Raw genomic sequence first — 56,078 nt, forward strand, 5'->3', positions numbered from 1 at the left:
TCTCCTTCCTTCTGAAAGTCAGAAGATCCCGGAGTCGGCCAACCACCACTCGAATCCTTCACCTTATTCACCAAGTAATCAATATCAAAAAAAGAATACTCAGATTTATCTGGTCTACGTTTGAAATTTTCTTCCACTTTATGGAAAGTATCCAAGGCCACTTGAACCTGATCTTCGCTTCCTTGGATGATAAGAGATTTTCCTCGGGGAATCAGTTTTACATTGAGGCGACTTTCCCATAACGGGAGTTTGCTGTCTCCAATCCCACATACAGTTTGGTAGAGGGACTCTTCCTGAAATGTAAAACTTTCATCCATATTAGATAGTGACTACCCTGAGTTTTAATTCTTCTAGTTGTTTTGCTTCAACAGGACCTGGTGCTTCACTCATCATACAAGTTCCTTTTTGTGTTTTTGGGAAAGCAATGACATCACGAATGGAAGTTCCTCCCGTGAGTAACATCATAATCCGATCTACACCAAAAGCAATCCCCCCGTGAGGTGGTGCTCCAAAGGAAAGAGCATCAAGTAAAAATCCAAATTTGGATTTTGCATCTTCTTCTCCAATTCCAATCGCTTCCAAAACTAGACTTTGGATTTCTGGATTGTGAATTCGGATCGAACCACCACCAATTTCTGTTCCATTCAAAACTAGATCATAAGCTTTAGCACCTATCGTAGAAAGGTCAACTGATTTCCCAGCTTTCCAGTCTCTTAGTTTATCAAAGTCTTCTTCTTTAGGAGAAGTGAATGGGTGGTGAAGGAAAGTCCAAGTTTTTGTGGTTTCATCCAGTTCAAACATAGGAAAATCCACTACCCAATGGAAACTATAAGGAACCTTAGGTGGATCATATTTTTCAGATAATCTCAAACGTAAAGCTCCGAGGGAAGCATTCACAATCTTAGTAGAATCCGCTCCAAAAAATACCATATCTCCTTCTTTGGATCCAACGGCTTTTGCGATTTTCTCGAGGGCCTCTGGTGTGAAACGTTTGGTAATAGTGGACTCCAGTCCATTTGCCCCATGTTTCATATAAGCAAGACCTTTTGCACGGAAGTCTCGTGATAACCAAGAAGTTAAGTCTTCAATTTCTTTACGTGAAATGACAGACCCACCTGGAACACAAATCGCCTTCACAACTCCCCCGCCAGAAACAGCGGCACTAAATACTTGGAAGTCTGCATCTTTTACAATGTCCGATACATTCACAAGTTTCATTCCGAAACGAATGTCTGGTTTGTCAGAACCGTATTCTTCCATTGCCACATGATACGGCATAGTCATAAACGGTGCATTCACTTCCAAGTTGAACACTTTCTTTAAGGCAAAGGCCCACATGGTTTCGATCTCAGAACGAATGTCATCTTCTGTAACAAAAGAAAACTCCATATCGAGTTGTGTGAATTCTGGTTGGCGGTCAGCTCGTAAATCCTCATCGCGAAAACATTTTACGATTTGGAAATATCTTTCCATTCCGCCAATCATAAGGATCTGTTTGAAAAGTTGTGGTGATTGAGGGAGAGCATAAAACTCACCTGCATTCAATCGAGAAGGAACAAGAAAATCCCTGGCACCTTCTGGCGTGGATTTATTTAAAATAGGAGTTTCAATTTCTAAAAAGGATTTACTATCTAAGTACTCACGAAGAGCAAATGTTAGTTTATGGCGAAGGATCAAACGATCGCGAAGTTCCTCCCTACGCATATCCAAATAACGATACTTCAATCGGATTTCTTCCCCAGATGGATCAAATTCATCTAAAGTAAATGGAGGAGTTTTGGATGTATTTAAAATTTCTACTGATTCGGCAATTAACTCGTATTTACCGGTTTCCATCTTTGGATTTACTGACTCTGCATCACGAAGGGAAAGTTTTCCTTTCACAGCAATCACAAACTCGGAACGAATTTTTTCTACCTTGGAAAAATCATCGCCCAAAATTTCTTTACGAGCAACAATTTGTAAAATTCCAGAACGATCACGAAGATCGATAAAAATTACTCCACCTTGGTCACGGTAACGAAACGCCCATCCAGAAAGGAATAAAGTTTTACCGACAGATGCATCCGATACACTCGTTGCACGAATTCTATTTTTATATTCGGAACTGACCCACTGATTCAATTGAAAACCTCTTTATAATGGAACGTTGTCAAAACGGCTGATCTTCGGATTGAACATCAATGGAAAATCGGCCGTAGCACCCGCTCTGTTTTTGGCGATAATGATCTCAGCCATTCCCCTTTTGTTTGGGTCAAGCTCTTCGGGAGGTTTCACCATTTCCTCTCGATATATAAAACATACAATATCCGCATCCTGCTCAATAGCACCTGACTCCCGTAAGTCGGAAAGTTGTGGCCTTTGGTCTTTGGAGCGGTTTTCAATGGAACGGTTCATCTGCGACAATGCGATGATGGGGCAACCCACTTCCCGTGCCATTTGTTTCAAACCTCTGGAAATATTGGCAACCTCTTGTTGCCTTCCCCCCATGGCGGCTTTTGGATCACTCATTAACTGTAAATAATCCACAATCACAAGCCCAACTTCTTCCGTGGTACGAAGTTGGCGGAGTCTCGCTGAAAATTCTTGAATGGTCAAATATCCAGAATCATCAATGTATAAACTTGCAGAAGTGATATTTCCAATACTGTCTTTGAGTTGGGTCATCTGTGCTGAAGTAAGTGTTCCTGCTTTTAAGGCATACGAATCAATCCTTGCATCCGCACTAATGAGTTTGAGGAGAAGTTCAATCCGACTCATCTCTAATGAAAAAATAACAACCGTTTTGCGTTCTTTCAAAGCAGCGTTGGCAGCAATATTCAAAGCAAATGTTGTTTTACCATTTCCAGGACGAGCAGCAAGAATCATTAATTCGTGAGATTTTAATCCCGTCGTTGCCATATCAAGACCAGTAAAGTGGGTTTTTAAACCATTGATCCCACCTGTTCCATTTTGGCTGGCCGCCACAACATTTTTGATGTAATCAATGAGTGCATTCGCATCATCTTTTACTTTTCGTAGACCTTTGGATCTCTCTTGGCGAGAGATATCCATAAGCGATTGTTCGACAAGACTGAATACGGAATCGTTTTCCCCAGGTTCTATCTTTACTTTATCAATGGCTTGGTTTAATGCTTCGACGTATTTACGACGGTCAGAGACACGTTTAACACGACGAACATAATATTCTAATGGCTGAAAAGGAACAGTATCTTTGTAGAGAGAAGTAATGTATTCCAAGTCACGGGATTCATCTTTAAAAAGACGTTTTTCCCGCATTTGGTTTGTGACCGTAACCAGGTCGATATTGATCCCTTCATTGATAAGGTCAGTGACGGCTTCAAAGACACGTCTGTGACTGTCCATGTAGAAGTCATCCGGGCTTAGACCTAAGTCTTCCTGCCCGGCTACCCCTCTCATGAGTAGGTAACCGATTAAGTTCTTCTCAGACTCTATCTCCTGAAGGGGGTTAGAATTCATCGAAAAAGCGTTAGCTTTAAACTATGCTTGGCCGACGACTTTAACTATGATTTGAGGAACAACACCTTCAGCCAAACGAACTTTAATTTTAAATTCGCCTACTGATTTTAGTGGCTCACCTAAATCTAACTTACGTTTGTCGATTTCTACTCCAGTGTTTTTGATTGCGAGTGCAATGTCATTCGCTGTCACAGAACCGAAAAGTTTGTCGTTCTCACCCACTTTCACTTTCACTTCGTAAGTTTTACCTTCGATAGAAGCAGAAAGTTCTTTCATCACTTTCACGCGTTTTTCACGTTTCAGTTCAGCAAGTCTCTTTTGGTGAACGGCAGCTTTTGTGTTTCCATCATTTGCACGGACTGCAAATCTTCTAGGAATGAGGAAGTTACGAGCATAACCATCTGCAACTTCTTTCACATCACCAGCATCACCAAGATTCAATACATCTTTTTGCAATACAACTTTCATCCGTTACTCCTACAGAACTTTAAACGGCAATAAGCCGATAGATCTGGATTTTCTGATTTCACGAGCTAGAGCTCTTTGGTGTTTGCCACAAGTTCCAGTAATTCTTCTTGGAATGATTTTACCACGGTTGGTAACAAATCTTTCTAAGATATCTACTCGTTTGTAATCAAGTCCTGCAAGTAAGGCTTTGTCAGCGCAGAACTTACATACTTTCTTTTTATATTTTGCATTTTTACGACCGAATTTGCCTTCTCCGTCTTTACCACGGAAACCGCCTTTTTCGTCGTCTTCCATCCCGTCCATACTCTCGCGGGAATCTACTCTTGTATCATCAATATTTGCTGTTTCGCTCATTGTCATAACCTATCAAAAAGGAATGTCGTCATCACCGGCTGGATAATCATCATAACCACTACTTACGCCGGAATCATAAGAATTGGAACTGTCAGAACGGTCTCCCCCAGATCCACCACCTTGTCCTTGGCCGCCAAGTAATTGTGCGGATTCGACATAGACGCGGATTTTTGAGGCTTTTTTGCCTTCAGGAGTTTCCCAGGACTGTTGTTGAAGTCTACCTTCAATCGCTACTTGTTTTCCTTTGCCAGCATATTGTTTTAATATGTCAGCGAGTCGGCCCCATGCAACGCAGTCAAAATAATGAGTTTCCTCTTTCTTTTCACCGTTAGTCACATAAACTCTGTTATTCGCAATTGAAAAATTGACAACAGAACTTCCGTTCACCGATTTAAATTCCGGATCGCGGGTCATTCGACCGATTAAAAGTACTTTGTTGAGATCGTTAGCCATTTGCCCTGATTACGAGGGTTTTTAAGATGTTCACATTGAGTTTAAACTCATGTTCAATCTTTGCAACTTCTGTAGGGGATCCGGAACACTTGATAAGTGTGAAGTGGCCTTGTTCGTCTTGTCCAACGGGATGCCAGAGTCTTTTAGAACCCCAATCCTCTTCGCCTTGGATCGTGAAGTTGTATTTGGAGAGTAAGTCTTTTACTGCAGACTTCGTCTCTTCTACATTACCTTCACGAAGAATATTCGTGATTTCGTAGTTTCTCATATTTCTCCTATGGGTATACCTACATAGAAACACTTGTAGGTAGAAGAATTTGTTAGTTTCCACTAGGGTTTTGCCAATGGGGGTCAGGGTCAATGGAATTTCTTCTTGGAGTTCCCAAACCTTTCCAATTCCATGTAATTTCTAACATTTTTATGGGTGAAAAATCAAATTTTCCAGAAGTTTGGGGCCTCGGACTTGGCCTATTTTTAGCACTTTATGCTGGTTTTTTAAACCACATCACCCCGAAAGAACCTGCAATTGACAACCATTCCGGATTTGAATCCACCCTACTCGGCCTCGAGATGGCCGAAACCCCCAAACAAGTCCAAGACCTAATCGGAATCCCAGACACGATCGATTTTTTCAACCTTTCGTCCGAATACCGAAAGGTTCATTATTTTGACTTTGGATTTATCTTCTGTTATTTGGCATTTTTAACATATACCGGCCATTATGCGGGAAGAAAGGTAAGACCCATATTTTTAAAAATCTTTATGGGAATGGTTTTACTCCTCGTGATTGCCGGATTTGCTGATTTAATCGAAAACATTTTGATCCTAAATGTTTTGGATGCAAAAACAGCAGAAGAAATGACACCATCACTCGAATACTTAAAATCCACATCTCAACTCAAATGGTTTTGTTTGTTTGGTTATGTTGCCATTGTTTCCGTCTACTTTTGGTTATACGAAAAAGGTTGGATTTTGCGAACGGCATCAATTTTATTTTTTACTGGTTTTTTTCTGCAATTGTTTTCGATTTACAAAACCAATTTACTCGAACTTAGTTTTCCCTTCTTTGCAATTGGACTTACCTGCAGTTGGTTCCACTACGGTTTTAGCTTAGCTTTTAGTTCTTTATCCAAAAAAACATAACCCCTTCCACCCGAAATCACAAGTTCGGTTCCAAGTTGTTTACATAGGATAGAGTATTCTTTTAAAAAAATCTCAGCCTCTTTAGGACCCAAAGGAAAAAAATAGTGATCCCCCGGTAATGTTTGGTGTTTTCCAAATATTGGAATCACTTCTACAAACAAAAGATTTTCCCCATCAAAGTGTAAAACCACAGATATATTGTGTTTTAAATATTGGTTTTTGGATCCGAAGAAAAAGTTTCCAAGAGAATAAATCACAACACCCTTCGGAAATACTTCAATTCCTTGTGGGACATGTGGATGGTGACCGATAATGACTTTGTAACCAGCACCTACCAAATATTTGGCGGCGTTTCTCTCTGTATCCATCGGCAATGGATTGTATTCGACTCCCCAATGGACGGATAAAAGATTCACCTGACCTGGTTTGTTTTTTTTGATTAACCTCTCAGCAGTTCCCACACGAAAATAAGCAGCACCAGGAGATTTAATTCCAGAAAACAAACGAGTTTCTCCCGTATCCGAAAAGGAAAAGATTCGATAATCTACGTTTTGTTTGGTGACAGAGATCGGTATCAAAGCATCGTCCGTATGTTTGCCGGCTCCGGTATGGCGGATTCCAAACTCATCAAGAAGTTCCAAAGTTTCAAAGAGCCCGTTTTCTCCGAAGTCCATCGTATGGTTATTTCCAAGAAAAACTCCATCTATTCCAAGCATTCGCAAAACCATCAAATCTCTCCTCTCCCCAAAGAAGACATAGGATTTTCTTTGGTCGGCTGCCGGAGTTTTGTGAAGGATGGGTGTTTCTAAATTGAGAAATCGGAAATCAAAGTTCTTTAGAAAACTTGAAAAACTGCGAAAGGCAAAGTACGGATCTTCCGTTCGCATAGAATCTCGAACCCCCCAATTAAACATCACATCCCCACCAAACCATAACTTGGTGGACTTGGGAAATTTGAGAGTCTCCCCCATTTCCGTTCGAAAGTGGTAAAGATCCTTTGTAGGGAGTTCTAACTTAGGTTCTTCTGATTCAGGGATGTCCGCAGAAAAAACAAATAACGGACAAACGAAAACAAGAAGGAAAAAGAATCGCAATAAAGACATTTAAAAACGGAATGTGTTTGCCGGTGGTTCCGTCATTTGGGATTTTTTTAACTTAATGAGAATGAGAACGTTTTCCTTCTCTGTATCCAAACTAATCACTTTTGTGGTAATTTCTTTTGGAGGATGGATTTGTTCTGGTTTGGTTTTCACAAGAGCAATTGCTTTTAACCCTCGTTTGGCACTTGCTAGTTCCAAACGATCCAGTTGCCCCTCTTTAAAAAAATATTCATATTCACCGTCTGCTTTAGTGAGGGCAATACGAGACTCTTTCGTATTGAATTTTGCTTTTGGGTTTTGGATTTCACTCACATAGGTTCCTGTGAGGTATTCATAAATCACTGGGAACGGAACGGCAAATTTTTTATTTGTCGTTGGATCCTGGATGAGAATATCCCCCATCGGTAGTGTTTGGATCTCTTTTGTGTTTGTGGGTTTGATTTGAATTTGGTTTGGATCAGCAATGAGTTCCGTAAACACCATTCCAAAAAAACTATCCATCAATTGAATTTTTACCTGTTTTGTTTCTTTAGAAAAGTATAGTTTTCCATCCAAATAAACATTATCTTTTTTCGGAACAAAGGTTTGGATTTGCATCGAAAATTCTGATTTAAAACTTTGAAAGTCGGTTTGTTTCTCCAAAATTTCTTTTAGTAAGGTTTTGGATTCCCCTTCTTTGGAAGAATGGTATTTTTCTTTGTCACGGCCAATAAAATTGGGATCTTCTACTTCTGCAGACTGACAGGAAACAAAAAACAAGAATACACTAAAAAAGATAACGTTTCTTTTCATTCTGAAATTTCCTTCTCTACTTTTTTGATTTTTGCCACGAGGTCTTTGTTTAATTCGGATTTTAGTTTGGACTCAGAAAGTTTAAAAAACTGTAAAGCATTCACTGGATCTTTTTTGGCCAAATATACATCGCCAAGGTGTTCATAGATCACCGGATCTTCAAATCCTCTTTCCAATGCAAGTGATGCCGCAAAATTCAAATGGAGTAAGGCACGATTGTAATCTTTTTTTCGATACAAAACCCATCCCAAACTATCTTGATAAGCAGGATTATCCGGTTCTAAAGAAACTGCTTGGTTTAGAAGTTTGTTTGCATCATCCGGATTGATATTTTTTTCCGCATATAGATATCCCAAATAATTCATAGCATTAGAAGCATTTGGATTGAGTGTTATGGTTGTTTTTAGATCTGATTCCGTTTCGGGAAATTGTTTCAGTTTATCAAAGGCAGTAGCACGGTAAAAATAGTAGTTATAATTTTTAGGATCGAGTGTAATTGCTTCTGAAAAATCACTTACACTTTCTTTATATTTTGCCAATTGAAAATAAGCAAGACCTCTAAGATAGTAATGAGTGGGATTCGGATTTTCTTTGATCGTTTCAGATAAAATAGTAACTGACAAAGATTCTTTTTTTAAGTTTCCCTGAAGGAAAAGATAAGCCAAACGAAATCGCAATCGAAATGATTTTTCTGTTTCCTTAGTAAGATTGATGGCCTCCTTTGTTGCCATCACAGAATGATTCCATTGTCCTAACATCTCTTGGCAAGAAGAGATCTTTTCCCAAAACAAAGACCTCTCTTCCTCTGCATTTTCTTTGGTGCTAATTCGAGATAAACCCCTACGTAGAATTTTTTCAGCTGTTAGATACTGTCTGTATTCATAAGCGTATTGTGCCGTTTCCGAATTAAGTGCATCATAATCAGGAAAATTTTCTTTATCAGCAAGTTCTAAAAGAGCAATCCGGGGCGAAAGTCTTCCTGGATTGTCTTGGATGTATGATTTTAGTTTTGACTCAAGTCCCGTTTTTGATCCGGAAAGGAAACGATCCAGTAAGTAGATAATTCCTTCTTTCGGAATTTTTTTTTCTTTTCTTAGTGTAGCAAAATAAATAGGTGCTGTGTCACGAGAATCCATAAAATAAATTTCCCCAAGCATATGAGAGGCATCAATATCTCTTGGATTTTTTTCTCGAATTTGTTCTAGATACATCCGGCAATGTTTAAAGTCACCTAACACAAAGTAAATTTGCGCCAGACGAAACAATACTTCCATATCATTTTTATAAAAAGCCGTATATTCCTGATAACGTTTGATCGCAATCTTTGGATGATCCAATTTATAATTGAGTTCCCCAAGTGCTTTCGCTGTTAAGAATTTGTATTTGGAATGTGTATCCCTTCTTTCTATGACAAAAGAAAGAGCTGTATAATACAAAATGGACTGATTCCAAAGTTTTCGTTCAAAGTTGATATTACCAAGAAGGTATAAAAAATCAGGATCATTGGGAAACAAATGGAGGGAAGATTCCAAAACATCGGAAGCTTTAGCAAGCTCCCCTTGGCGAATCCGAATTCGAGTCTGCAAAAGGATCAGGTCTTTGGATTCAGAAGGAGATTTGCGAGTCGCAACTTCCGACCATTCCCAAGCCTTATCCAAACTACCCAGTTCCAAATAATTCAAACTTTGAGTTTCTGCACTGAGAGCACTCGGCTCTTTTCCCACTTCCTTCAGACAAAGATGGTAAGAATCCAAAAAAGAAACAGAACGTTCAAAGGAAAGTTTGGAATCCTCTGGTTTACGCCGTTGCAAAGCCTGAAATCCATCCACCTGCTCCCGAAGGGCCCGCGAAAAGAAAAAATCTGCCGGGACACCTGGTTCTAACAAGGAACATTCTTTGGTTCTTGTCCCAGGCTCAGTGGCAAACAGAGAAAGAGAGAGAAAACAAAAGAAAACAAAGAGGAAGGGGCGGTTTGGAGTTTTAATTGCTTGAAACATCAGTAGATTCCGGCAAAGATCGGGAACAGGGAAAATCCTTGAACCAAATCTTCCGAGAAAATTTAAAATACATCCTGGCTGTTCTCATCGTGTGGGCAATCACTTTCCCATGGATTCTGAGAAACAAGGACACCATCCTTGCCAAATTCACCCTCGCCTACAATTCGTTTTTTGGTTATCCCAATCCTCGGATCGCACACCAACTCATTGCCAAAGGGGATGCTGTACTTGAAGGTAGAAAGGAAGGCGGAACGGACATCCTCCAAACCATAAACCAGTTTTTCAGTTCTGATGAAAATTCCCGTGGCACCATCCTTCCATTGGATTTGGCTCTGATGGAAAAAGCATGTTTGTATTTCCGAAGCAAAGAACATGTCGAGGATCATTTTTTAGAATTAACCTGGCGCGAAAAAGCAAGGGAATGGGGTTCTCCTCTGTTTTTAAAAATGGCTCCCCAAGGGGAACTGACACTCGGACCCAATCCAAAAGATTATTGGAATTCCCATATTGAAGCGGTACTCACTGCACTTGACTATTACAAACGAGCATTACGTTTTTCTGGCCCCGAATTCATTGCTCCTAAAAAAATTGAATCCGTAGCTTGGGCAAGTTGTCGGCCAAGCGAAATCCTTTTGGGTTACAAAACCCATATGTTGGAAACGGAAAACTTTGTCTTAAAAAAACTCACCGATTTAGAAAAAATACCGAGTGGACTTAGCGCCGTTCAAAAACGGAGCGTGGTTTTATCTTCTATCAAACGAAGTGATTTTGCAGAAGTTTCACCAAACGACTATTTGGAATCATTACTCCGTCAAATTTTACTCACAGGTATGAAAAACTTTTCTCCAAGAGAGATGGATGATATCTATGAAAGGATACTCTATTTTGTTGGTTCTGACGAAAGAGAATATTTAAAATTCAAATTTCGCAGAGCAGAACTTTTTTTCCAACTTGGTATAGAAGAAGAATCTTACTACAAACGAGCCGCTACAGAATTCAGAGAAGCGGCAAACATCCAACTGGCTTCAGAAATCGAAGACATTAATGTACCTGCCCTTCTAGTTCATGAATTTGAATCCAAAATGAAGGAAGCCGAGTCTTATCACAAACTGAAAGAAAATGGAAAAAGTATCGCCATTTTGGATGCACTAAAGGCCAAACTTCGCAACGTCGACGAACGAAGCGTAGGTGGAAAAAAAGACGACATTCTAAAACACTATCACAACTTAAATAGATCCGTCCTTCGCAAACTGGGTCGCTACGAAGAAGCCGATGAAATCCCATTTAACGAATGATCTAAAGTATTTCGATTACAATGCCACACATCCCCCTTTTCCTGAAATTCTGGAAACTTGTTTGGCAGATTATCTGGAAGGGTTTTACAATCCTTCTGGGATCACTCGGTATTCCTTAAAAAACCAAGGAAAAATCGAACAAACTAGAAAGTATTTTGCCTCCGTTACCAAAGGACAAGAAAAACAGTTTGTTTTCTCTTCCACAGGTACAGAAGCAAACTATCTTCTCATCCAAAGTTTACGAGTCCAATTTCCCAACCTAGAATCGGTCATTGTATCTCCTTTTGAACATTCAAGTATGTATGCGGCCCTAGAAACCTATCAGTTTAAATCGGACCTCATCGCGACAGACAAATCCGGAATCATCCATTTAAATGATTTAGAAAAAAAACTAAAAGAAAATCCAAGACCAGTAGTTTGTCTCTATGCAGGAAACGAAACGGGTGTCATTCAACCAGCCAAGGAGATCCAAAACCTAACAAAGGCATATGGACAACTATTTTATAGTGATCTTATGCAAGGATTTTGTAAAGTTCCCCTTTTTTATTCTTTATTCGATGGATTTACTTTTTCCGGACACAAAATTGGTGCAGGAATGGGAGCGGCAGTAACTTATCTTCCCAAAGCCGACGCCAACTTTCGAGTGTTCGGTGGTGGAAACCAAGAAAATGAACATAGAGCAGGAACAGAAAATACCTTTGCAATTGAATGTTTACGCCAAGTTTCTGAAATCCAACTGAGTCAATTGGAAGATAAAAACAAACGACTCTACGAGTTCCAATCTCTCATTGAAAAAAAAGCAGAGTCTCTTGGTTGCCAGGTCATTGCCAAATCCTCCCCAAGACTTCCGAATACAAGTTTCCTCCTCCTTCCCATCCAATCTGTGGACTTTTTCTTATTGGGAATGGAAGAAAAAGGAATTTTAGTTTCAACAGGAAGTTCTTGTAAATCGCGAGCACGGGAAGCTTCTAAATCATTACTCTATATGGGTTATTCCGAAGAGGAAGCTTTACGTTGTATCCGAATCTCCACAGGTTTTTTCACAACTAAAGAAGATGTAGATGCCTTACTCATAGCCATCCAAGATTTGATTCAAAAATTCAAATAAAGACAGTATCTCCAGTGAAATTACGAATTATCGCCAAATACTCGATAGATGGAGTCACCGATGGAGAGTGCATTTGGGAAGAAAAACAAGATCAATTTGGAACCGTCGAAAAAACTACAAAGTTCTCGGGTGAAGTTCTAGTTGAGTTTCAAAAGGATTGGTCCTTATTTGTAGAACGAATCCTTTCACAAAACCCAAGCCGTGAAGAATTCCTAGAAAAACTTGGAAAAAAATCGGATAGTTTAGAACAGATTGTTTTTGGAAACTCCAACCCCTTCTGGCGAAGTCCGGGGTTTCGAGGTTCGATTCAAATCTTAGTTGATCCCGAATTTTCATCCCTTCCTTGGGAAATCCTCCGAACCCATAGAGGATTTTTGTTTCAAGACAGTGAATTCCGTCGAGGGATTAGAATCACCTTCATCCAAAAAGAAAATCTCCAAAGAACAAATGGTATCCTTCTTGTTTGTAACCCGGTAAAAACCAATTTAATATCCTCCGTCACAGAAGAATGTAAATCTTTGTACCCTATCCTGGAAACAAAACTTCCTCTACGGATTCTAAAAGAAAACAATCTAACACGTGTCCGATTCATTGAAGAAACAAACTCAGTAAAATATTTACATTACGCAGGGCATACGGAAAAAAAAGGAATACCTCTAGGAGAAAAAGATTTTTTAAACACAAATGATTTGGCAGTTCATTCCTTTTCAAACTTAAACCTAGTTTTTATTAATAGTTGTTATTCTTCTTTCGATTCTTATGAACAATCCGGACTCACCACAAGTTTCTTAAAAGCAGGAGCCAAAGAAGTGATTGGTTTTTTATTCCCAGTCGAATCTAGTTTGGCCAAAGAAATTGGAATCAAGTTTTGGAAATATTTTTTAAGCTCCAAAAATTCACACAAATCAATCACAAAAATTCGAAAATCACTGTATAAAGGATCTGCAAAAGAAATCATAACAGCAATTAGTTTAGTTCACTTTTCAACACAAAAACAAACAAATATATACAAAAGGATCATAGGAATAACAGTTGTTTTGTTGTTTTTGTTTTTTTTCATTGTATTTTCAGATAACAGGAAAGAACCTATCAAGGTAGAGAATTTGGATACTTTAGAACCAACTACCGTTGCTGAAAGAAAAACAAAGGAACAAGTTGTTTTACAGAAGGATGTTCTTCTCAATCGAATTTCTCAATTAAAAAATCCCGAATTTCGCAAAATGGCATTCAGTTTTTTGAAAACAAAACACGAGTTTCTTGATGATTCACAAAAAAGGGAATTACTCGAAACAATCTTTTCTAAAGAAAATTCCGAAGAAAAAATGTATTACGAATTCAAAACTAGGAGCGGATTTTGAAACCACTTCTAAAAACATCATTATTACTACTTTGTATATCCTTTCCCTTGGTTGCGGAATGGTTTCCTAAATCAAAATCATTCGAGGATGTATGGACATCCTACGATTCTCACCAAAATCTGTTTAGCCAAGCTTACGGAATCCAAACGAGGGACATGATCCGCACTGAAACGCAAGAAGAGGAGTTGGATTTTCTGTATTATTGGAAAATATGTAATCACTCGGAAATCAAAGATTTAACAGAAATTCTTCGGTACATATCTTTTTACGATGCCATTCTTACAGTCAGACAATGTTCTGAAGCGACCAAAGAGGAATTCATCCAACTCGAAAAACAAACCAAGAAAAAAATCTTTGATCTGATTGTGTTACCTAAATTAGAAATTTTAGAATCGGAAATCACAAATGAAGAACTTTTTCCACTGGTTAGTGAACTAAAGAAGGAATGGGAAAAAACCATCTATATATTTTCTAATTTATACAAATCTCACGAAGTTCTATTGTTGGGAAAAGAAAGAGAATATACACTCGCAATCAACCGGGTGTTGTATTCCGAAATGCCAGAAACCAGAAGAAAAACTTTAATTCTGCGACTTTTACAGGATATGAAACAACAAAACAAAAATACCTATCAATTGTTTTATTATTCTAAACAGAATCCTTGGTCTTCGGCAAATCTAAATGAAGAAAACGTTGAAACAAAAAAGTTTTTCCTAAATTTGATTGGTGAATGGAAACTAGACCCGGATTTCGATCCGGAAAAGTTATCCTCTTTAACTGAATTCCAAACTTGTTTAGAAGAAATCCCTAATACAAATCAGAAAATTCGAATATTAGGATTTTTTGGTTTTTTTAGTGACTACGGTCGTTTCACTACAAAAGGACAAACATCTTTTTCACAAACGAACCAAACCCGCGTTCGGTTCATCAAACAAACACTATTTAGGTCTCATCATTTTCAAAAAAGATTGGAAAATGTTCTGATATCTTGTAAAAATTCCGTCCAATCAATTAAAGATCTATGAGTGATGAGATTCGTAAGTTAATCGACAACTGCCTTTTAGGGAAAGGTTCCGCCTGGCAGGAATTCATTCGTAAGTTTCATAGACTCATTATGGGAACCTGTGCCCACTATGTTCCCAGAGAAGAAGTGACTGACACCTCCCAACAAGTTTATCTCAAACTTACCGAAAATGACTACCAACTCCTTCGAAAGTTTAAAGGGGATAGTTTTCCCGCATTTATTGTCTACATCAGTGAAATTTCTAAAAATATAAGTATGTCTCAGACAAGATCCATTCGTCGGTATGAGTATCGGGAAGGTATTTCTTTGGATCTGAGTATTGATATTTTGGATGATAGGCAAAGCCAAGAAGATGTTTACTTCGCTTGGGAAGAAAAACAAGAGTTCTACGACCTAATCGAAGGCCTAGATGATGCCCATAAAGAAATCCTCATCCTACGCCTCAAAGGGTACAAATTCAAAGAAATCGCTGAAATTCTCGATGTTCCCCTAGGAACGGTCCTAGCTCGGGCCAACAGAGCGAAAGAAAAGATAAAAAAAATCCTTTTAAAGGAAATAAAGCCTTAGCAGGGGGAAATAAATACTATGGAACCAAAAGATCCGAATGAATTTATGAACCGACTCAAATTAAAAGAAGCCCTTTACCTCATGTCCCAAGGGGAAGATGCGGACACGCCTACGATGGATCGGATCTTAGAAACAGTCCTCCCTATTTCCGGAACGACCATTCAGATCTATTTACAGTTTATCAAAGACCAGTTAAAACTTCTCACAAGTGATTTTGGCGAAACAAACCTACTTTCACAGGACCTAGCCTTCCGCGGTTCCAGTGCCGCCTTTCGTGTCCATAGGCAGATTGGTGGCCGGGATTTTGATTTTGTTTTCCAACCCAATGCCGAGAAAAACCAAGTTTTCTTATCCGTCGAAGCTTCCAACTGTGAACGCCTATCGGCCAAACTCTTTTTGGATGGGGCACCCGTCGAAACGCTTCCCAAACTAGGAACTCAGTCCATGTTTGATTCTCCCATCACATTGGATTCCAGCCCGGAACTTGCGATTTTTGAGTCCGGCAAAGAAATCGGTCGTTATCATTTTATGTTACAGTCGTAATTTTTTTTGAACCAATGCAATAAAACTACTGTGACCAGGCATCTATTGGTTGAGAAAAACGTTCCTACATTTAGGAACATACTTTCTTTTCCAAACTAGTTCACATTTAAGAGTCCCGGCGAAAGTCGGGACTTTTTTTATGCGTTCACCCGGAAGTAAATCACATCCCCGTCTTGGACGATGTATTCTTTCCCTTCCACTCGCAGTTTTCCCTCATCTTTAACTTTGGCTCCATCACCTGTGCGGTCGATGTCTTCGTAACGCATTACTTCCGCACGGATATAACCCTTTTCAAAATCAGAATGGATGACACTCGCAGCAACTGGGCCAGTGCTGCCTTGGTGGGTGGTCCAAGCTCTCACCTCTTCTACACCAGCCGTAAAAAAAGTCAGAAGCCCAAGAAGTTTGTAGGATGCACGAATCATGCGAGAAAGGCCTGATTCCTTTTCACCAATTTCTTCCAGAAAAGCAATTTGGTCTTCTTTTTCTAAACCAGAAATTTCTTCTTCGAATCTACCACATAAAACAACAACAGGTGCTCCTTCTTTAGAAGCAAAATCAATGATGGTTTTAACTAGCGGATTTTCCGTAGTTTTTACATCGGTATCTAAGATATTCGCAACATATAACACAGGCTTTATGGTAATGAGATTGAATTTTTTAGCAATTTTTTGTTCTTCATCTCCAAGTTCAACTGTCGATGCACGATTTCCTTTTTTAAGAGCATCTAAGATTTTATCCATCACAGCTGAAATTTCGACGGCTTCTTTGTTTCCTGTTTTTGCAGTTTTTGCCACACGTTGTTGTTGTTTTTCTAAACTGTCTAAATCGGCAAGAATGAGTTCATAATTGATGACTGTAATGTCTTCGATGGGATCCACTTTACCATGAACATGTGTTATGTTTTCGTCCTGAAAGGCACGAACCACATGACAAATAGCATCCACTTCACGGATATGCGATAAAAACTGATTTCCAAGTCCTTCCCCTTGGCTTGCCCCTTTCACAAGGCCAGCAATGTCCACAAACTCAATCATCGTGGGAATCGTTCTTTTGGGTTTGTAGACATCGGCTAAACGATTCAGCCTCTCATCTGGAACTTCTACAACACCTGTATTGGGTTCTATCGTACAAAACGGATAGTTGGCAGCCTGAGCTCCTGCCTTAGTGAGTGCATTAAAAATAGTCGACTTACCGACGTTCGGGAGACCTACAATTCCACAATTCAAAGCCATAAGGATAGATTTTTACCGAGAGACCGTAAGACAAGGAAAATTGCTTTCTTAGTTTTGAAATCCGTTCTCTAGATAGACAGAGGTGAGATAAAAAACAGAAGTTAGGATGACTACCAAATATCCAATTGAGTAAATTTTACCAATCCGTTGCCAAGGGTAACGGTCGTACAAATGAAGACTAGAAATGATAAACTCTATTTCAGGATCAGGAGGCAAAATATCTTCACGGCCTGCTTTCCTCCAAATGACTTGCCTTTCCCCTACACCCAATTGAAAAAACTCTGCCGACTTTCCTTCCGTAAATACTGCCAAAAGCAGAGAGGGAATTTCAAAGTATTTAAAAGTAATGATCCCAGAAAAACTAGTAAGGATCGCAAGATAATTAATGACAACAATCAGAGGACTTGCCGTATAACGGGAGCTAAACAATAAATACAAATAAATGATGAGAAAACAAATCGAGACATATTTGGCAATACCAGACAGGATTTTGTATAATTTTTGTTCTTTTAAAAAGAGTTGGAAAATTTCGTTTTTCATTTTTGTTCGTTCGTAACAGAAATTTTTGTTCCCACTCGTGTCGAAAATGCACTTGGTATTTCTGTCTCCACCCACTGTTTTTCACCCTGAAGGTCGGTAAAGCACAATCGAAACGAATGAAGAAACATCCGAACTTCTTTTGTTGGGACGTTAGAATAAACAGTATCTCCAAGAATTGGATGTCCCAGCTCCCGAAGCATAACGCGAATTTGGTGTCTCCTTCCTGTTACAATTTTCGCCATTCCAAAAGATAGGTTTTCTTTGGGATACACAGATAGAATTCGGAACTCAGTGATTGCTTTTTTCCCCCCACTTCGCACAATTTGTACTTCTTTGTTCCCATCCCGAAGGAAACATTCATAATTTTTTTCTTTCCAATCAGGAATTCCGGAACACAAAAAAATATATTCTTTATCCGCATCCTTTAACAAAGAATCGATTTCTTTATTTTTATCTGCTGTTTTTCCCAAAAGAACAATTCCACTGGTTCCCAAATCCAAACGGTTCGCAGTTCGTAGTTCAGGAAGATTGAGATAAGCCGCGAGAAGTCTCGTGAAATCATTTCTGTTCGGATCTTTGGTTTCGTGAACAGGTAACCCTTCTGGTTTTTCAGCGAGCAAAAATTCTTCACATTCGTAAAGGATGTTGGTTGTGAATCCGCCTTTCAGACGAATCTGTCTACGTGGAGACTTCAATCCAAAGACCTGAAAGACTACGGATATTAACCACTCCAGATACAAACAAAAGGTATTGTCCCTTGATTCCTACAAGGGTATCAGTGATCGGGGTTTCTTTTGTCAGTTTGAGTGATTTGATTTTTTCAGGATAAGAATCAATCGGATATTGAATTTCTGTAACACCACCACTTAGATCAAGTCGATTCCAAACTAATTTGGACTTACTATCTGGAGGAGAAAGGAATTCATTTTTTTCCAAATGGTTTAAAAACTTATTTGCCTCTCGCACCAAATCAATATTAGGTGGATCACCCGTTACCATTTTTTGCCAAGTGGTTTTATCTGGTAAAAACTGACTCAAATAATGTTCTAAAATTCCAGCATCCCGACGTGACTCAACTTCTAAAATAGGAATTCCAAACTTAGCACCTTGGTCTACCCAACGATTCGAGACTGGATTTTCTTTAGTGATTCCCACTTTTAGTCCACTCGAGTTAGCAAAGTAAACAGTATGTTTTTTGAAACAATTTGTTTTTCCCCATTCAGGTTCCCGGCAAGTGCCTTTGTGAAAATGACAGGTTTCGGGACGAAGGATACATAGATCGGTTTCGCTCAGGTTTGTAAAACAAGTAAAACAATAACCTTGGCTAAATGACTTTTTTGTTTTTTTGCCACAATGCAAACAACGGATTTCATCATTGGTTGAAAGGGTGATTTTTTTTCCAATCCAAGACTCCACCGGACTTTCGGATGTTGATTCTTTGGCCGTAAGATCTTTTTTATCGGCTTCATTATAGGTCGCTGATTCCCAAAAATAGGAAACAGGGGAAAGACCTTTGTGAGACATTTTTCTTACATAACCTTGGACTAGTGGCATAATTTTTTAAAAGGAGTATTCTTTTACTTCTTCTGGAAAGTATTCCCTATTGACGTTCACAAAGAGTAGTCCAATAAGGCTTGGTTCAGAACCAGAAAGGTTCCATTTAAAAATAACAAGAGTTTGGCGAAAAAGGTAATGGGAAATTTGCCCTTTCGGCGTGTAAAAAAGTTTTAATTGGTCCTCTCCTTCACCAAGAAATACGACCTTCCCGTTTAAATTTGGCGATTTTTGTTTCACCTGTTTGATCGTGACCTTACCACCAGGATAAACATCTTCTGGATCCGAAGAGTTCGTGGCCTCTCCTTCACTCACCCCTGAACTCGGAGCCACTTCCAGTGTGGTCCCTTCCCAATCCAAATAATTACATGGGAAATCTCCAGGCATAGTTGGGAAGTTTTCAGAACAAGGAGTGTATGTGGATTCCTTTTCGATTCCCTCTCCATAGGGAACAAGTAATGTGGAACGAATTGTAGCATAAGCCACGGATTTTAATACCTTGGATGCTTTATTTTTAGGGATGTTTTTTAATTCCTTCTCCGAAGGAAACACCGACAGAGCAAAAAGAAACATAAAAAATGTAATTAGAATTCGTTTCATTATAACCTCAGTACAACAAATAAGGAGCGATTTTTTTACCTTCATTTTCTTCTTCTGATAAATAAGTTTTATGAAAATCAGAAAAACTTTTTCCTTCATTGATAGAAGTTCGGAAATGATCATTACCCCAAAGTTGGTCTACCCAATGGTTCGACGCGCCCTTACTCCATTTAAAATCACTTGGGTAAGATTCTTTCATTAGGCGAATCAAATCATATGCCAATTGAATTGGATCATAATCGGGACGAACCAAATTCATTCGGAGTCCTGAACAGATTTTACCTTTATGAGGACCAAAAGTCGGTTTGAAATACACAGGAGAAAAATAGTAAGATTTGTTTCCGAGACTTGTTAGTTTATTTGCTAATTCCTCAGGGTTTGTCATCCAAGGAGCTCCAAAATAAACAAAAGGAGCTTGGGTTCCCCGACCCACTGATACATTCACTCCTTCCAAAAGAACAAGTGATAGATAGTTTCTTGCGGAGTCCACCATTGGCAAGTTTGGTGATGGTGTTGTCCAAGGAATTCCTGTATCTTCAAAATACATTCCTCGGCGATATCCTTCAACAGGAACTACCATTACATCCACCGTATCTTTTAAGTATTCCTTATTATAAAACCTTGTGGCCTCACCAACAGTCATCCCTGTGATGAGTAACGAAGGAAACTCACCAGCAAAATTTAAATTTCGTGGATTCATCTTTTCACCCATAGGAGGAAGATGCATTGCCACATGAATATGATCGAGTACAATGAGTTTTGTTTTGGTATTCTTCATTGCATCCATAAGGCGTTTTAGAACACTCAAATAAGTATAACAACGCATCCCAACATCTTGAACATCAAAAACTACATAGTCCACTTCCGTAACGAGTTCCCGTAGTTCAGAGTCTTTGATACGATAGATATGATACAAAGGACGATTGAAAGTTGTGTCCATAGTAACGGGTGTTTGGCTAAATTCTTCTTCTAATCCTAAAAAGCCATGTTCAAGACCTATCAGATGTTCGAGTGTAATTTTATGTTTCTCTAAGGATGTGATGATCTTTTTTGGATTGGTTCCTATTCCGGAAGGATTGGTCGCAAGCATCAATTTTTTTCCTGCCATAGTCGGGAGGACTTTTTCATAAAAAATGTCCTGGGACACCCGCAACTTGGAATCAAGTGGGTGGACGCGAAACTGCGGAACTGTGTTCCCATGGCAAGCGAGTACAAGAAAGCAGAGAGAAAACCTAAAAAAGTAATTGGTCATGTAAGTATATGTTTCTATAATATAGCAAATCTTCAAGGAGAAATGTCCTTCATGTTCAACCGACTTCGATTGGCTCCCTTAACCGGAGTTCTCATCCTTACTATTTTGGCATGTGCCGGATCCAATTCAGCCCAGAAACAACCTACGTTGCCAGACAACGTGGTGACAGCAATGGGAGAGGCACCTATCTACCAAGGAGACTTGGCCCTTGCCCGAAACAAGGCTTTGAAGGACGCAAAACTCAACGCCATCCGTAAACTGGTGGGCGAACAAATTACGGAAAAATCAGGAGTGTCTGATGGCCAATCCCTTGGCTCCAAACTCTACGGCAAAACAGATAGTTTCGTAAAAAAATACGATATCATCAGTGAAGAACCATGGAAATTGGACACCCAGGACATGATCCGTTTGAATGTACGTTGTGAAGTGGAAGCAACCAAACTTTCTACCGCAGTAGACGCACTTCTCGACGATGTTGGAAATCCAAGAATTGCCGTTCTTGTACAAACCGTGATCAATGGAAAATCCTATCCCATTGGATCTGCTACCAATATTGCAGAAGCGGAACTCATCGAAAAACTCCGAACCAAAGGGAACAAAGTTGTGGATAGCTCCCAACTCACAGCCTTACTCAAAAAAAATCCAAGCCTTGCGAAACTGGATCTCACCTCAGTGGAGGAAGGAAGTCCTCTTCTCACTCTGGCACAGGATTCTGGGGCAGAAGTTTTGATTGTTGCCAAAGTTTCAACAACGGACCAAAAACCAGTGGTTTTACCTGGTGGGAAAAAAACAGATTTTTTAAGTTCTGCGGCAACAGGACCATATCGTATCATTCAACTTTGGGGTGATGGTAAAATTTTTGGATCGGGAAGTTTGGAAGGACGTGGTGCTGATATCACTCAAGAAGTTTCCAGAGAACAAGCCGTCAAAGATTGGTCAAATCTAGTATCAGGTAAAGTTGGAAAACAAATCAAAGATGAGTGGTTCAAACTCACAGAACAAAACACTGTCATCTTAAAATTCAAAGGACTAGGATTAGAAGATGCCATTAATTTCAAAAACGATTTAATGGAATACACTTCTGTAAAACAAATTAATGACCGCAAAACGGAAGTTGGTGGATCAGAATGGGAACTAACTTATCCCGGCAAAGAATCTATGTTTGCAGAAGAGTTAATGTATAAAAAAGATTCGAGTTTTCGTTTCCTTAGTAGCAAAACGTTAAGTATTAACAGCTCCAAAAGAGGAGTTGTAGAAGCCGAATTTAGAAACAAATAAAACTTAAATTACATTGTTTCCCCTTTGCCTGCAGAGAGAAATAAACCAATCTCTGTAGGATCAAAGGGTTTAGAAAAATAACGAGCCACTCGATTTTCTGCAATTGCCATTTGGATTTCTGGTGTTAAATCATAACCTGTCAAAATACAATAGACAATATTAGGACGAATTTCTTTCGCTTTTGAGATAAATTCCAAACCATTCATCTCTGGCATTCGCATATCGCTAATCACAAACTGGACATCCGTATTTTCCGTCAGTTCTTCAATGGCTTCATCACCGGATTGGGCCACGATCACATCGTATTCGTTTCGAAAGTAATCTCGAAACAAATACAAATTCAAAATTTCATCATCAACATAGAGTAACTTACGTTTTACTGGTTTTTCTTTCATACTTGTATGGGAAGTTTGATTCGGAACAAGGAGCCCTTTCCCCAGACCGATTCCATTTCAATCGAACCTTCATGGTCTTTTGTAATTTTATAAGCAATGGGCAAACCAAGGCCCACCCCTTTCCCCGGCTCTTTCGTGGTAAAAAACGGATTTCGAATTTGATTCTGGTATTCCTCTGGGATCCCACCACCCGTATCCGAAATTTCAATAGTGGCAAATCGAGAATCCCGAAAACTCCGAAGCCCCAAAATACCGGAATCCCCCTCCATAGCTTGGATGGCATTAGTGAGAATGTTTAAAAATACTTGGTGGATCTTTCCAGAATTTCCTTTTACGACGAGGGGTTCTGGAAATAAATCTTTCACCACTAAAATTCGGTCTCTGAGGGAATGGGTGAGCATCACAAGACAATTATCCAAAATTTCATGTAGGTCAAAACGTTCATCAAAGGAATCACCACTTCGAGTAAACTGGTTCAAACCTTTTACAATCTTGGAAGTACGTTCCACACCTTCCTTTATGGCCTCCAAATACAATTGGGTTTTTTCCGATTCTAACGGTGACCCTTCTAAAAGATCACGAACTCCAAAATATCCACCCAGAATGAAATTGAGAGGATTGTTGATTTCGTGGGCAATCCCAGCAGATAACATACCAAGACTTGCCATCTTTTCTGATTCAATGAGTTGATTCTGGCGTGCTTGTAGTTCAACTAATGTTTGTTTTAGCTCACTTGTTCGTTCTTCTACAAGAGATTCCAACTCATGGTTGTATTGTTCTAAACGTAATTCGTATTCAGAACGTTCTAATTCCGCAGCAATCCTTCCGGAAAATATTTGGAATAAGGTAAGAATATCGTCTTTGTTTTGGATTTCTGTTTCATATAGACCGACAATCAAACCCATAACTTCTTTACGGGAGTTGAATAACGGAGAGCCAATGTACCCCTCGATTTTCATTTCGATCAAGAGTTGGTCTAAAGGAAATTTCTTTTGTACTCCAGAGGGAAAGTAACAAATACTTTCATCATAAACATCAGCACAAGGTGTATCTTTTAAGGAATAAGCCATGTTTTCGGCAATCACTCCCTTTGCGACAAGAGAGATTGTCTGTGATTCATATTTTTCTTTATCAAAGATGGCTATGAAAGTATAGTCGGCATGAATGATGTCGGCTAACTTAAGCATAAGTCGATTGAGGAACTCATTTCCGTAAGTATTGGAAACGGCCTCAATGATATCTGATAGAAGTTGTCCTTGGATCATGAGATTGTATTTTTAAATGACTCCTAAATTCACACTGGTCATAAACATTAAGGAGTTTCTTGTTTTTCCGGTGGATCACTCACAAGTGGAAGCACAGTTTTTTTTACATCAAGTAGTGGCCCAAGTTCATAAATCGATTCGTATCCATATGCTTTTAACGAGTTGTAGGTAGAAAGATTCAACGAAGCTGCAGGACTTTTTGCTGCAAACGCTTCTTGGTTCCCTTCAAAGTTGTTGTTACAATAAATGAGGATTTTTGTTTTTTTTTCAGGAATGGCTTCAGATAAAGACTCTTTTGTGAATTCAGTAAACGGAAGGTTCTTCGCCCCTTTGATATGCAAAAGATGAAATCGATTTTCACTCCGTGCATCAAGTAAAACGACACCTTCCTCCGACATCAATTTCAAAAACTGATCTTCTGTTAGGCGATGAGTTTCTCTCTCACCTTCGGAACGGTTTACTATCCGTTTGAACTCACCATAATTGATCAGTTTGTTTTCAATCGGAACCGATTTGGATTTTAGTTTCTTCTTTTTAGAAGATTCAGAAACAAGTGGGATTGTGACGAGTACCAGTAAAATCAAAACGAACTGTTTCATAAGGGAATCTCCTATTTAACGCATCTGAAAGTATACTATTGATTGGCAAGGAAACTCAAACCTTTTTTCGACTTGCCAGGGGAATTGGGCAAATTGTGATGAAAACAATGAGCACATTGAGAGCAATTATCAAAACAAACAAAGGCGACATTCGTATCGACCTGTTTCCAGACAAAACACCAAATACTGTAGCCAACTTCATCAACTTAGCCCAAAGGAATTTTTACAATGGACTAAAATTCCACCGTGTCATTGCGGACTTTATGGTGCAAGGTGGTTGCCCACAAGGAACAGGAACGGGTGGACCCGGTTATAAATTCAGAGATGAGTTTGATTCTAGTTTGAAACACAACAAACCAGGAATCCTATCGATGGCGAATGCCGGCCCTGGAACCAATGGAAGTCAATTTTTTATTACCCACGTACCTACACCATGGCTTGATGGAAAACATTCTGTATTCGGTGCGGTTGTTGATGCCACAGACCAAGAAGTAGTCAATAAAATCAATCAAGGGGATGTGATGGAATCGGTCACTATCGAAGGGGACGTAAGTTCTGTTTTTTCCATAGCAAAACCATTTTTGGATGAGTGGAACCAAATCCTAGATTCCAAAAAATAAAGATTGATTCTGTCATTTGGGTTTTCATAGTCTAACCACTATGAAAACAAAAGGAAAACAAAAACAAGTCACTCAAATCAAACTGGCTTCTAGAATGATTTTTTCTATGAAACCAACCAAAATCAAACCATCCAAAAAACTCTATTCTCGAAAAAAGAAAGAAGACCATTCGGGAATAGAGTTTCTTCTTTCTTTCATTTTTTAATTCCGCTCTATTTATCTTTCCATCTCGCTCCAGGGATCCCTTTCCAATTCTTCTTCCTTACCTAAATCCACAAACATCAATCTTTCTAGTTCCGCATTTCTTTGTTTAGCAAGACTCATATACTGGACCCGGTCTCTGCGAAGTTCAAAAAGTTCGTGGAAAGTATCATCATCATGTTGTAAAAATAGATTCCTTGCTTTTTCTGCTGTGTGAGATCTTGTTCCTAAAAGTTTCAATACATCTCTTCCCATAAGGACAGCCGTTTCCCTAGTTTCCCTGTATATGTATTTAAGACCCAATTCTTTTAGATCATACGCTCCTTCTCTATCTCCAGCCCTTGCTACAATTTTAATATTGGGATAGTGTTGGCTTACATTTCGGATGAGTTCTGTTTGTTTTTCTGGATTGTCGAGTGCGGCCACAAGGATTTTTGCATGTTCCAAACCAGCCGATTCTAATAACTCGAGTCTTGTCGCATCACCAAAATAGACCTTAAACCCAAACCGGCCAAGCATCTCCACACGATCTGCATCAAAATCTAAAATAGTAATTCCAATTCCATTGGAACGAAGAAACCGGCCAAGCATGTTTCCAAATCGACCGAATCCACAAATGATCACCGGGTTTTCCTGTTTATGAATGTCCTGTGCCGTTTGTTTTTTAGGAATTTTGGATTCTAATAATCCAAAAATGGTTTTTTCATATAACAAAAGAAGTACGGGAGTGAGCGCCATACTCACTGCGACAGAAGCCACAAGGATAATGATGGTTTCCTGATCCAAAATTCCGAGCCCTTCCGAATATCCAAAGAGAACAAAAGAGAACTCTCCGACTTGGCATAATGCCAAAGAAAAATAAATGTTTTGGTCTAGGGGAAGACGAAAAACAAGTCCGAGCAAAAATAAAATCAAAGCTTTGATGAAGATGATACCTAAAACAATTCCTAAAACCTTGGAAGGACTTTGCATCACCACAGGAAGGTCCATGGAAGCACCTACACTTAAAAAAAACAATCCGAGTAGTAATCCTTTAAAAGGTTCAATATTACTTTCTAACTCATGCCGAAACTCACTACTCGCAAGTACGACACCACCAAGAAAAGTACCAAGAGCCGCAGATACTCCCACAGCTCCCATGAGAACAGAGATAGCAATGACTAGTAACAAACTAGCACCTGTAAAAATTTCACGGTTTCCTGACTTGGCTAGCAACCGAAAAAGTGGACTGAGAGCATATTTACCCACAAGGATGATTCCAATTACAACGAACAATACAACTAATGTTTTTACGTAACCAGGGAAATGTTCGATCAGTGAATGATGTTGTGAAGTTTCAGTTAAATCAGAATCACTTAACATTGGAAAGATGGCAAGAATAGGAATCACGGCCATATCTTGAAATAGAAGGACTGAAAAAGAAGCTTGGCCAGAAATCGATTTCATAAGTCCCTTCTCTTTTAAAGTTTGTAAAACTATGGCTGTGGAAGAGAGAGACAAAATAAGGCCTAATGCAAGCGAAGGTTTCCATTGAAAACCAAATCCAAAACAAAAAGCAGCAGTGATGATGGTCGTGAGGAGAAGTTGTAACCCACCAAGGCCAAGTAACCAAAACTTAAGACGCCAGAGTAAATCCAATTCTAGTTCTAAGCCGATGGCAAAAAGCATCATCACGACACCAAACTCAGCAAAGTGTAACATGTCCTTGCCTTCCGTTCCGACAAAACCAAAAACAAAAGGACCGATGACAATTCCTGCAATCAGATATCCCAAAACAGAACCAAGTCCGAACCTCGTGGCAATTGGCACCATGATGATAGCACTTGTAAGATAAATCAAAGCCTGAATAAAAAAACTAGATTCACCCATAAATACCACCTAACAAGTTATTCATAAATTTTAAATATCGATTGGATTCTTTTTGCAGATCCAATTCATTCAATTGAAACGTCCCCTGAACAAGAAATGGTGCCAAATAGTCCATTCCACATAATTCAGCTGTCCTACGAAACGGTAACAGAAACTCATCTGTCGAATAACCGTGAAATCCACCTTTTGAATAAGCATCCTTTGAACCACCAGTGGTAATGACCTGAATCCATTTTTTTCCCATAAGATGATTCCCATCCGCACCATAAGCCCATCCATCTTCTAAAACCATATCCATCCACAACTTCATAAGTGGAGGACAACTATACCAATACAAAGGATGTTGGAATAAAATAATATCATGATTCGAAACCAAATTTTGTTCTGCTTTTACATTGATCGAAAAGTTGGGATACTCTTCATATAGATCATGTAATGTGATTGCATCGGAATTAGGGATTGAATCCAAAAGCATTTGATTGGCTTTAGATTTTTCCAATGTGGGATGAACAAGCAAAATCAAAATTTTAGGCATACGGGACAAATTCACAAAAACCATTGAATGGTAAAACGTAAAAAAAAATAGTTTTCCATTGACTCTGATTGTAAATTTATTTCAAATTTCTTTAGTGACGGCCCTTTCCCTTTTTTTTTCAACATTTGTTTCAGAAGACCTTACTTGTATTGCCGCTGGAATCGTTGCAAAAAACGGCAATTTATCCTTACTTTCAGCGATTTTCACCACAGGTCTTGGGATTTTTGTTGGAGATTGTTTACTCTACTTCTTTGGATTCATAGTTAGGCGAGGATTCTTAAAATGGGAATTTCTGAGGAAAGTCCAGATAAAATTGGAGTCCTTAGAAATTATTGATGAGTGGAAACTCCATTTCAGGAAGTCGATTTTTGCCTCTAGATTTTTACCGGGGACAAGGCTTCCTCTTTATCTCAGTAGTGGGTTTTTGGGACTCCCCTTCTTTGCTTTTTTTTATACTAGTTTGATTGCTGTGACTCTTTGGACAACGGGTTTTGTCTCATTGGTTTATCTTTATGGCAATTTAGTCACCTTGTATTGGAACCCAAAAAATTCTCTTCTATTTAGTCTGGCGATTGCTTTCAGTTTCTACATACTCTATTTCATGATGCGGATTACTTTCTATCCGAAAGAGAGAGAAAAAACATCCTTCTTTGTTGCAAAGTTCAAACAATTGGAATTTTGGCCTGCTTCCCTTTTTTACCTTCCTCTTGTTCCCTACTTAATTTATTTAGCATTACGTTATAGAGGAGTTCGTTATATCACAACAGTCAATCCAGGAATCCTTGCCTCAGGAATTGCAGGAGAATCCAAATCAGAAATCCTAAATCTAATTCCAAAAGAAGTAGTCGCAAAATACCAATTTATATCCCCGAAAGAAAAAAATCCCAAAAGTAAAATTCAAAATTGGATACAAACTGAGAATCTAAGATTTCCTTTGATCGCCAAACCAGACAAAGGAGAAAGAGGGTTTTTAGTGAAAAAAATTCATTCCCTAGAGGATTGCCTCACTTTGATCCAGACTTATCCCTTGGATTGGATCTTTCAAGAATACGTAGAAGGACCTTTTGAAGTAGGTATCTTCTATTACCGCCACCCGAAAGATAAACAAGGAAAGATCTTTTCCATAACAGATAAAATTTTTCCAGAGCTCATTGGGGACGGTCACAGAGACATCAAATCTCTTATTTCCAACCACCAAAGATTTAAGTTTCAAAAAAATACACATTTTAAACACAACAAACATCAGTTAGATAGAGTATTATCTGCCGGTGAAACGATTTCCATTGGTTCTATCGGGAATCATATACAAGGATGTATGTTCTTAGATGGAAGTCGGTGGAAAACAAAAGAAATCGAAATCAAATTGATCTCAATCGCTGATACGATCCCCGGTTTTTATTTCGGAAGGTTTGACATTCGATTTTCAGATCCAAACAAGTTCAATTCAGGTTATGGTTTTAAAATCATTGAATTGAATGGCGCCACCAGTGAATCCACAAACCTTTACGATCCTAATTTTTCGGTTTTACAAAGTTATTCTATTTTGTTTCGGCAGTGGAAGCTGTTATTCCAGATAGGTTACGAAAACTACCAGGCAGGTATTCCGTTATTTCCCTTTACTGACCTTTACCATTTGGTTAAAAATCATAACCAATATCGAGATATTTACTCCGACCGAGAAACAATCACTTAAAACAAAAAGAAATTTTAATCAAAATAATTCTTTAGATACGGAATTGTTTTTCTTTCTCGATACAAAAGGTAAGTAGATAAAGAAAATACAACCAGAGCTAAAACAAAAAGAAGTCCACCATCATTCTGTACGACAATTCCCAAAAAAACAAAATGAGACAAAACAGCACCTAACATTAAGTTAAATCCCATCAGGGCACCAAGCCAAACCAAACGAGGAACAAGTAAAAACAATACACAGAAAGTTTCTAAAACAGCAAGTCCGTAACGGCCCCAAGGTTCCATTCCCATCACAGAAAAAATAAACTTAGATTCTTCGGAACCAGAAAATTTAAAATACAATGTTTGTCCAATAATGATGACTGCCACTAAACGAGCGCCATGAAAGAGAATACGTTCCATTTCTGGTAATTTCATTTAGAACCCTCCGCTAAAATGATCTCTTTGATTTCTTTAAAATTAGTCCAGGGAATAAAATGATTTTCTCCCTTTAGAATTTGAATCCTATGTTTAATGGATGGTTTCCATTTCGTAAAGTAATAAACGTTCTTTACTGAAACCAACTGGTCCTCATCCCCATGTACGGAAAGAATTTCTAAGGAAGAGTTTTCGAATGCCTTGGTTAATTCGATTAAATCAGTTTTTAATGTATACATCTCTTCATTGCTGTGAATCCAAGAATCAGGAAGAATCCACTGTACCCAAACCAAATTTGCAATTTGATTGTACCAATGTAACTCTTCTAAATCGGGATCTATAGGAGCTGAAAGCAAAATACTTTTCCAAACAAATGAATAGGTATTGTTTTTTTCCATTGCAATTCGAAGCGCCACAGGCCCGCCATAAGAATGACCAACAACTATCCCCTCATTGAATCGAAACCTTTCCTTTTCTAAATAGCGGATGAGGGCAGAATGAATGGCCCTACCCTGTAGAATGAGATTAGGAACAGAAGTTTGATTCCAGGAACCTCCATAACCCAAACGGTCCGGTAAAAGGATACAAAATTGGTTTTGTAAATCTTCGTCCTTTAAGTAGGATTCGAAATCTAAAGACGAACCAGGGGAACCATGTATCAAAACTAAAACTTTCTTTTTATTTTTACATTCATTGGATAAAAAATGGATCTCTCCCTTTTCCGAAGGTGAAACCAAACTTTGTATTGTTTCCCTTCCTTGAGACGGGACTTTACAAAATAAAAAAGTTACTGATAAAAGATAAAAAACAAATATTCTAATTCGATACAAAAGAAAGAAGTTCATTCGACCTCTTCACTACTTGCAAACAAAGCTCCTGATTCATAAAGTCGCTTAAAAAGAGAATTGGGCTGTTTGGGATTTAAAACATCAGCATATTCGGGTAAAAAACCTTTAACCAAATACATTTCAATATCGGCTTTATTCTTAATTGAAACAAATCCCCTAGGTTCACATTCAAAGTAAGACTTTATTTCTTCGTACACCTGAGCAGATACATTCACTTCTCCTGTGACCCCAGAACTTTCTAGACGACTTGCCGTATTGACAGTATCACCCCAAACATCGTAAGCAAATTTATCAATACCAACAACTCCTGCAACCAAGGGACCTACGTGAATTCCCAACCGAATCTCCCAAAATTCCCTACCACGTAAGGCATGAATTTCTTTCTGTTCGGCCATATAAGACTGAAAAGAAATACCACATAACACAGAATCAACGGCATTGGTTTGATTTTCGGTGGGAATACCACCAACAGCCATATAAGCATCTCCAATTGTTTTTATTTTTTCTAAATGATAACTTTTACACAAACGGTCAAACTCACGAAAAATAGTATCCAATTCTCCGACAAGTTCTTCAGCATTCATCTTCTCTGCAATTTTTGTGAACCCAGCCATATCACAAAAAAGAACTGATGCAGACTCATATCGTTTAGGAATGACTCGCGCTTCCTTTTTTAATTCCTCAGCAATGGGCTCAGGCAAAATATTCAAAAGCAAAGATTCTGACTTTTTCCTTTCTACATTCAAATTTCGACTCAAAATAAAAATCAAAATTCCTGTTAGGATCTGAACGAAAAGATAATTCCCTCCTGCATCCAAATAACGATCCAAATCTGTTTCATAGGAAGATACCCAATCTCTATGATAAAATTCGATTATATATAAAGAAGCCGCGAAAAAAATATAAATAGAATAAACTACAAATACATTGTGGTTTCTAATGAGAATGAGGGCGATAACAAGGGCAGGAATCAAATAATAATGGTTTCCTCCAAGGGAACCACCATTAAAAAACCACATTGAAGATAAATAAAAAAGTATAGTTAAATTAAAAGGCCAATACAATGAAAAATAAATACTCTTCACTCGACTTAAGTAATACATAACAAGCATTAATAGACCAGAACCAACGTTGAGAATAACGAGGATTAAATAGTTTTCTAAATACAAAACCCCAAACACCCCGATCAAATTGAGAAGGCCGTTAACAAGCGAAACCGTATTAAATAACCGGTGTTCTAGAGAGTGTTTTTTAGGATCTCCGAGAAAAAGGTATATCCATTTCATTGTAATTGGCAAGTTTCCCCCGCAAAACCAGGGGGGTTCAACCTTTTTTCTTGGCGACCAGGGGATCGTTTTTCATTCTACGATTGACATCCCATCCTTTGGATTAGAATATTTTGAGTCAGTTTATATGGATTCAAAAGAAATCATCAAAATTCGAGAACAAGCGGAACTAGCAAGAAAAGAAGGCCGAAACGAAAAAGCTATGTCACTGATGAAAGAGTATCTAAGTTTGGTCCACCCATCTTTTACTCATTACTGCTGGTTTTTTATAGCAGAAATCCTATTGGAAAAAAATAAAATAACAGAAGCGTTAGAGCACTGTGATGAAGCCTTACGGATCATGAAAGATTTTATCCCTGGATTAGAACTTAGAATCAAAATTCACAAATCAATGGGAAATTTCCCAGAAGCAAAAAAAGACCAAACCACAATCGATGATATCCAAGCCAGAGAGAAGAAAAAGTGGGATGACCCCAACCATTACTACCACTATAAGTAGTTACAGCTAAGGCAATTTGGATTTCTTTTTATTAAATAAACGTGAATCTTGAGTCTAGTTAATAACCAAAAACATTCACTGGTTCCAATTCACAGGCGTCTGCCTGTAAGGAAGCCGTAAGACTCGGATTGACGGATGCTGCTTGAATGGCCGAATTTGGTTTGTTACAACTACTCACTTCATTTAAAACGGAGCCTACATACCCAGCGTATTGAGTTTCAATGACGGCATAGTTTGTAATTTCCTTTTTACATTTTTTGAAAGACTCCATCGTGTAATAGGTGTCATTTCCAATATTTGAAATCGATTCGAATATGGCAGGAGTATAAGTTAATGAAATTACCGAATCTAAAGTACTTGTAGATACGGTTTCATTACTATACAGTCGAAAACGGATATATGCTGGAGATGTACATCGAAAAGCAATGCAGGTACCGGCATTTACTGAAATAAAAAGTCCGATAGAAGAAGAAATGGAGGCGGCAGATAAATCAGTAGTTCCGCAGACAGAGTTTGTTGAATAATAACAACTTGCGTTTGCAGAAGTGGTAGCCGTTTTTAAAATCTTTCCCGTGTACATCGCATAAGAAGCGGCCGCATTAGAACGGAAATAAAAAGTTCCGCTACTCGGAACAGATAAATCTACATAGGATGTACCCGATGGCAAACTAAAATTGGAAGCGGTTGTTGGAGTCGTAAACCCAAGTGTCGCATTATTTTCAGTAGAGCAAGTATAAGTAGAATTGGCAGCATTTGCTGAAGCGCTGAAAGATGCAGACAAAACACTAATCAAACTCACTAAGCTTAGATTGGATCTATGTTCTTCGAGTTGTTTTTTTGCCTGCTCTCCCTTTATTCCTGTTGGGGAATATACGTTTGTACAATGAACCAAAAAAATCAAAACAAAAAAAACCAATTTCATTTTTTTCAACATAACACATATTTGTTTGTATCCGTTTTTTTCGTCAAACATTTCTCGTTAGGTGTAAAATCAAAAAAATTTCACTATTACAAAATATTTTAATATTAGAAAGAATCAAAAGCGGCAATGCGAAATACTCACATCTCGCCATTGCCAAGCATTCATCCCAGAAGCTTCTTCTAATTCCACTTCACTCAAACTAAATGATGTCGCTGATGTATCTAATAATTCAAAACTCCAGGTAAAACGATCCCCACTGGAAACGGGAATAGAATCGGGACAATTGGAAATCCCCGAATATCCTTTTGGTTTGTATTTTTTACCATGGTTGTCTACAAATGTCACATTTTCTATGATTGTACAGACTTGTGAACTTTCCAAAAATTCTAATTCAAATGTTGTGATTGATTTATTTTTACAAATTTGGTTGATTCTAACTTTGTTTTGATGATCAACTCCTAAATAACAGCAGTTATTAGACTTTGTCACAATAATTTTCTTTGTTGGAATTTTTTTGGGGTTTTGACCAAATTCGTTCATCGCAAAAGTGCTGATTTTAGCGAACAATACCAGTATAACAATCATTAATATCTTAGAACTTTTCATATAGACCTACTATAACTTTTTTTTTCGATCTAAATGAGGATTCAATACTAATTTAGTAACAATACAAAAAGAAAAAAGCCTCTTCCCGAAGATTCCTTCGAAAAGAGGCAACCGTCTTAAGGCAACTCTTGCCTTACTACGACTTAAGCGTTATTCAAAAGTCGTAATACAGAATTTGACCGAAGACTGGCTTGCGCGAGCATTGCCGTACCGCTTTGCACGAGAATTTGTTTCGTCGTTAGCGCTACCATTTCTTCTGCCATATCTGCGTCCCTAATCCTTGATTCGGATGCTTGCATATTTTCGTATGCACCCATGAGGCCTTTTGCAGTACTTTCGAGCCTATTTTGATAAGCTCCCATATCTGCTCTCTGCTTCATGATCTTGTTCAAGGCGAAGTCCGCTTTAGCAATCGCTTCGTCTGCTTTTCCAGGTGTAGAGAGCGCAATTTTATTCGCACCTTCTGACATCTTAAGAGCTTTCGAAGTCATAGTTCCAATGTAGAAACGCTCTCTTTGCTTTGCGTTTGCTCCCATGTGAAACCACATCGACGCCTTCGTTGACTTTCGAGCGAAGTCTCCTTCAAACAGTTTCATTTTATTGAACTCTGCTTGTGAAGCAATTCGATCGATCTCATCCACCAGCGCAGATACTTCTACCTGCACGAGCTGCCTGTCCTCCGGTGTGTAGATTCCGTTCGAAGTCTGGATCGCTAAGGTCCGGATTCGTTGGATGATTTCAGCCGACTGGTCGAGGAAACCCTCTGCAGTCTGGATGAAACTAAGTCCATCTTCCGTATTCCTTTCGGCCTGACGTAAACCACGAATTTGTGTTCGTAGTTTTTCCGAAACAGCAAGACCAGAAGCATCATCACCGGCAAGGTTAATCCTTTGCCCAGTGGAGAGGTTCCTCATGGTCTTATCTACATCCCATTGTGTAAACTTGAGAGCACGATGTGATTGAATCGCACTCATGTTGTGATTGATAATCATTGGCCTACACTCCTTTGTGTATTACCAAGAACGGTCTATATTTCGTTCTTAGCCGGACAATCCCTGTCCGGTGTCAAGGATGAGCTTTCATTTTGCCACCTGGCAGGGGAAAGCCGGCTGATTATCTAATTACAACTCTTCAGTTACACTAACCACTCACTTCGTTAGGCTATTAACGAAGGAGAGAAAGAACTCCTTGTGGACGAACATTCGCCTGAGCTAACATAGCAGTTCCAGATTGAACTAAAATCTGGTTCTTTGTGAAAGCCACAGTTTCTTCTGCCATATCCGCATCACGGATCCTAGACTCGGAGGCTTGGGTATTCTCATAAGCGTTCATGAGCCCTTTTGCAGCATGCTCAAGACGATTAAAGTAAGCACCTAAGTTTGCTCTTTGTTTACTAATGCGAGTTAACGCAGCATCCAAAGTTCCGATCGCATCGTTTGACTTGTCAGCTGTTGACAAAGACAAGAGATCTCCACTTTGACCTTTAAGATTAAGTGCACGTGCAGTCATTGTTGCAATGAACACTCTTTCTCTTTGGTGTTGGTTTGGTCCTAAATGGAACCACATGGAAGTTGCTCTAGATCCACGAGCAAAATCACCTTGAAGCAAATTCATTTTATTGAATTCTGCTTGTGAAGCAATTCTGTCCACTTCGTCGATAAGTTGTGAAACTTCGACTTGGATCATTTGTCTATCTTCGTCAGTATAAATACCGTTAGACGACTGAATTGCAAGAGTTCGAATTCTTTGAATGATATCATTCGATTCTTGCAAAAAACCTTCCGTTGTTTGGATAAGGCTCATACCGTCTTCGGTATTTCTCTCTGCTTGTCTAAGACCATTCACTTGCGTTCTCATCTTTTCAGAAACGGCGAGTCCGGATGCATCATCACCTGCACGGTTGATTCGCATTCCAGAGGATAGTTTCTCCATATTTTTGGAGACTTCCTCGTTTTGAAACTTGAGTACGCGATGTGAGTTGATCGCGGCTAAATTGTGGTTTATGATCATTGGTTTCCTCCTTGAAACTTGATCCGGCAAAAGAGAGAATCCCTTCTCTCTTTGGTTTTTGTGTCTGGCTTTCAGGCCCCTATGGTGCCTAAAATCTCTATTTGTTCCCTTTGTATGTCGGTGATCGGATAAAAGAAATTAATTCGAAGAAACTGGGTTATTTTCGGTATTTTTTGTGATTTTTTGAGGTTTTTTGGAAGATTTCGGCGACTTTAGCGTTTTATTTTTTTTTAAAAAAAGTTCTACTTTTCCCGTTACGAAGATCGGCAAAATCCCATTTTCCATAAGCGAATTTTGGAAAATGAGAGAAATTGTTCGGATTACCCCTATTTAGGGGCGGTAGGCAAAGAAAGCGGAGAAAACGAACCAGTCAAAACGTTAAGGGCGTGTGACTAGAGCTGGTAAAGTATCCCAGTGGTAAACAGGACTCGGTTCTCCAGAAAATTTATGTTCAATTGATTTTAGGTCTGCAAAATTTTCAAAGAGACTTGCATTTAACGCGCGTATTGTGGATTCCATTGCAAGAATCCTACGTTTGTTGAGGACCTCTTCTGATTCTTTAGGGCCTGTTTCTGTTCCACCTGTATAATATGTGATGGTGTCCACTGGAGCATTTGTATTCTCTTCTTCTGCGTCGGCATCTGCTTCATCCGATTTCGTACGAGGAAGTCTGTATTTTTCCATGACATCTTGTAAAATGGAAACATTCCAATCCACAACAAGTTTACTTCCCTTTTCCACAAACCAGGTTTGTTTTAAAGCAAACCGAATATCCAAAAGTTTTTTAGGAGAAAACAACTTTCCATCTTTTGCTAAAGCTTCCACAGAATCAAAGTAAGGTGGTGATCCCACTTCGCCTACAAGCTGGTAAATAAAGGCTCCCGTTTCATCTTGTTTTAATACCTTTCTGTGAATTGGGATTTGTTCCCCTTCTCCATTGGAGATGTAAATTACGACTGATTCTCTATGGTCAAGAGAGGGATAAGAATACAGTTGGAAGGGAACTAACAATCGAAATGGATTTTGTTCCGCCAAAATAAAGAAACTGAAAAAAATGAGAAGGGAAAACCAAGAAGCAAACAAAAATATAAAATCACGTGTGAGTTTGGTTTCCCCTGTTCCAATTTTATAAAATCGAAAGATTAGGACTCTTATGATTTCTTTCAGGGAACGAAGATATTCTTTAATCTTTTGAAGATGCGTATTCATGAATTCCTTTGATGACACTGCGTGCAATTTTCTTTTGGTAAGTTTTATCCCGCAGTTTCTTACTTTCCTCAGGGTTTGTCAGATACCCCATTTCCACAAGTACCGCAGGCATAAGGCTTCCTCGCAAGACGGAAAAATCTGCCTTTTTCACCCCACGAGAAGGAATGTCAGGACTTAATCCCTTTTCATACTCTTCCGCCACAGCCGTGGCCAATTTCCGAGACCGCCTTTGGGTGACACTGGACAACATCTGGGATTGGATCTGAGAGACAACCGGGTTCTTATGTTTTCCTACATACCGATTTTCTAAAATGGCCGTTTCACGAGCGGCCTCTGTACTTGGACTTTGAGAAAGATAATACACTTCAAAACCAGCCGCCTTATCCGATAGAGAAGCATTACAATGAAAACTGAGGAAAATCACATCCCTAGTATCATGCAACATTTGATTCGCGAGTTTGGAACGGTCTTCTAGTTCCACAAAACTATCATTTTTACGAACCATCTGCACCCGAATTTCCGGATAATACTTTCGTAAGTACAAATAAGTATAACGAGCCACACCAAGACTCACATCTTTTTCAAAGTTACCTGAAGGATCGGAAGTTCCGGGATCTTTTCCTCCGTGGCCGGCATCTATCACAATGGCTTTTACGTTTAGATTTCGTTTCGGCACTGGTTCCTTGGGGATGAGAACCCAAAGTTCAGTTTCTTTGAACTGGTAACGAACATCATACGAGATGAGGTTGAGTAAAATGGCTTCCACAAGATCCAAAGGAAGGTATACATCCTCATCCTTTTTTAAAATGGCTTTAGGGATTTTATAAATTTTACCATCCAGTGTATAAAAACTGGATCCGAGGCGGAACTGAAGATTCCCTTGGGGGGTGTAAACTGACCCCACTCTTGTGAATTTTTTTAGTTTGGTGGAGAGTTCTGGCATTATTGATTTTAAATCAGAAAATGCCACGTAGTTCCCTTTCCCGTAGAGCGGAAGTTTGGCGACCTCAGCAACTACGAGATTCGGAAAAAAACAAAAACAAAAGAGAACTAATCTTTTTTGAAGATAGAAAGAATTCGCTGCCAAATCGATTGTTTCTGTTTTTTAGATTTTTTCACTTCGTTGATATCGAAGAGATTCCGTCTTGGATCATTCTTTTGGTAATGTTTTCCAGACTGATTTTTTTTGTGTTGCCCTTTGCCTTTTCCGTCTTTGGAATGTTGTCCATGTTTCATTTCATGGTGGGTCATTTTAGCAGGATGTTTGTGGTCACCGTCCCCATCGTGATGGTGTGGGTGTGACATCTTCGCAGGTGGATGGTGTTTCTCCCCTTTGCCTTTTCCCCGTCCGCGATCTCCCGAACGGTTGTCGTTTCGATCACCTGACCTATGTTCGCCGCCTCGGTTGTCCCCGCCACGTCTTGGTTTTCCACCACGACCTCCGCGGTCTCCCCTCTCCCTGTCTTGGTATTTCTTTTCACCAGGGATGGCTTCGTCAGCAAATACAGGAGTGAACTCACCCTTAGGAAATTCTAAATGTTCTTCGCGAATCTCGGCAATAGGAATTTTGGAATTCAGATAACGTTCAATTCGTTCGAGTTCGGTATAGTCTGTTTCGGAACAAAATCCAATGGACATACCCTTTCTTCCCGCACGTGCGGTTCTTCCAATCCGGTGCACATAGTTTTCAGCATCTTGAGGTAGATCATAATTATAAACCACATCAATATTTTCGATATCGATCCCACGAGAAGCAACATCGGTAGCGATGAGATATTTATACTTTCCTTCTTTAAAATCCCGGAGGAGACGGATTCGTTTTTTCTGGTCAAGTTCGGAAGAAAGTCCAGTGGCTGTAATTCCAAACTTACGAAGTGTGGACACAATTTTTGGAATGTTCATTTTGTAGTTCGTAAAAATGATTCCAAGACCTTCAATCTCATTGTGTAACAACGAGTTCACAAGATAAGGAAGTTTTTCTTCCCGACCTAAATGGAGTAAAGACTGGTCGATCCTTTCGGTAATGACTTTTTCTGGATTGATATGAACTTCAATCGGATCATTCAAATACTTACTTGCAAGTCGTACTACTTCGTAACTCAAAGTAGCGCTAAAAAGAAGAGATTGTTTTCTGTTTTTACATTTGTGAAAGATGTACTTGAGATCTTGGACAAATCCCATATCGAACATTCTGTCCGCTTCATCTAGAATCACCACTTTGATGTTTTCCAAAGAAAGGCCGTGGTTTTTTACAAAGTCGATGAGACGTCCCGGTGTTGCCACGATGAGACAAGCTTTGTTGCCAAGTGCCTGTTCTTGGGATTTGTAATCGGTCCCACCGATGATGGTAGCCACACCGAAGTCAGTGAACTCTAAAAGTTTTTTAGCTTCTTCTGCAATTTGTATGGTAAGTTCTCTTGTTGGTGCAAGGACAAGAGCATAAGGTAATGGCTCTTCTTCCGTAGCTGACAAAAGTCTGTGGAGAGTCGGAAGGAGGAAAGCCATAGTTTTTCCAGTTCCGGTTTGAGCAAGACCAGTGAGATCGTTTCCTTCCATGGCGAAAGGAATGGACTTGGCTTGGATGGGTGTGAGTTCTGTGTAGCCGATTTTATCAAGTGCTTTGGTTAGAGACTCATGAAAGGGTAATTCGTTAAATTTCATAATGGATTTCAGTGTTTTAATTTTCTGGCGATTAGTTCGATGGTATCACCATAGGCAAATTGGTTTGCATACAGTCGATACAGCCATTCGGGGAGTTTGCCAAGGAGGCCTAAATCCCGGTAGGAGTGATACGACATAGGTCTAACATAGTTCAGTCCAAAGCCAAGGATTGACAAGAGTTTTTTCAGGGAGTGAACGGAGTAGTCGAAAAAGTGGTCAGAGGGATGGGTCGAAAACCATTCCTTGGGATTTGTTTGGAAACTCGGGCCAAAACTAGAAGGAACTGCCAAATAAAGATACCCACCGGGCCGGGTCCAAGAGGCAAGCCGTTTCCAAATCCCTTCGATATCATCGATATGTTCGATCACAAAAAAGGCTGAGACCAGATCAAATTGATCCTTCCATTCACCCACGCCCACAGACAAAACCGAGGTTTTATCTACATCGAGTCCGAGTGTGGACCTAGCATAATCTACTTCTTTGGGAGAAAGTTCGAGGCCTTTTGTTTGGTAACCAGAGGTTCTGGCTTCATCCAAAAAAAATCCTGCCGCCGAACCAATTTCCAAAAGTGATTTTTTAAGTGAGGAATTTGAATTGGGAGTAGAAGTGGAATTTCCTACCTCTCTCTGGCCTTCTGCCAATTTTTTTAAATTCGATAACCGATGTTTGGCCATATTACGAAGGTTTGGTTCGTCTTCGTAGTAGGATTTTTTGTATTGGGATTTGTATTCTTCCATAAAGTAACTATCCCCATACTCTCTATGTTTTGCGGGAAGATACCGAAGAACGCCCGTAAGTCGACACTCTTCATAAAACTCAGGAAACTCTTTATGAGGAAAAAATTCAAATAAACTCAAAAATACATTCTCTTTTTAGATTCGAGAGATTTTTCATACTGAGCTCTCGCGGCCCTTTTGTTTTCATAGGCTTCTGTTAGACTTGGGTTGAGATCAATCGCTGTTTGGAAACTAGAAAGGGCTTTTTTGAATTCCCCATTTTTAAAATAACAAACTCCCAAATAATTATGAGCCTTGGAGGAAATGGTAGGTGTGACATCCGAACGAGTGATGACTGTTAGTTCTTCGATGGCTTTTTCCCGGTCCACAAGGGAACCGGAATCAATGAGAATTTTGGAAAGGACAAGTCTTGATTCCATATCTTCTGGATCAATATGAGTGGCACGAAATGCTTCTTCTTTGGCTTTTTTAGAAAGGCCTGAGTTCCCACTATTTGCGTAACTAAGTGCTAGTTTTCTATGAGCGAGTTTGATTTCTTTTGGATCCTTAGAGTTTTCCAAAACATAAACTAACACCTTTTCGGCGGCAGGATAGTTTTTGGTTTGGATGTAAACATCAGCAAGTTTCAGCCTTGCTTCATACAATTCCGGTTTCCAAGCAATGGCTTCTTCGTATTCAGAAGTGGCTTCCGAATAAAATCTATTTTCCAAATAATAATCTGCAATGGCAAGCCTTGACTGTGTATGGTTCGGATCCAGGGCTTGCGACTTACGAAGGGACTCAATCGCCATGGTAGGTTTTCCAGCATGTAAATACGCGAGTCCTAAGTTGTAATAGGCCGATTGATTTTTCGGATTTAAGGAAAGTGCCCCTTCAAAAGCAGTGATGCTCTCTGAATACCGCTCCATCTCATCCAAAATGATTCCGAGATTTACATAAGCCGTTTCCGAATACGTATCTCCCGGAGTCAGGCGGATGATCCTGCGAAACAAACTCTCTGCTTCAACAAGTTCCCCTTTTTTATAATAAAGCTCGGACAAGGCGAAAAGTGAATCCACATCACTGGGTTTCAGTAACAAAGCTTTTTTTAAGGCCGTAATGGCCATATTGGTTTGGCCCATAGATAGGAATGCATCCGCAATATAACGATACACTTCTGGTTCGTTGGCATTGGAATCGAGGGCTTTTTGGAAGTATTTGGCCGCTTCTTCTGGGACTTTCTTTTTTAAATACACCAAACCTAGGTTATAGTAGGACTTGGCATCATTTGTTTTCAAACGAATCACTTCACGAAAATAAAACTCTGCCCGGTCATAATCTTCTCTTTGGTAAAATATAGTTCCTAGGTGGCCGTAAGAAAGAAGAGCGGTTTGGGAATTAGGAGCGGTTTGGACTACCTTTTGGAATTCAGAAATGGCTTCTGCGATATTTCCTTGTTTCAAATAACTAATAGCTAAGTTATAAGTAAGAGTGACATCTGAGGGCGCAAGTGACTGCCCTTCTTTGTATGCTTCAATGGCACTGGCCGGATCTCCAATCTCTTGAAATAAATTCCCTTGCAAGAGTGCCACTCGGTAATCATTCGGAGCAATTTCTTTGGCTCTTTCAGCGGCTCGCCTCGCCTCTTCAAATTTCGCTGCATGTTTGAAAGCGAGTGATAAATTATAAAAGGCAAAATAGTTTTTGGAATCGTATTGGATGGCTTTTTCCAATCGTTCGATGGCATTGACATAACGACCTGCCTCATCGTACAACACACCGAGCACAGTAAGTGCGATGGACTTATCTTCATCTGAACCTGGAGAATTCAAAAATTCTTCACAAACATTTCCCACTCGATTCACATAACGATTGTGATATGCATTAAGACATGCAGCCAGTTTGGGATTTACAGAATCATCGGGAAGATAGGGTTTATCGACAAGAAGGTTCAGGGCCTTTTTATCTGTGGGTAGGTTCTTTAGGGATTTTGCAATCTCTTCGGGATTTTGTTTTTTTTGTAGATACCACCAATAACCGGCGGTTAAAAATCCGAGGACAAGTAGAACGAGGAGTGTCCAAAATAAAAAAGATAAAACAGGACGGCTTGGTGTTGTTTCTGATTCGTAAGTTGTTTCTTTTTCTCGACCCAGGTTCCGTAAGTATGGATCTTCCTGGTAATAACTTGGCTGTGAGGACTGCTCCTCAATGCGAAACCGGTTTTTTTGGATGGGATCCATTTTTTATCTTACTGGGGTTTGTTCGCTACGATCTCCTTCTTATAGAAGGCATCGAGTAGTCCGTTAATAAACTGCGCTGATTCATCCGTTTCAAATTCTTTTGTGAGTTCCACAGCCTCATTGATGACAACAGGTGCCGCAAGGAAAGGTTCCTTTTGCAAACTCAAAATCGATAAACGTAAAATACAGCGGTTGACCACGGAAATACGCGAAAGTTCCCAATTCTCCGAATACTTCTTAATTAGAGTATCGATGCTTTTTCGATTTTCGACCACTCCTTTCACAAGAAAGACAGCATAATCCTTTTCTTCTCTAGTGATTTTTTTGTCATACCAATCGAATTTCATCGCCCGATCCGGATCCGTTCCGACGAGATCAATTTGGTAGAGGCACATTAAGGCGAGACTTCGCCCGCGGTGTCTAGAACTCATCCGATCTCTTTAAAAAGATTTGCCATTTCAATGGCTGTGGTTGCTGCTTCGTATCCTTTGTTACCCGCTTTGGTGCCGGCTCTTTCAATGGCTTGTTCGATCGATTCAGTCGTAATGACTCCAAAAATAACAGGAACCGATCCATCGGCGACTGACCCCACTTTGGCGGCTTCCCCAGAAACCAAATCATAATGAGAGGTGGCCCCGCGAATCACTGCCCCAAGGCAAACGATGGCAGAGAATTGGTATTTTTTGGACCCAAGGACACGTTTTACGGTTTGAGGGAGTTCGAAAGCACCAGGAACATAGATCACAGTGACATCACTATCACTAATCCCATGTTGTCTGTAAGCATCTTTTGCCCCTTTCAGTAGAGACTCAGTGATGAATTCGTTGAACTTTGAAACGATGACACAGTGTTTTTGTCCGTTTCCGATGCGGGTGCCTTCCAGTGTAGCTGTCATGTATCCAAAATCCTAGGGGGGTGTTATTTCGCAAGACGAATGACAAGGGTAATCTTTCCGTCTGGATTTTCTACCACTTCGAACCCATCTCTTTCGAGTGCTTTTTTGGCTCGGTAGATTGCCAGATTCACAACATTGGTTTTCTCTTCAGGTAGCTTTTCTGGTTCCCGGTTCATAAATCCCCTCTCACCTTTAAAGTTCGGAGTGCACACCATCCAATCTTAAATACCAATGGCTTTACAAGGTAGAATTGTTTTCCTCTTATGTCATATAGGAAGAAAATGAAGAAAAAGAAATCTGTGAAGAAGGCCAAAAAAAGGAAACCGGTAGTCTATGCCGAGAAGGACTTTATCGTAAAACCTTCCTCTGTCCCCAATATCGGAATGGGACTATTCACCAAACAAACATTATACAAGGGAGATACCGTTGGTTACTACATGGGTAAAATCATTACTGATGAACAAGCGGAATCAAACAAATACGTAGACTCAAAATACTTACTTTGGATCTGTAAAGACTGGTGGATTTATGGGGAAGGACGTGAATCCAATTACACCCGTTATATCAATCACTCCTCAAAACCTAACGCGGAACTCATCACATCTGTGCGATGGAAAACAGCTAGGTTTAAAGTTGTAAAAACCATCCCAGAAGGAACGGAAATTTTCTTTGATTATGGAAAGGACTATTGGGACAACGTCGACTTCAAACCGAAGTGATAGATGATAAGGCCAAAGGAAATCTTTGGCTTAAATAACCAAATAAAAACAACTAAAAACGGTCTTTAGAGGAGACCGTGATTCGAGAAAGATGGTTTGGAAGTGGACTCACCAGTTTCACTGGCCTCCAAAGCATCCATATAACGGATGACCGAATCATCCATACGGAAGACCCCTTCCGTGTTTTCTTTATGCATCAACCTACAAACCAAAAAGTTGGCAGCAAAGAAAAGGAGTGTAAGAACCAAGGGAAAACGATACCTTCGCGACATAGAAACCCTCCGATTAGGACAAGCGTCCTACCGGGAACTCCCTAGGCAAGAAATTTACGAAAAGAATTCTAATAGAAATCTTCGATTCGGATGTCAGGGAACGCATTGTTCTCCGCCTCCGCCGCCAAAAGAACCCCTTCGTCCAGATTTCCTGTGAGCATTGCCTCTAAAGCTAAAAAGAGATTCGTGTGCACATTGGTACGCCGAACCGCATAATCCACCATAGTTCCTGTCTTCATAATGAAGGCCCAATCACTACTTTGTAAGAGGAGGAGTTCCCTTCCCATTTGTTTTAAAATCCGTTTTTGTAGTTCGGTTCCTGACCCAAATTCATGCGCCCTTTTGTGCATTCGGATGCTCATTCCGTGGATGAGAGGGTAAATCCAATCATTGGTTGGGTTTAGCCATACCTCTCCATATCCATTTTCTCCCCAACTACTCATCTTCATCTCCACTGACTGGACACGAGGAAGAGAACGTGCCGCCTCCATAGGATGAGAGAGTTTGATTGTGTTTTGATTGAAGTGGATTTTTTTAAATAAAAATTCAATAAACTGTGGGCCTTCATACCACCAGTGACCATACAACTCGGCATCATAAGGTGAAACAATTACCGCCTGCTGTTTGTTAGCTTCGTATAACACTTCTGCTTGGTGGATGCGGTTTCGTAAAAAATCTTCCGCATGATTTCCGGCCGCTTCCATCGCCCAGTCCGGATGGTAATACCCTTTGTCCGAAGTTTTGCCGGTGATCCGAAAGTATTTGATACCTGTATTGATTCGCACCCCATTCGAATCTAAATAAGGAGAGATTTCTTCCCAAGGAAGGTCATGGCCAATGTCTCTATAGTATTCCCTATATCGAAAATCTCCCGGATACCCATCGATGGAGCTCCAAACTTGTTTGCTACTTTCGGGATCACGACCAAAAGCAAAAACGCCATGACCCACTTCCACCGGCGCATACACACCAAACTTTGGTCTTGGATTTCCATGTGTGATTCCATGGGTGTCGACAAAGAAATAACGAAAACCCTCTCGGTCGAGTTCCTCTTCTAATTTTTGTGTGTATCCACATTCCGAAAGCCAAATTCCTTTCGGATCTCGCCCCCAAATGCGTCGAAAAGTCCTTCTTCCATTTTTCAATTGGGAACGAAAGATTGAACTTTCCGAATCATAAAAAGGAAGGAAGGCATGTGTCGCAGGACTTGTCATCGCTTCCAATTCCCCTGACTCCACAAAAGGTAAAAACAGTTTGGTTAAGTCACCACCCTCTTCTTCAAAGATAGACTCAGTATCTAAAAAATGTTCTAAGTATCTTTTCGAAAGAAAATTTAAATGGGGATCTTTTACAGTGCGTTTGGTCTCCTGTTTTGCTAGTGTGATGAGATTTTTTAAATAATTACGAAACCTATTTTGTAAATAAGGATCCGTTAACATCAAAGAAAGTGTCGGAGTGAAAGACATGGTGATCCGGAAAGGAACCGATTCTTTTTTTAGATTCCGAAACACTCGGATGAGAGGGATATAGGTTTCAAGAATGGCTTCGTTTAGCCAATTTTCTTCAATAAATGGATTGTTATACCCAGGGTGTCTAACAAATGGTAGGTGGGCATGTAAAACAAATACCAAATGCCCTTTGATTAAATGATGCATTATAAAAGTCCTTTTCCTGACCCCGACCCATTTCCCCACCGCGACTGGGTTTGGTTTGGATCTGCACTTGATTCGCTGGGACCAACCTTACGTGGGTTCACATAAAACTCTGAGGCGTCTCCATCTTTGAAATAATACTCATCGTTCCCCATAGACTTAGCAACAATCCCTAACTCAATCCATTTAGGGTGGATCCACTCTTTGTCCAATCGAAAGGACTCGGTTCCTCCGGGAAGATCCTTTCCTGAAGAATGAAGGGCAGAAATTTCTTTTTTATGATAGGAAACAAGGATATAGGTTTGGATGTCCCGAACAGGAAACATAAACTTTAAATAATAAGATTCTGTATAAGGAGCTAACTCATAAAACTCGGTTCGTTCACTTCCAAAAATATTTTTATATTCTACCTTCAATCGAAAATGCAAACCATCAGTCGACGTTGTTTCCAATTCATCTAAAAGACTCTTCATGGTTTTTTCAGAAAATTTCCAAAATACAAAAGCCTCTTTTGGTGTGCGAACGAGGACTCGAATCAGATCTTCCGGTGGAAATTCCGGGTGTGAAGTAAACTTGGAATCGTTGTAAATGGATTTGAGTGGTGATTTTGGTGAGGGAATCTCCTCTGGTTTCACTGCTTTTTTGGCTGCAGTTTTCGAAGATTTTTTAGTAGCAGTGGCACTTGGTTTTTTCTTTTTAGGAGCTGATTTTTTTACTGGCCCATCTTTTTTTTCTTCATTCGCCATCCTCCAAGCTTAAAGACGAGAAACACCCACCTTCAATTCTTTTTTATTTGACGTTTGCTTTTTTTCCAAAATACAATCTATCCATACCAAATTGGGACAAACTATGAAAATCAATTATACCTGGAAACATTTAGACCGCTCCGAAGCGGCTGAAAAATACGCGGATGAAAAATTAGAACGAGTATCAAAATTCGTTCAAAAAATCGTATCCTGTGAAGTATCATTTGAAGCCATTCATGGAGAAATCCACGCTAACATGAAGTTACTCGCTGATGGTAATAATTTCAATGCTCACAACCAAGACAAAGATGTATATGTTTGTATCGATGGATTGGAAGATAAAATTCTTTCCCAAACAAGCAAACACCACGATAAAAAAAGCCAACACTAACTCTTTTATGATTCAGAAGTCGGAAGAAGCACTCACCTATCTTTCTAATGGTGAGTTTGAAACTGCGAAATCTCTTTATTCCGTACTTCTGGACAGGGATCCACTTGATCTTGCCTCCATCAGTGGATTTTATATTGCCAGTTTTTGGGACCATAGACTTGATCTAATTCTAAAAACAAGAGAAGGAAAAGATAGAGGCAAACTCCTGCTTTCTCTTTTTGCCGATTTTGAATCGGAAATTCGAAAACGTGGGTATCATAACACTGACAGTTTTTTTGCCACCCAAGACTGCATTCTAAAAGAAGCACGAGACCACTTAAAACTCGCCTACCAATGGGAAGGAGCGAATGCTCTCGACAAAGACTTGTTACGTGACCTAGCGGCTTGTCTTATCAAAATCAAAGATTACGGAATGGCTCTAGAAGTTTTACTTTACGGGGGAAACAAACAGTCCCCTGTCCTTTTGTACTTTTTAGCGGAAACACAAGTGATGACAGGAAATGAAAGAGAAGGAATCGAAACCTATCGAAATGCCTTTTTAAATGACCCGCAACTTTTTCCCCATACCATCGTTCGGTGGCCACCCCTTCTCACCCTCATCCAGAAGGCAAATGAGATCACCACAAAAGAAGAAGAGATGAAAGAACTCGTTCCCGTCCTTGCTTGGCGAGAAGGGATTTTTAATCCCCCTCTCAAAAAAGACGAATCCACAATCCAAATTTGGTTTTCGGAACTGAAGAGACTGGCGGATAGTAAAGAAAGAAGTGGTGGGTCGTTTCGTTTGGAAGCAAGGATCGAACAGTTCGCACTGGCCATCCTCCATTCGGCTGACGACATCCGTTCTAGAGATGCCGTCCAATTTGCCAAAGGATTTGTTTAGAGGTTTTTATCTTTCTACAGATTCGATAAGAAGTCTTAACTCATCAGCAGAAGACTCCCTTCCTGTTTTTTCATAATATAATTCGAGTTCTCGAAGTCCGTAAACAGCTCCAGGAGCCGATCGCAAACGATCGAGTAACACGCGTTTTTGGTAAGATTCATTTAGATCAAGGCTTGTTGGTTCATTTTGGTAGTTGTTTTGTTCAATCACAACACCAGCCGTATCTTGATTTCCAGTAAAAGTTGGTTCTTGAGAAGTGCGGCTCACAAGGATGAACACTAAACTGAGGGCCATCACAGCAGAAAAAGAATACTGAACGGTTCGGTTTTCGATTAAGTCTCGGAAAGTGAAGGAGATCTTTTGGTTGGGTTTGTCGATGGTAACGGATTCGAGGAGGTTGAAGAGGCGGGTGTCGAAGTCTTTTGACATTCGAGGAAGGATGGTGTCTTCCTTTTCCTTCACACGCTGGAAAAGAGAACAAATCTTATTTTCCAAAACCACATTGTCTGCCTCTTCCGGGAAGAGAGCCGGATATTGTGAACGAAACCAATCTTTTAAATTCATAAACTTATTTTTCAAAGAACCCTTCTCCCTTTTCGTCTTTCTGGATGAGGTGCTTCAAAAACTCCTTGGCCTTGAAGAGACGACTCTTAACAGTACCTACGTTACATTCCATGATCTCAGCAATTTCGTTATACGAAAGATTTTCGAAATAACGAAGTTCCAAAACCTGTTTGTAGGAATCTTCTAAGAGTGCGATCTTATCCATTAGATAACGAGACTCTTCAGAAAGTTCCAATTTTTTTTCATATCCGACACGAGAATCCACAAATTGGTTATCTCCCGAGTCATCCATGGGTTTTTCTCGACCCCTTTTCTTCTTAGCAAGCAAATCCTTGGACTTATTCACCACGATTCGGTAGAGCCAGGTATAAACCCCTGCCTCCGCACGAAAGTTTTGGATGGATTTATAACCAGAAATCAGGGCGTCTTGGACAATATCCTCCGCATCGTCTCCATCTTTTACCATGGAAACGGCTTTGCGGAACAATCGTTCCCGGAAAGGGGACACTAAGGTCATGTAGGCAGTCGGATCCCCTGCTTTGATCTTTTGGAGGAGGATTTTTTCCTTCTCCCGCAGGGTCATATTTTTGCCTTCTAGGGGGCGTGGCATGAGGCCCAGAATTTCGAATCCAAGAATTCTATCAATGTTTTTCGGTTGTTTGTTTGTGCTTTAGATCCGGTGAAACATGGTTTCGAGATCTTTTCTTGTGAGTTTGATGAGAGTGGGTCGGCCGTGAGGACAAAGGGATGGATTTTCACAGTAGGATAATCTTTGTAAAAGTTCCCCGATGATGGGGTCAGAGACTTGATCTCCCTTTTTGATAGCAGAACGACAGGCCACACATTTGGCCATTTCATCATAGAGTTCTTTGTCTTCTGGATCTTTTTGTTTGAACCTTTCCCATAAATCCAAAATGGTTTCTGTTTCTTTGCCGGGATCAATGTAGGATGGCACTTCTCGGATGAGAATGGTTCCACCCGAAAAAGGTTCGAGAGTGATTCCAAGTTCCAAAAACCGAGTCCGTTCTTCCAACATCTCTTCGGCTTCTTCTTTTGTCAGTTCCAGGCGAATGGGAGTGAGTAGGCTTTGTGACTTATACGCTTTGGATTTTAGGTCTCGCAAAACTTCTTCGTAACGAATCCTTTCGTGGGCCGTATGTTGATCGATGATATAGAGTCCATCCTCGGCTTCCGCAAGGATAAAGGTCTCAAATAGAACCCCGTAATGTTTTTTTGGAACAAAAAGATTGTGTTTGGTAAGATTCTCACCTAACAAATGCAGGTTGGTTCCAGCACCAATTCCTTCCAGCGAAAATCCTTGTCTTCCTTCAATGGAACTTGGGCCGATAAGTGTATCTCCATCGGTTTGGAGGTTTCCAAACATCCCTTGCCCAAATCCAAATCCTGGGCCACCAAACCCGGACCCTCCGGCATAAGATTCTCCCCCACGATTTTCATAGGGAATGGGCATCGAAAGTCTACGTCGCATTTCTAAAAATTCCACAGGGGTAGAAGTTCTTAAAACTTCTGTAATCCCTTGGAAAAGAATTCCTGTGATGGTTTCTTCTGATAAAAACCGGACTTCTTTTTTTTGCGGATGGACATTTACATCCACAAACTCACGAGGGAGATCAAAAAAAAGATAAGCATAAGGAAAGGCACCACTGGGCAGAAGTTCCCCATAACAACGTTTGAGAATTTGGGCAGAGAACTTTAATTCCACCGAACGGTTGTTCACAAAGAAAAACTGTCCGGCTCGAGAGGATTTATAAAAATCAGGATGAGAGATCCAACCGCGAAGGGTCATTCCATTCCGACTCGTTTGGATGGGAAGGAGATGGTCTCGGAGATTTTCACCGTAAACCGATAATACTCGTTCCAAACCGTCTTCGGGAACTACATTCAAAACTTCCTTTCCGTTCTGCAAATACCGAAATCCAATCTTTGGTTCGGAGACTGCCATGGTCTGGACACGAGCCCTGTTTTTTTTCTCTTCGCCCGTTTCTGTTTTTAAGAATTTCCGCCTAACTGGCGTATTATAAAATAAATCTTTGATTTCAATTTTGGTTCCTAAGAAAAAAGGAATTTCTTCTTCCTTTACAACCTTTCCCTCTTCGACTGTCACGCGGTAGGCGGTGCGATTTCCCTCTGTCCCTGATTCCAAAACCATCCGAGAAACAGATGCAATGGAGGCCAGAGCTTCGCCCCGAAACCCAAAGGTAAATAGATGTTCTAAGTCATGGAAATTTTGGATTTTAGAAGTGGCGTAACGTTTGATGGCAAGAGGTAAATCCTCTTTTTGGATTCCATGTCCATTGTCAGAGACAAGGATCCTACCGAACCCAGCGGAATCGGTGGCAATTTCAATCTTCGTGGCACCGGCATCGATGGAATTTTCGATGAGTTCTTTGAGAATCGAATGGGTGGATTCAATCACCTCTCCGGCGGCAATTTGGTTGATAAGATCCGCCGAAAGTGAATGAATGATGCCCATAGGACAATCATGGGATAGGGAACCTCCCTATCCAGAAAAATTTAGAGTGAATTACAGTCGGAGCAGGTGCCGGAAACCACAACATCTACGTGTTTCACTTGGAAGCCTAAACCTTCTAAATCGGTTTGGTCACTGAGTTTCAAAGGAGCCACGTCCAAAACCTTTCCACAATCGGAACAAAGCAAATGGGAGTGGTCTTCTAAAAACGCATCATAACGAACCGAATCCGATTCGATATTGAGTTTGTTTACCATCTTGTGTTCCACTAAGTATTCCAAGGAATTGTAGACAGTGGCAAAACTAATTTTGTCAGCTTTCCCTCTTACGGATTCAAAAACCATCTTTGCAGTCGGGTGGTCTTTTCTTTCTTTTAGGTCATGAAAAATAAGTTCTCTATGTTTTGTGAGTGCTTTCATACTATCGCCTTACCCTTAAATCATCTACAAATAATCAATGGGTCAAATGGAATTTGGTTTTTAGAATCCTTCCAGAAATTGATATTTGTCAATACCGAGGTTTTATGCCAGCATCCATCGACCAGTTTAAAACTTCACTTTCGCTTTGGGCGAGTGGAGTTTGTGTGATTACTTATGAATCAAAAGAAAAAAAAGGCGGAATTACTGTTTCTAGTTTTTCTTCTGTTTCCTTAGAACCGCCGTTAGTTTTATTCTGTTTGGCCAAAGACTCCAGCGCCAAAGAACCCATTGAAAAAGCCGGAAACTTCGTGGTGAATATTCTTTCTTCCGAACAAAAACAAATTTCCGCTGATTTTGCTTCTGGTTCCCTGGACAAAGCGGTAGTTTTGGAAGGACTAAAACCAGGAACTCTTTCCACCGGAGCCCCAGTTTTACCGGATTCGTTGGCCTCACTCGACTGTAAAGTGAACCAAACCATCGATGCTGGGGACCATTGGATCCTCATCGGTCTTGTGGAAGCTGTGGTAACTCGGGAAGGTTCTCCCCTCCTCTACTTCAATCGTAATTATAGGGAACTCGTTTAAGGAATCAGTATGGAAAAAGAGAAAGTTAGTCTGGAAGATGCAAAAGAACACGGACTTACAGAAACTGAATTTGTAGAGATCCAAAAGATCTTAGGAAGAATGCCAAACTCTACGGAACTGGGGATCTTCTCCGCCATGTGGTCGGAACACTGCTCTTATAAAAATTCAATTTTAAAATTAAAAACACTACCAACCAAGTCGGACAAACTTTTAGCGCAAGCTGGGGAAGAAAATGCAGGGGCCATGGACATCGGTGATGGTCTAGCAGTTGTTTTCAAAATCGAAAGCCACAACCATCCAACGGCCGTAGAACCTTACCAAGGTGCAGCAACAGGTGTTGGTGGGATCATGAGAGATATTTTTACGATGGGGGCAAGACCCATCACTTCTCTCAACTCACTACGGTTTGGTGATCCAAAAGAAGCTCGTAATAAATATCTTTTAACAAGAGCCGTCAAAGGAATTGGTGATTACGGAAACTCTCTTGGGATTGCTGTAGGTGGTGGAGAATTATTCATCCATCCGACTTTCACAAAAAATCCACTCGTCAATGCGATGACAGTGGGAATTGCTCGTCACGACCAAATGGCTTCTGCTTCTACCAAAGGAAAGGTAGGATACAAAGTGTACATCGTGGGTGCCACAACAGGAAGAGATGGAATCCATGGTGCCAGTTTTGCCTCCAAAGACCTAACCAAAGAATCCGAAGAAAAAAGATCCGCAGTACAGGTGGGTGATCCCTTTATGGAAAAACTTCTGATGGAAGCATCGCTCGAAGCCATCCAAAAGAACTTACTTGTAGGAATCCAAGATATGGGAGCGGCCGGAATTTCTTGTGCTACATCCGAGATGAGTGCCAAAGGAAAAACCGGAATGGACGTGGACTTAAACAAAGTTCCCCTCCGTGAGTCGGATATGAACGCTTACGAAATTATGCTTTCCGAATCCCAAGAACGAATGCTTGTCATTCCAGAAACAGGAAAGGAAGAAGAACTAGTTTCTATCTTCCACAAATGGGGACTGAATGCAGTGGAGATTGGAACGGTCACTGGTGATGGGATCCTTCGCATCCGAAAAGATGGAAAACTCAAAGCAGAAATCCCGGCAGACTCACTCGTACTGGGTGGTGGTGCCCCAAGATATGTAAGAGAAGAAAAAAGGCCGGCTTACCTCGATGAGGTGACAAAGTTTGATCCAAAAAAAATCAATGATTTGTCGAAAGACACGGTTTCCCAAACTCTAAACACCCTACTCTCTTCTTTAAATATCAGCTCCAGACGCCCCCTCTATGAACAATATGATACAGAAGTGGGACTTGTGAAAGTGGTAGAACCTGGGGAAGACGGCGGGCTCGTTCGGATCCCTGGAACCAAAAAAGGAATTGCTGTGGCCACAGACTGTAACTCGCGTTACACGTATCTGAACCCATACGAAGGGGCACAAATTGCTGTTTGTGAATCGGCAAGAAACGTTGCCTCTACGGGAGCGGAACCTTACGGGGTCACAAACAACCTAAATTTTGGAAATCCCTACATCCCAGAAAACTATTATATCTTTAGTGAATGTGTGAGAGGACTTGGGGATGCTTGTCGTTTCCTTGGACTTCCCGTAACTGGTGGAAACGTATCTTTTTACAATGAATCTCCAGAAGGACCAGTCTTCCCAACACCTACGATTGGTATGGTGGGAGTGATTGATGACGTGGCGAAAGGGATTCATACCTACCCTCGCATTGAGGAAGAAGTAGTCTATGCCCTTGTGGGAGAATTCCAGCCAACTATCTCTGCCTCAGAGTATCTTTACCGTTTTCATGGCCTAGACACAGGAAAAATTCCAACCATTTCTCTTGCGAAAGAAAAAGCGGCCATCGACACACTGATCTCTTGCCGTAAAGAAGGACTTCTCACTTCCGCAAAAGACCTGTCACTCGGTGGCCTTCTCGTGGCACTTGCTAAAATTGTAATTTCTGGAGACAAGGGACTCGAAGTCAACTTAGAAGGATTACAAAAAAGTTTTTCACGTCTAGACGAACTTTGTTTTGGTGAAACAGGTGCTACCTTTGTTGTGAGTTTCCTACCCAAAGACGAAGAGAAAGTCAAAGAAAAATACACCAAAGCAGGACTTGGTTTCACAACTCTTGGTAAATCCAATTCCAAATCTTCTCTTTCTGTCAAAGGAAATGGATTCCAATGGGAATGGACTTCCAAATCATTAGAAACAGAATTTGAAGCTGGGCTTAAAGGTTATTTCGAATAGACAAAACTAAATTTTGTTAGAGGATGGGCCGAATGCGCCTATCCTTCTATTCTTTTATTTTATTACTGCTTTGTATCCAATGTACAAGTATCGCCAAACGACAAGAATATGAAGATTCCCTCCGCGCTTACAAAAAAGCCAATCTAGAAAATGCAATTGATTACTTACCCACAGAAGAACGAAAAGGTTTTATTGCGATTCTCGAACGAGCGCATTTGAGCTTTTTAAAAGGCGAAACAGACTACAAACATCTAGCAACATTAGCAGAAGAAAGTAAGGAACGCCTTCGTTTCAGTGCCTCAAGATCCCTAAAATCTTTTTTCTATATGGAAACTGAAGAAGGATACTACGCCTCTGAAGCAGAAATCATCTACCTCCATATCCTCCTTGGATTGTATTATGTAAGAGCGGGTGAATACGATAAAGGAAAAATCCAAGCGCGGTATGCGGGGAACTTACTTAGTGGGGAATGGAGTGCAGAAGGCCAATTTGATGACCCCACCTTACGTCTATTACTTGCTTCCCTTTGGCTTTCCACTGGTTCCATCGAAGAAGCCAAAGTGGATTTCAGAAAAGCAAGCCAATTAAAACCCCAATCGAGTACTTTACGTGCGATGGCAAATGAAAGGTATTCCGAAAATGAAGAGTTTATTTTAGTATTTGGTGGTCCTGGAGCCGAACCAGAAATGGACCCTTCCGCAAACCTAAACTTTATCCGAGGACTTAGAAATTTAAAATTTCGCCAAACAGGAAAACAAACCCCTCTGACGATTGTGGATGGCGTAAATAAAACACCACTTGTTTTAGAAAAAGATACCTTAGGTTGGTATGAACGACACCTAACTCGCGATAACGAAATCTCAGAACTCATCCAAGACTCTAAATACTTCCAATTAGTTTCTGCTAGTGCCCTAAAAGAAGGAACCAAAGGAACAGTCAAAGTCACCGGTGCCATCCTTGTCAGTGCGACTATCGTTGCCCTTGGTGCCGGTATTGTTTATTTAGGTGCCGAGGCAAACTCAAGTGAGTTAGGTGCCGTCGGTATTACAATTATGATTACTGGTTTCAAATTGGGAGCTGAATGGATTGAAACTTCTTATGATGATGCCAGAAGAAATATGCGAAAAGATTTAGATATCTCTGATGATTATCGTTATGTTCGGTTTTTTCCCGAATATGTTTGGCTGGGAAAGTCAAAGTCTACCCTTACCTCTCCCAAACTGATCATGAACAAAGACACACTTCCTTATGTTTTAAATCCTGCTATGGGAAAAGTTAAAGTTCGGTTTTGTTTTTTCCCAGACAATCAAAGGCCATAACCTTCCACTCGACTAGTTTTTAAAAAATTGGTTTGTTCCGACCAAACAATTTGATTAGTTTCCAAACTCACAAGAAAAAGTGTCACCGTGATGTATTGGATCCGAGATCCGGATTCATAATTTACAACTTCATTGATCTCACCTTTGATTTTATGCGAA

General features: G+C 39.9%; 62 protein-coding genes (2 of these 62 cut by a window edge). 18 read left to right on the forward strand and 44 right to left on the reverse strand.

The genetic code is table 11. The features are described from left to right. The 7 genes from EHQ49_RS00525 to rpsF form a co-directional block, all read right to left on the reverse strand. Nucleotides 1–317 carry the start of a PhoH family protein gene (locus EHQ49_RS00525; RefSeq protein WP_135575279.1) on the reverse strand. It extends 691 nt beyond the left edge of the window, so the window shows 317 of its 1,008 coding nt (coding positions 1–317); its start codon is at nt 315–317; its stop codon lies beyond the left edge, outside the window. Nucleotide 318: 1 nt separating this feature from the next. Further along, on the reverse strand, nt 319–2,124 hold the full coding sequence (aspS, locus tag EHQ49_RS00530) for an aspartate--tRNA ligase (RefSeq protein ID WP_135575281.1): 1,806 nt from the start codon (nt 2,122–2,124) through the stop codon (nt 319–321). Between the two features lie 12 nt (nt 2,125–2,136). Further along, nucleotides 2,137–3,480, reverse strand: coding sequence for a replicative DNA helicase (gene dnaB, locus EHQ49_RS00535; protein WP_100790890.1), 1,344 nt, complete (start codon nt 3,478–3,480; stop codon nt 2,137–2,139). A 21-nt stretch (nt 3,481–3,501) separates the two neighbouring features. Then, the gene (rplI, locus tag EHQ49_RS00540; protein ID WP_135575283.1) at nt 3,502–3,948 is read right to left on the reverse strand and encodes a 50S ribosomal protein L9; all 447 of its coding nucleotides are present in this window, start codon (nt 3,946–3,948) and stop codon (nt 3,502–3,504) included. Nucleotides 3,949–3,957: 9 nt separating this feature from the next. After that, a complete protein-coding gene (gene rpsR, locus EHQ49_RS00545; RefSeq protein WP_012389070.1) occupies nt 3,958–4,242 on the reverse strand; it encodes a 30S ribosomal protein S18 in 285 nt (94 codons plus the stop codon). Nucleotides 4,243–4,314: 72 nt separating this feature from the next. Then, nucleotides 4,315–4,755 carry a single-stranded DNA-binding protein gene (locus EHQ49_RS00550; protein ID WP_135575285.1) on the reverse strand — a complete coding sequence of 147 codons (441 nt, stop codon included), beginning with the start codon at nt 4,753–4,755 and terminating at the stop codon, nt 4,315–4,317. Then, nucleotides 4,748–5,023: a 30S ribosomal protein S6 gene (rpsF, locus tag EHQ49_RS00555; RefSeq protein WP_135575287.1), complete on the reverse strand. Its 276-nt coding sequence runs from the start codon at nt 5,021–5,023 to the stop codon at nt 4,748–4,750. Before rpsF ends, EHQ49_RS00550 begins: the two co-directional genes overlap by 8 nt. Before the next feature lie 92 nt (nt 5,024–5,115). On the opposite strand from rpsF, the gene EHQ49_RS00560 reads away from it, so the two are divergent. Then, a complete protein-coding gene (locus EHQ49_RS00560) occupies nt 5,116–5,898 on the forward strand; it encodes a hypothetical protein (RefSeq protein WP_135575289.1) in 783 nt (260 codons plus the stop codon). On the opposite strand, the gene EHQ49_RS00565 is transcribed toward EHQ49_RS00560, so the two are convergent. Genes EHQ49_RS00565 through EHQ49_RS00575 form a run of 3 tightly spaced genes read right to left on the reverse strand, consistent with a single transcriptional unit; the run spans nt 5,853 to nt 9,787 of the window. Continuing rightward, nucleotides 5,853–7,001, reverse strand: coding sequence for a CapA family protein (locus EHQ49_RS00565; RefSeq protein WP_135575291.1), 1,149 nt, complete (start codon nt 6,999–7,001; stop codon nt 5,853–5,855). The two genes, EHQ49_RS00560 and EHQ49_RS00565, sit on opposite strands and share 46 nt — an antisense overlap. Beyond that, nucleotides 7,002–7,790 (reverse strand): hypothetical protein, encoded by a 789-nt coding sequence (locus tag EHQ49_RS00570; RefSeq protein WP_135575293.1) that lies wholly within the window; start codon nt 7,788–7,790, stop codon nt 7,002–7,004. Beyond that, the gene (locus tag EHQ49_RS00575) at nt 7,787–9,787 is read right to left on the reverse strand and encodes a tetratricopeptide repeat protein (protein WP_135575295.1); all 2,001 of its coding nucleotides are present in this window, start codon (nt 9,785–9,787) and stop codon (nt 7,787–7,789) included. The genes EHQ49_RS00570 and EHQ49_RS00575 overlap by 4 nt, the downstream gene beginning before the upstream one ends. A gap of 38 nt (nt 9,788–9,825) precedes the next feature. Here EHQ49_RS00575 and EHQ49_RS00580 point away from each other — a divergent pair, with 38 nt between their 5' ends. The 6 genes from EHQ49_RS00580 to EHQ49_RS00605 are packed head-to-tail and all read left to right on the forward strand — an operon-like array spanning nt 9,826 to nt 15,682. Further along, complete coding sequence (locus EHQ49_RS00580) at nt 9,826–11,082, forward strand: hypothetical protein (protein ID WP_135575297.1); 1,257 nt, start codon at nt 9,826–9,828, stop codon at nt 11,080–11,082. Then, nucleotides 11,060–12,190 (forward strand): cysteine desulfurase family protein, encoded by a 1,131-nt coding sequence (locus EHQ49_RS00585; RefSeq protein WP_135575299.1) that lies wholly within the window; start codon nt 11,060–11,062, stop codon nt 12,188–12,190. The genes EHQ49_RS00580 and EHQ49_RS00585 overlap by 23 nt, the downstream gene beginning before the upstream one ends. A 14-nt stretch (nt 12,191–12,204) precedes the next feature. After that, nucleotides 12,205–13,548, forward strand: coding sequence for a CHAT domain-containing protein (locus tag EHQ49_RS00590; protein ID WP_135575301.1), 1,344 nt, complete (start codon nt 12,205–12,207; stop codon nt 13,546–13,548). After that, complete coding sequence (locus tag EHQ49_RS00595) at nt 13,545–14,573, forward strand: hypothetical protein (RefSeq protein WP_208732133.1); 1,029 nt, start codon at nt 13,545–13,547, stop codon at nt 14,571–14,573. Before EHQ49_RS00590 ends, EHQ49_RS00595 begins: the two co-directional genes overlap by 4 nt. Next, a complete protein-coding gene (locus EHQ49_RS00600; protein WP_135575303.1) occupies nt 14,570–15,139 on the forward strand; it encodes an RNA polymerase sigma factor in 570 nt (189 codons plus the stop codon). The genes EHQ49_RS00595 and EHQ49_RS00600 overlap by 4 nt, the downstream gene beginning before the upstream one ends. A gap of 18 nt (nt 15,140–15,157) precedes the next feature. After that, nucleotides 15,158–15,682, forward strand: a complete 525-nt coding sequence (locus EHQ49_RS00605; protein WP_135575305.1) for a hypothetical protein — start codon at nt 15,158–15,160, stop codon at nt 15,680–15,682. Between the two features lie 137 nt (nt 15,683–15,819). Here EHQ49_RS00605 and ychF read toward each other — a convergent pair whose 3' ends face one another. Genes ychF through EHQ49_RS00635 form a run of 6 tightly spaced genes read right to left on the reverse strand, consistent with a single transcriptional unit; the run spans nt 15,820 to nt 20,863 of the window. After that, nucleotides 15,820–16,917: a redox-regulated ATPase YchF gene (gene ychF / locus EHQ49_RS00610; protein ID WP_135575307.1), complete on the reverse strand. Its 1,098-nt coding sequence runs from the start codon at nt 16,915–16,917 to the stop codon at nt 15,820–15,822. A 48-nt stretch (nt 16,918–16,965) separates the two neighbouring features. Continuing rightward, nucleotides 16,966–17,457: a hypothetical protein gene (locus EHQ49_RS00615; RefSeq protein ID WP_135575309.1), complete on the reverse strand. Its 492-nt coding sequence runs from the start codon at nt 17,455–17,457 to the stop codon at nt 16,966–16,968. After that, complete coding sequence (locus EHQ49_RS00620; RefSeq protein WP_135575311.1) at nt 17,454–18,152, reverse strand: RluA family pseudouridine synthase; 699 nt, start codon at nt 18,150–18,152, stop codon at nt 17,454–17,456. Before EHQ49_RS00620 ends, EHQ49_RS00615 begins: the two co-directional genes overlap by 4 nt. Next, a complete protein-coding gene (locus EHQ49_RS00625) occupies nt 18,136–19,014 on the reverse strand; it encodes a DUF2797 domain-containing protein (RefSeq protein WP_208732138.1) in 879 nt (292 codons plus the stop codon). The genes EHQ49_RS00620 and EHQ49_RS00625 overlap by 17 nt, the downstream gene beginning before the upstream one ends. A 3-nt stretch (nt 19,015–19,017) precedes the next feature. Then, nucleotides 19,018–19,611, reverse strand: coding sequence for an LIC_11883 family protein (locus EHQ49_RS00630; RefSeq protein ID WP_135575316.1), 594 nt, complete (start codon nt 19,609–19,611; stop codon nt 19,018–19,020). 7 nt (nt 19,612–19,618) lie between these two features. Continuing rightward, nucleotides 19,619–20,863: an exo-beta-N-acetylmuramidase NamZ family protein gene (locus EHQ49_RS00635; RefSeq protein WP_135575318.1), complete on the reverse strand. Its 1,245-nt coding sequence runs from the start codon at nt 20,861–20,863 to the stop codon at nt 19,619–19,621. Between the two features lie 51 nt (nt 20,864–20,914). On the opposite strand from EHQ49_RS00635, the gene EHQ49_RS00640 reads away from it, so the two are divergent. Next, nucleotides 20,915–22,141 (forward strand): lipoprotein LipL46, encoded by a 1,227-nt coding sequence (locus EHQ49_RS00640; RefSeq protein WP_135575320.1) that lies wholly within the window; start codon nt 20,915–20,917, stop codon nt 22,139–22,141. Nucleotides 22,142–22,149: 8 nt separating this feature from the next. Here the strand turns inward: EHQ49_RS00640 and EHQ49_RS00645 are convergent, their stop codons facing one another. The 3 genes from EHQ49_RS00645 to EHQ49_RS00655 are packed head-to-tail and all read right to left on the reverse strand — an operon-like array spanning nt 22,150 to nt 24,400. Then, the gene (locus EHQ49_RS00645) at nt 22,150–22,536 is read right to left on the reverse strand and encodes a response regulator (RefSeq protein WP_135575322.1); all 387 of its coding nucleotides are present in this window, start codon (nt 22,534–22,536) and stop codon (nt 22,150–22,152) included. Then, entirely contained in the window at nt 22,533–23,801 is a 1,269-nt protein-coding gene (locus EHQ49_RS00650) for an ATP-binding protein (RefSeq protein WP_135575324.1), read from the reverse strand. Before EHQ49_RS00650 ends, EHQ49_RS00645 begins: the two co-directional genes overlap by 4 nt. Before the next feature lie 47 nt (nt 23,802–23,848). Then, a complete protein-coding gene (locus EHQ49_RS00655; protein WP_135575326.1) occupies nt 23,849–24,400 on the reverse strand; it encodes a rhodanese-like domain-containing protein in 552 nt (183 codons plus the stop codon). Between the two features lie 107 nt (nt 24,401–24,507). Here EHQ49_RS00655 and EHQ49_RS00660 point away from each other — a divergent pair, with 107 nt between their 5' ends. Next, nucleotides 24,508–25,020: a peptidylprolyl isomerase gene (locus EHQ49_RS00660; protein ID WP_135575328.1), complete on the forward strand. Its 513-nt coding sequence runs from the start codon at nt 24,508–24,510 to the stop codon at nt 25,018–25,020. A 40-nt stretch (nt 25,021–25,060) separates the two neighbouring features. Continuing rightward, nucleotides 25,061–25,225, forward strand: coding sequence for a hypothetical protein (locus tag EHQ49_RS18700; RefSeq protein ID WP_167482972.1), 165 nt, complete (start codon nt 25,061–25,063; stop codon nt 25,223–25,225). A gap of 11 nt (nt 25,226–25,236) precedes the next feature. On the opposite strand, the gene EHQ49_RS00665 is transcribed toward EHQ49_RS18700, so the two are convergent. Further along, nucleotides 25,237–27,090, reverse strand: a complete 1,854-nt coding sequence (locus EHQ49_RS00665) for a monovalent cation:proton antiporter-2 (CPA2) family protein (RefSeq protein WP_135575330.1) — start codon at nt 27,088–27,090, stop codon at nt 25,237–25,239. Beyond that, a complete protein-coding gene (locus EHQ49_RS00670) occupies nt 27,083–27,625 on the reverse strand; it encodes an NAD(P)H-dependent oxidoreductase (protein WP_135575332.1) in 543 nt (180 codons plus the stop codon). Before EHQ49_RS00670 ends, EHQ49_RS00665 begins: the two co-directional genes overlap by 8 nt. 58 nt (nt 27,626–27,683) lie before the next feature. Here EHQ49_RS00670 and EHQ49_RS00675 point away from each other — a divergent pair, with 58 nt between their 5' ends. Continuing rightward, nucleotides 27,684–29,318 (forward strand): VTT domain-containing protein, encoded by a 1,635-nt coding sequence (locus EHQ49_RS00675; RefSeq protein WP_244241284.1) that lies wholly within the window; start codon nt 27,684–27,686, stop codon nt 29,316–29,318. A gap of 14 nt (nt 29,319–29,332) precedes the next feature. Here the strand turns inward: EHQ49_RS00675 and EHQ49_RS00680 are convergent, their stop codons facing one another. Genes EHQ49_RS00680 through EHQ49_RS00690 form a run of 3 tightly spaced genes read right to left on the reverse strand, consistent with a single transcriptional unit; the run spans nt 29,333 to nt 31,868 of the window. Further along, entirely contained in the window at nt 29,333–29,734 is a 402-nt protein-coding gene (locus tag EHQ49_RS00680) for a DoxX family protein (RefSeq protein WP_135575334.1), read from the reverse strand. Further along, nucleotides 29,731–30,579, reverse strand: a complete 849-nt coding sequence (locus EHQ49_RS00685; protein WP_135575336.1) for an alpha/beta fold hydrolase — start codon at nt 30,577–30,579, stop codon at nt 29,731–29,733. Before EHQ49_RS00685 ends, EHQ49_RS00680 begins: the two co-directional genes overlap by 4 nt. After that, nucleotides 30,576–31,868, reverse strand: a complete 1,293-nt coding sequence (locus tag EHQ49_RS00690) for an adenylate/guanylate cyclase domain-containing protein (protein ID WP_135575338.1) — start codon at nt 31,866–31,868, stop codon at nt 30,576–30,578. Before EHQ49_RS00690 ends, EHQ49_RS00685 begins: the two co-directional genes overlap by 4 nt. A 127-nt stretch (nt 31,869–31,995) precedes the next feature. Here EHQ49_RS00690 and EHQ49_RS00695 point away from each other — a divergent pair, with 127 nt between their 5' ends. Then, the gene (locus tag EHQ49_RS00695) at nt 31,996–32,367 is read left to right on the forward strand and encodes a tetratricopeptide repeat protein (protein ID WP_135575340.1); all 372 of its coding nucleotides are present in this window, start codon (nt 31,996–31,998) and stop codon (nt 32,365–32,367) included. A 58-nt stretch (nt 32,368–32,425) separates the two neighbouring features. On the opposite strand, the gene EHQ49_RS00700 is transcribed toward EHQ49_RS00695, so the two are convergent. The 12 genes from EHQ49_RS00700 to EHQ49_RS18705 all read right to left on the reverse strand — a co-directional run bounded on the left by EHQ49_RS00700 (nt 32,426) and on the right by EHQ49_RS18705 (nt 43,802). Next, on the reverse strand, nt 32,426–33,289 hold the full coding sequence (locus EHQ49_RS00700; RefSeq protein ID WP_244241285.1) for a hypothetical protein: 864 nt from the start codon (nt 33,287–33,289) through the stop codon (nt 32,426–32,428). Nucleotides 33,290–33,403: 114 nt separating this feature from the next. Next, complete coding sequence (locus tag EHQ49_RS00705) at nt 33,404–33,895, reverse strand: hypothetical protein (RefSeq protein WP_135575343.1); 492 nt, start codon at nt 33,893–33,895, stop codon at nt 33,404–33,406. A gap of 143 nt (nt 33,896–34,038) precedes the next feature. Next, the gene (locus EHQ49_RS00710) at nt 34,039–34,887 is read right to left on the reverse strand and encodes a flagellin N-terminal helical domain-containing protein (protein WP_135575345.1); all 849 of its coding nucleotides are present in this window, start codon (nt 34,885–34,887) and stop codon (nt 34,039–34,041) included. A 172-nt stretch (nt 34,888–35,059) separates the two neighbouring features. Then, complete coding sequence (locus EHQ49_RS00715) at nt 35,060–35,905, reverse strand: flagellin N-terminal helical domain-containing protein (protein ID WP_135575347.1); 846 nt, start codon at nt 35,903–35,905, stop codon at nt 35,060–35,062. Nucleotides 35,906–36,283: 378 nt separating this feature from the next. Next, complete coding sequence (locus EHQ49_RS00720) at nt 36,284–37,114, reverse strand: LIC_10740 family protein (protein WP_135575349.1); 831 nt, start codon at nt 37,112–37,114, stop codon at nt 36,284–36,286. After that, nucleotides 37,089–38,084, reverse strand: a complete 996-nt coding sequence (locus tag EHQ49_RS00725) for an N-acetylmuramoyl-L-alanine amidase family protein (protein WP_135575351.1) — start codon at nt 38,082–38,084, stop codon at nt 37,089–37,091. Before EHQ49_RS00725 ends, EHQ49_RS00720 begins: the two co-directional genes overlap by 26 nt. Before the next feature lie 80 nt (nt 38,085–38,164). Beyond that, entirely contained in the window at nt 38,165–39,775 is a 1,611-nt protein-coding gene (locus EHQ49_RS00730; RefSeq protein WP_135575353.1) for a DEAD/DEAH box helicase, read from the reverse strand. 8 nt (nt 39,776–39,783) lie between these two features. After that, nucleotides 39,784–40,632 (reverse strand): class I SAM-dependent methyltransferase, encoded by an 849-nt coding sequence (locus tag EHQ49_RS00735; RefSeq protein WP_135575355.1) that lies wholly within the window; start codon nt 40,630–40,632, stop codon nt 39,784–39,786. Further along, nucleotides 40,629–42,731, reverse strand: a complete 2,103-nt coding sequence (locus tag EHQ49_RS00740) for a tetratricopeptide repeat protein (RefSeq protein ID WP_135575357.1) — start codon at nt 42,729–42,731, stop codon at nt 40,629–40,631. Before EHQ49_RS00740 ends, EHQ49_RS00735 begins: the two co-directional genes overlap by 4 nt. A gap of 8 nt (nt 42,732–42,739) precedes the next feature. Next, nucleotides 42,740–43,162 (reverse strand): transcription antitermination factor NusB, encoded by a 423-nt coding sequence (nusB, locus tag EHQ49_RS00745; protein WP_135575359.1) that lies wholly within the window; start codon nt 43,160–43,162, stop codon nt 42,740–42,742. Then, nucleotides 43,159–43,626 carry a 6,7-dimethyl-8-ribityllumazine synthase gene (gene ribH, locus EHQ49_RS00750; protein WP_135575361.1) on the reverse strand — a complete coding sequence of 156 codons (468 nt, stop codon included), beginning with the start codon at nt 43,624–43,626 and terminating at the stop codon, nt 43,159–43,161. The genes nusB and ribH overlap by 4 nt, the downstream gene beginning before the upstream one ends. A 23-nt stretch (nt 43,627–43,649) precedes the next feature. After that, entirely contained in the window at nt 43,650–43,802 is a 153-nt protein-coding gene (locus EHQ49_RS18705) for a hypothetical protein (RefSeq protein WP_167482665.1), read from the reverse strand. 105 nt (nt 43,803–43,907) lie between these two features. Between EHQ49_RS18705 and EHQ49_RS00755 the strand changes: the two genes are divergently transcribed. Further along, nucleotides 43,908–44,345, forward strand: a complete 438-nt coding sequence (locus EHQ49_RS00755) for an SET domain-containing protein (protein ID WP_135575363.1) — start codon at nt 43,908–43,910, stop codon at nt 44,343–44,345. A gap of 65 nt (nt 44,346–44,410) precedes the next feature. Here the strand turns inward: EHQ49_RS00755 and EHQ49_RS00760 are convergent, their stop codons facing one another. From EHQ49_RS00760 to EHQ49_RS00770, 3 genes are all read right to left on the reverse strand, one after another. Next, complete coding sequence (locus EHQ49_RS00760) at nt 44,411–44,617, reverse strand: hypothetical protein (protein ID WP_135575365.1); 207 nt, start codon at nt 44,615–44,617, stop codon at nt 44,411–44,413. A 68-nt stretch (nt 44,618–44,685) separates the two neighbouring features. Further along, nucleotides 44,686–46,272 carry a glycoside hydrolase family 57 protein gene (locus tag EHQ49_RS00765; RefSeq protein ID WP_135575366.1) on the reverse strand — a complete coding sequence of 529 codons (1,587 nt, stop codon included), beginning with the start codon at nt 46,270–46,272 and terminating at the stop codon, nt 44,686–44,688. After that, the gene (locus tag EHQ49_RS00770) at nt 46,272–47,015 is read right to left on the reverse strand and encodes a hypothetical protein (protein WP_135575368.1); all 744 of its coding nucleotides are present in this window, start codon (nt 47,013–47,015) and stop codon (nt 46,272–46,274) included. Before EHQ49_RS00770 ends, EHQ49_RS00765 begins: the two co-directional genes overlap by 1 nt. A gap of 103 nt (nt 47,016–47,118) precedes the next feature. Here EHQ49_RS00770 and hpf point away from each other — a divergent pair, with 103 nt between their 5' ends. Together hpf and EHQ49_RS00780 are read left to right on the forward strand one after the other, a co-directional pair. Further along, on the forward strand, nt 47,119–47,406 hold the full coding sequence (gene hpf / locus EHQ49_RS00775) for a ribosome hibernation-promoting factor, HPF/YfiA family (RefSeq protein ID WP_135575370.1): 288 nt from the start codon (nt 47,119–47,121) through the stop codon (nt 47,404–47,406). 7 nt (nt 47,407–47,413) lie between these two features. After that, nucleotides 47,414–48,286, forward strand: coding sequence for a hypothetical protein (locus EHQ49_RS00780; protein ID WP_135575372.1), 873 nt, complete (start codon nt 47,414–47,416; stop codon nt 48,284–48,286). A 6-nt stretch (nt 48,287–48,292) separates the two neighbouring features. On the opposite strand, the gene EHQ49_RS00785 is transcribed toward EHQ49_RS00780, so the two are convergent. From EHQ49_RS00785 to EHQ49_RS00800, 4 genes are read right to left on the reverse strand one after another with little or no spacing between them, the layout of a single operon-like run. Beyond that, nucleotides 48,293–48,850: an LIMLP_12425 family protein gene (locus EHQ49_RS00785; RefSeq protein WP_135575450.1), complete on the reverse strand. Its 558-nt coding sequence runs from the start codon at nt 48,848–48,850 to the stop codon at nt 48,293–48,295. A 4-nt stretch (nt 48,851–48,854) separates the two neighbouring features. Continuing rightward, nucleotides 48,855–49,460 carry an RNA polymerase sigma factor gene (locus tag EHQ49_RS00790; protein ID WP_004784002.1) on the reverse strand — a complete coding sequence of 202 codons (606 nt, stop codon included), beginning with the start codon at nt 49,458–49,460 and terminating at the stop codon, nt 48,855–48,857. Between the two features lie 60 nt (nt 49,461–49,520). After that, nucleotides 49,521–51,344: a DNA mismatch repair endonuclease MutL gene (gene mutL, locus EHQ49_RS00795; protein WP_135575374.1), complete on the reverse strand. Its 1,824-nt coding sequence runs from the start codon at nt 51,342–51,344 to the stop codon at nt 49,521–49,523. A 41-nt stretch (nt 51,345–51,385) separates the two neighbouring features. Then, nucleotides 51,386–51,760, reverse strand: a complete 375-nt coding sequence (locus EHQ49_RS00800; RefSeq protein WP_135575376.1) for a Fur family transcriptional regulator — start codon at nt 51,758–51,760, stop codon at nt 51,386–51,388. A 104-nt stretch (nt 51,761–51,864) separates the two neighbouring features. On the opposite strand from EHQ49_RS00800, the gene EHQ49_RS00805 reads away from it, so the two are divergent. From EHQ49_RS00805 to EHQ49_RS00815, 3 genes are read left to right on the forward strand one after another with little or no spacing between them, the layout of a single operon-like run. Then, nucleotides 51,865–52,344: a flavin reductase family protein gene (locus EHQ49_RS00805; protein ID WP_135575379.1), complete on the forward strand. Its 480-nt coding sequence runs from the start codon at nt 51,865–51,867 to the stop codon at nt 52,342–52,344. Nucleotides 52,345–52,353: 9 nt separating this feature from the next. Continuing rightward, nucleotides 52,354–54,600, forward strand: a complete 2,247-nt coding sequence (gene purL / locus EHQ49_RS00810) for a phosphoribosylformylglycinamidine synthase subunit PurL (RefSeq protein ID WP_135575381.1) — start codon at nt 52,354–52,356, stop codon at nt 54,598–54,600. A gap of 32 nt (nt 54,601–54,632) precedes the next feature. After that, the gene (locus EHQ49_RS00815) at nt 54,633–55,919 is read left to right on the forward strand and encodes a hypothetical protein (RefSeq protein WP_135575383.1); all 1,287 of its coding nucleotides are present in this window, start codon (nt 54,633–54,635) and stop codon (nt 55,917–55,919) included. On the opposite strand, the gene EHQ49_RS00820 is transcribed toward EHQ49_RS00815, so the two are convergent. Then, nucleotides 55,907–56,078, reverse strand: partial view of a penicillin-binding protein activator LpoB gene (locus EHQ49_RS00820; protein WP_244241286.1) — the end only. Its footprint extends 572 nt past the window's final position; the window shows 172 of its 744 coding nt (coding positions 573–744); its start codon lies beyond the right edge, outside the window; the stop codon is at nt 55,907–55,909. The two genes, EHQ49_RS00815 and EHQ49_RS00820, sit on opposite strands and share 13 nt — an antisense overlap.

Origin of the sequence: Leptospira perdikensis, assembly GCF_004769575.1 — a bacterium.
In the GTDB taxonomy this organism is placed as follows: domain Bacteria; phylum Spirochaetota; class Leptospiria; order Leptospirales; family Leptospiraceae; genus Leptospira_A; species Leptospira_A perdikensis.

Coding starts and splice junctions, on each gene's coding strand:
- dnaB (WP_100790890.1), bottom strand. CDS start 3,480: ATGAATTCTAACCCCCTTCAGGAGATAGAGTCTGAGAAGAACTTAATC.
- rplI (WP_135575283.1), bottom strand. CDS start 3,948: ATGAAAGTTGTATTGCAAAAAGATGTATTGAATCTTGGTGATGCTGGT.
- rpsR (WP_012389070.1), bottom strand. CDS start 4,242: ATGGAAGACGACGAAAAAGGCGGTTTCCGTGGTAAAGACGGAGAAGGC.
- EHQ49_RS00550 (WP_135575285.1), bottom strand. CDS start 4,755: ATGGCTAACGATCTCAACAAAGTACTTTTAATCGGTCGAATGACCCGC.
- rpsF (WP_135575287.1), bottom strand. CDS start 5,023: ATGAGAAACTACGAAATCACGAATATTCTTCGTGAAGGTAATGTAGAA.
- EHQ49_RS00560 (WP_135575289.1), top strand. CDS start 5,116: ATGGAATTTCTTCTTGGAGTTCCCAAACCTTTCCAATTCCATGTAATT.
- EHQ49_RS00565 (WP_135575291.1), bottom strand. CDS start 7,001: ATGTCTTTATTGCGATTCTTTTTCCTTCTTGTTTTCGTTTGTCCGTTA.
- EHQ49_RS00570 (WP_135575293.1), bottom strand. CDS start 7,790: ATGAAAAGAAACGTTATCTTTTTTAGTGTATTCTTGTTTTTTGTTTCC.
- EHQ49_RS00575 (WP_135575295.1), bottom strand. CDS start 9,787: ATGTTTCAAGCAATTAAAACTCCAAACCGCCCCTTCCTCTTTGTTTTC.
- EHQ49_RS00585 (WP_135575299.1), top strand. CDS start 11,060: ATGAAATCCCATTTAACGAATGATCTAAAGTATTTCGATTACAATGCC.
- EHQ49_RS00600 (WP_135575303.1), top strand. CDS start 14,570: ATGAGTGATGAGATTCGTAAGTTAATCGACAACTGCCTTTTAGGGAAA.
- EHQ49_RS00605 (WP_135575305.1), top strand. CDS start 15,158: ATGGAACCAAAAGATCCGAATGAATTTATGAACCGACTCAAATTAAAA.
- ychF (WP_135575307.1), bottom strand. CDS start 16,917: ATGGCTTTGAATTGTGGAATTGTAGGTCTCCCGAACGTCGGTAAGTCG.
- EHQ49_RS00615 (WP_135575309.1), bottom strand. CDS start 17,457: ATGAAAAACGAAATTTTCCAACTCTTTTTAAAAGAACAAAAATTATAC.
- EHQ49_RS00630 (WP_135575316.1), bottom strand. CDS start 19,611: ATGAAACGAATTCTAATTACATTTTTTATGTTTCTTTTTGCTCTGTCG.
- EHQ49_RS00635 (WP_135575318.1), bottom strand. CDS start 20,863: ATGACCAATTACTTTTTTAGGTTTTCTCTCTGCTTTCTTGTACTCGCT.
- EHQ49_RS00640 (WP_135575320.1), top strand. CDS start 20,915: ATGTTCAACCGACTTCGATTGGCTCCCTTAACCGGAGTTCTCATCCTT.
- EHQ49_RS00645 (WP_135575322.1), bottom strand. CDS start 22,536: ATGAAAGAAAAACCAGTAAAACGTAAGTTACTCTATGTTGATGATGAA.
- EHQ49_RS00650 (WP_135575324.1), bottom strand. CDS start 23,801: ATGATCCAAGGACAACTTCTATCAGATATCATTGAGGCCGTTTCCAAT.
- EHQ49_RS00655 (WP_135575326.1), bottom strand. CDS start 24,400: ATGAAACAGTTCGTTTTGATTTTACTGGTACTCGTCACAATCCCACTT.
- EHQ49_RS00660 (WP_135575328.1), top strand. CDS start 24,508: ATGAGCACATTGAGAGCAATTATCAAAACAAACAAAGGCGACATTCGT.
- EHQ49_RS18700 (WP_167482972.1), top strand. CDS start 25,061: ATGAAAACAAAAGGAAAACAAAAACAAGTCACTCAAATCAAACTGGCT.
- EHQ49_RS00665 (WP_135575330.1), bottom strand. CDS start 27,090: ATGGGTGAATCTAGTTTTTTTATTCAGGCTTTGATTTATCTTACAAGT.
- EHQ49_RS00670 (WP_135575332.1), bottom strand. CDS start 27,625: ATGCCTAAAATTTTGATTTTGCTTGTTCATCCCACATTGGAAAAATCT.
- EHQ49_RS00680 (WP_135575334.1), bottom strand. CDS start 29,734: ATGAAATTACCAGAAATGGAACGTATTCTCTTTCATGGCGCTCGTTTA.
- EHQ49_RS00685 (WP_135575336.1), bottom strand. CDS start 30,579: ATGAACTTCTTTCTTTTGTATCGAATTAGAATATTTGTTTTTTATCTT.
- EHQ49_RS00690 (WP_135575338.1), bottom strand. CDS start 31,868: ATGAAATGGATATACCTTTTTCTCGGAGATCCTAAAAAACACTCTCTA.
- EHQ49_RS00695 (WP_135575340.1), top strand. CDS start 31,996: ATGGATTCAAAAGAAATCATCAAAATTCGAGAACAAGCGGAACTAGCA.
- EHQ49_RS00700 (WP_244241285.1), bottom strand. CDS start 33,289: ATGAAATTGGTTTTTTTTGTTTTGATTTTTTTGGTTCATTGTACAAAC.
- EHQ49_RS00705 (WP_135575343.1), bottom strand. CDS start 33,895: ATGAAAAGTTCTAAGATATTAATGATTGTTATACTGGTATTGTTCGCT.
- EHQ49_RS00710 (WP_135575345.1), bottom strand. CDS start 34,887: ATGATTATCAATCACAACATGAGTGCGATTCAATCACATCGTGCTCTC.
- EHQ49_RS00715 (WP_135575347.1), bottom strand. CDS start 35,905: ATGATCATAAACCACAATTTAGCCGCGATCAACTCACATCGCGTACTC.
- EHQ49_RS00720 (WP_135575349.1), bottom strand. CDS start 37,114: ATGAATACGCATCTTCAAAAGATTAAAGAATATCTTCGTTCCCTGAAA.
- EHQ49_RS00730 (WP_135575353.1), bottom strand. CDS start 39,775: ATGAAATTTAACGAATTACCCTTTCATGAGTCTCTAACCAAAGCACTT.
- EHQ49_RS00740 (WP_135575357.1), bottom strand. CDS start 42,731: ATGGATCCCATCCAAAAAAACCGGTTTCGCATTGAGGAGCAGTCCTCA.
- nusB (WP_135575359.1), bottom strand. CDS start 43,162: ATGAGTTCTAGACACCGCGGGCGAAGTCTCGCCTTAATGTGCCTCTAC.
- ribH (WP_135575361.1), bottom strand. CDS start 43,626: ATGACAGCTACACTGGAAGGCACCCGCATCGGAAACGGACAAAAACAC.
- EHQ49_RS18705 (WP_167482665.1), bottom strand. CDS start 43,802: ATGAACCGGGAACCAGAAAAGCTACCTGAAGAGAAAACCAATGTTGTG.
- EHQ49_RS00755 (WP_135575363.1), top strand. CDS start 43,908: ATGAAGAAAAAGAAATCTGTGAAGAAGGCCAAAAAAAGGAAACCGGTA.
- EHQ49_RS00760 (WP_135575365.1), bottom strand. CDS start 44,617: ATGTCGCGAAGGTATCGTTTTCCCTTGGTTCTTACACTCCTTTTCTTT.
- EHQ49_RS00765 (WP_135575366.1), bottom strand. CDS start 46,272: ATGCATCATTTAATCAAAGGGCATTTGGTATTTGTTTTACATGCCCAC.
- EHQ49_RS00770 (WP_135575368.1), bottom strand. CDS start 47,015: ATGGCGAATGAAGAAAAAAAAGATGGGCCAGTAAAAAAATCAGCTCCT.
- hpf (WP_135575370.1), top strand. CDS start 47,119: ATGAAAATCAATTATACCTGGAAACATTTAGACCGCTCCGAAGCGGCT.
- EHQ49_RS00780 (WP_135575372.1), top strand. CDS start 47,414: ATGATTCAGAAGTCGGAAGAAGCACTCACCTATCTTTCTAATGGTGAG.
- EHQ49_RS00785 (WP_135575450.1), bottom strand. CDS start 48,850: ATGAATTTAAAAGATTGGTTTCGTTCACAATATCCGGCTCTCTTCCCG.
- EHQ49_RS00790 (WP_004784002.1), bottom strand. CDS start 49,460: ATGCCACGCCCCCTAGAAGGCAAAAATATGACCCTGCGGGAGAAGGAA.
- mutL (WP_135575374.1), bottom strand. CDS start 51,344: ATGGGCATCATTCATTCACTTTCGGCGGATCTTATCAACCAAATTGCC.
- EHQ49_RS00800 (WP_135575376.1), bottom strand. CDS start 51,760: ATGAAAGCACTCACAAAACATAGAGAACTTATTTTTCATGACCTAAAA.
- EHQ49_RS00805 (WP_135575379.1), top strand. CDS start 51,865: ATGCCAGCATCCATCGACCAGTTTAAAACTTCACTTTCGCTTTGGGCG.
- purL (WP_135575381.1), top strand. CDS start 52,354: ATGGAAAAAGAGAAAGTTAGTCTGGAAGATGCAAAAGAACACGGACTT.
- EHQ49_RS00815 (WP_135575383.1), top strand. CDS start 54,633: ATGCGCCTATCCTTCTATTCTTTTATTTTATTACTGCTTTGTATCCAA.